Source organism: Pseudoalteromonas rubra (assembly GCF_005887115.1).
Lineage (GTDB): Bacteria > Pseudomonadota > Gammaproteobacteria > Enterobacterales > Alteromonadaceae > Pseudoalteromonas > Pseudoalteromonas rubra_F.
The window spans coordinates 57,672-115,342 of record NZ_PNCJ01000007.1 but is presented as its reverse complement, the minus strand read 5'-3'; the positions used below and the strand labels follow the sequence as shown (position 1 = coordinate 115,342).

The window sequence follows — 57,671 nt, the reverse complement described above, 5'->3', positions numbered from 1 at the left end:
TGATCACCTCAAAACAATCCTCTGTGTTGATGTTTTGCTCCAGCGCACGGATGTTTGCAGCCTGGATCACTGGACCATCAGCAATGGGATCTGAAAATGGGATCCCTAATTCCAAAGCGTCAGCGCCGCCTTCAATCAGGCTTTTAATGATCGCCAGACTAGTTTCTTTGTCGGGGTCGCCGATGGTCACAAACGGCACAAAGGCTCCTTGTTGCTTGTCCTTTAGCTGTACAAACATGTCATTGTAACGGCTCATAGCTCACCTCGCGCTTCTAATACCTGATGGACATGGGCCAGGTCTTTGTCGCCGCGGCCGCTTAGATTTACAACAATCACTGTATCCTGCTCCTGTGCTTCTGCATATTTCAGGGCATAAGCCAGAGCATGGCTCGACTCCAGCGCTGGAATGATCCCTTCATGTTTAGCCAATGACTGGAACGCCGCCAGCGCTTCATCATCGGTAACGGCAACATACTGTGCGCGGCCGGTTTCATGCAGGTAGGCATGTTGAGGGCCGACCGCAGGATAGTCCAGACCTGCAGACACAGAGTAAGATTCTTCAATCTGACCATCCGGATTTTGCATTATGTAAGTGTAAGCGCCATGCAAAATGCCTTTGGTGCCTTTACACAATGCGGCACCATGCTCTTCGGTATCCAGACCCTTACCTGCAGGTTCGATACCAATCAATTTAACATTTGCCTCGTCAATAAAGTCGGCGAACATACCAATGGCATTTGAGCCCCCGCCCACACAGGCCATTACTACATCCGGCAGTTTACCCTCTGCCTCAAGGACCTGTTGCTTGGCTTCTTCACCAATCATTTTCTGGAACTCACGCACCAGCGTTGGGAAAGGGTGCGGACCTGCTGCCGTACCGAGCAGGTAGTGAGCCGTTTTATAGTTGGCAGACCAGTCACGCATCGCTTCGTTTACGGCATCTTTAAGTGTACCGGACCCCGCAGTAACCGGAATGACCTCGGCACCCATCAGGCGCATGCGGAATACATTCGGTTGTTGACGCTCAACGTCTTTTGCGCCCATGTAAACGCGACATTTCAGACCCAGCAGTGCACAGGCCAGTGCTGTCGCAACACCATGTTGTCCTGCCCCGGTTTCTGCGATAACTTCCGACTTACCCATACGTTTTGTGAGCAGCGCCTGACCTAGTACTTGGTTAGTTTTGTGGGCACCACCATGCAATAGATCTTCACGCTTGAGGTAAAGTTTCACTTTCGGGTTTTTAACCAGGTTTCTGGTCAGCGTGAGTGGAGTCGGACGACCTGCAAACTCATTCAGCAGCTGATAAAACTCTTGCTGAAAAGCCGGATCGTTTTGTGCTTTGTTAAATTCCTGCTCAAGTTGTTTGAGCGCCGGAACCAGCAATTCTGGGACAAACATGCCGCCAAAGTCGCCGTAATAGCCTGTATTAATCATTTCCACCTCAGTATTTACGAATTGTGTTAAAAGCTTTGTTCAGTTTATCTGCGCACTTTTTGCCAGGGCTGCTTTCCACACCAGAATTCAAGTCGAATCCGGCTGCGCCCAGGAAGGTTGCGTGTGTTAAGTTGTCTGCGCTCAGGCCGCCCGCCAGCATAAATTCGCCGGATGTATTGCTTAGTAATTGCCAGTCAAATACTTGTCCTGTACCGCCAATCTGACCTTTTATCTTAGTGTCGTACAAGTGTTTGTCGACGCCTTGTAATGGTTCTGGCAGGCGGTCCGTGATCCCTTGTGCTTTCCAGATCTGGCAGTTAACGGGCAGTTGTTGACGCAATTGTTCGATATAAGTCTGTGACTCAGTGCCGTGTAGTTGTACTGCACTGAGTGTAAGGATACGGACATGTTCGACGACTTGATCAAGCGGTGCATCAACAAAGACACCCACATAATTTAGCGGTGCGCTGTCTACAACGGCTTTTGCGCAGTCGATGTCTACATAGCGTGGTGACTTGGGATAAAAAATTAACCCACCATATACGGCGCCAGCCTCGTAGGCAGCAATGGCATCTTGGCTGCGGGTCAGGCCACACACTTTGTTTTCTCCGAGGATCAGCTTACGGCAGGCTGTTTCCAGGTCCTGCTCCGCCATCAGCGAGCTGCCGACCAGGAAGCCGTTGCAGATAGGGGCCAGTCGCTTTACATCGGTATGCGTGTAAATACCAGACTCAGAGATCACGGTTTTATCGTCAGGGATCAACTTGCGCAAACGCTCGCTGGTGGCCAGGTCGGTACTCAAGTCTCTGAGGTTACGATTGTTGATACCAATCAATCTTGCGTCCAGTGCTAATGCCCGGTGTACTTCTTCTTCGTTGCTCACTTCAGTCAGTACGGCCATGTTCAGGCTGTGAGCCAACTCTGCCAGTGCACAGTAACGCGCATCGTCAAGCACGGATAGCATGAGTAAGATGGCGTCACCCCCGCTTAAACGGGCAAGATAAACCTGATACTCATCAATAAAAAAGTCTTTGCAAATGAGTGGCTGAGCAACCTGAGTGCGCACATAGCTAAGGTAGTCAAAACTACCTTGAAAGTACTTTTCGTCGGTTAGTACACTGATACAAGAAGCGTAACGGCCATAGACGTTGGTGATCTCGTCCAGATCGAAATGCTGACGGATCAAACCTTTCGACGGCGAGGCCTTTTTGCACTCCAGGATGAATTGCGTACCGGGCTGGCTCAGTGCGCCGTAAAAATCACGATCACTTGGCGCTATCTGCTCAATAAAGCTAGCCAGAGGGCGAGCTTGCCTTCTTGCCGCGACTTCGACTTCTTTGTCTGCAACAATTTTTTCTAACACATTAGCCATGACTGACCTCCACGATGTCAGCAAGTTTTTCTAAGCAACGTCCCGATGCCAGTACTTGTGCAACCTGGGCGCTGGCTGATTTAAGATCCGATGCTTTGTTTGTCATCACCATCAGGGCGGCCACATTGGCAATGATGGCCGCATTGTGTGCCTCTTCGCCGTTTCCACTCAGGATATCGCGCGTCGCTTTGGCATTAAACTCGGGTGTGTCGCCGGCAATGGCATCGAGCGGGTACTGTTTTAGTCCAAAGTCTTCGGGTGTGAGAGTATATTCTGTCAGCACGCCCTGATTTAGTTCAGTCACCTGTGTTTCGCCGTGTAAGGCAATTTCGTCACATCCTGAACCATGCACCACCATCGCCCGTTGTGTGCCCAGCTTATTCAGCGTTTCGGCCATGGGGCGACACAAATTGGGATCATACACACCCAGCAGCTGTACCTGAGGTTTGGCAGGGTTTGCCAGCGGTCCGAGAATATTGAACAGAGTACGGGTTTTTAATTTAGTGCGTACTGGCATCGCGTGTTTAACGCCGGTGTGATAATGCGGCGCAAACAAAAAGGTAAAATTGGTTTGTTGTAAACATCGCGCGCCCGCCTGTGGGTCCATATCCAGATTAATGCCAAGCGTTTTTAACAGATCCGCAGATCCAGACTTACTGGACACACTGCGGTTGCCATGTTTTACCATAGGTATGCCACAGGTCGCAGCCACGATAGCCGCCGTGGTGCTGACATTAATGGTGTTGGTGCCATCGCCACCGGTGCCACAGCTATCGGCGCACAGCAGGCCTTGTGTATCAAATGCGATGGCATGGTCGCGCATCGCTTTTGCCGCCCCAGCGATCTCTTCGGCTGTTTCGCCTTTGATTTTCAGCGCGACCAGAGCAGCAGTGAGTTGTACTTCATCAAGTTGCCCTTGCATAACGGCGCCAAAGAGCTCGGTGGCGGCGGCAAAATCCAGCGACTTTTGTTCTAGTAATAAATTTAAACTTTCCATGTCTACTCCTGGGAAGTGAGGTAGGCGATGCTTTGCTTTAATAGCTGGGCGCCGCATGGGGTTAAAATTGATTCAGGGTGAAACTGATACCCGATCACCTTATCATTCGGGTGGAAAATCGCCATGGGGATTTCTTCATACTGGGCGATGACCTCAAGGCATTCGGGGACCTGAGTCGCCATTAGTGAGTGATAGCGCGCTACCGGAAACGATTTTCCCAGCCCGTCAAAAACAGGGTGTGGCGTCACAGAAATATGAGATGACTTACCGTGTACTGTTTCTCCGGCATGGCCAATTGTGCCGCCATAGCTTTGCGTGAGTGCCTGCTGGCCCAGGCAGATCCCCAGCATGGGATATTTGCCTTTGCACAGGGCTATCAGCTCAAGTAAACAGCCTGCATCTTTTGGCGCCCCCGGACCCGGAGACAAAACCAGAATCACCGGGTCGGTTTCTTGTTCCATCTTTGCAAAAATCGTTTCGGCGTCCAGGTGATTGCGATACACCACCAGTTCAGCGCCAAGGAGCGACAGTTCGTCAACCAGGTTGTAAGAGAAGGAGTCAAAGTTATCAAGAAAATATATCTTAGGGATCATGCCTGCTCTCCTGAATAAGTCGACTGAATTGCTTTGATCACGGCGCTGGCTTTGGCGCGGGTCTCATCGGCCTCGGCTTGCGGGGTTGAGTCATAGACAACGCCAGCTCCGGCCTGCACCAGAGCCTGACCGTCTTTCACAAAGGCTGAGCGGATCACAATACATGAATCCATTGCACCATCGCCTGTCAGGTAGCCAACCGCGCCGCCATAGCTGCCACGTCGGTGCTGTTCTGTATGTCTGACCAGCTCAGCTGCTTTGACTTTTGGTGCGCCAACCAAAGTGCCCATGTTCATACTGGCCTGATAGGCGTGCAGTGCATCCAGATCTGGCTTAAGCTGACCGACTACACGAGAAACCAGATGCATCACCTGAGAATAGCGGTCAACTTTAAGTAGTTCTTTGGCGTGGCGGGTGCCCGGTATGCTGATCCGCGCCACATCATTACGAGCCAGATCTACTAACATCAGATGCTCGGCGCGCTCTTTCTGGTCGTCTCTGAGTTCCAGTTCGATACGGCTATCCAGATCCGGGTTAATGCTACCGTCGGCAAATTTTCCGCGTGGGCGCGTGCCAGCGATAGGGTAAACTTCAACCTGATTGCTTTTTTCGCAGTATTTCAGTGCAGACTCGGGGGAGGCACCGAATAATACAAAGTCCTCATCACGCATGTAGAACATATACGGGCTGGGATTTTGTTGTTTGAGCGCCATATAGGCCGACAAAGGATTTGCACAGGGCAAAGTAAATGTTCTGGAGGGAACAACCTGAAAGATGTCGCCATCCACGATATGTTGCTTCAGTTTGATAACCTGCTCTTTATACGCTTCGTCGCTGATATCAACATGCACGTCGCAACGGCCTTTGACTGGTTCAGGCGTAAAGGCTTGCAGATCATCGCACTGCCGGTTAAGTACTTCCAATTGGCGGCCGACTTCAAAACAATTGGCGTGAACATCAGGTCCATTAAACACATTACCGATTAGCTCTGTAGTTTGCGCCTGATGATCGATGATCAACAAGGTTTCAGCAAGGTAGAATACGTAGTCTGGACAGCTGTTGGCGCCATCGGCGACGTCGGGCAGTTGCTCAAAGTTGGCCACCATATCATAGGCAAACACGCCACCCAGAAACAGCGAAAACGGTGTTTCTGAGTTGCACTTTATTTGGTTTATACAGGTTCTGAGCGCACTGAATGCGTTATCAGCCTTGAGTTTCGCGTATTCATCCAGATCTGCCGGTGTATCCCGGTAAGTAATGGTCAGCACTGAGTTACCTAGTTCTACATCACAGTTTTCGACTTCCTGTGCCAGATAGGGCAGCAGTTGTTCACCGTTATTTGACAGAGCACGGACTATCACGCTTTTACCCTGGCACTCAAAGCGCAGTGCCGTGTCGACCAGAATAATGCTTTTCACATTATCCTTGGAGTCTATTTCGGCAGACTCCAATAACAGCGAATTGGGTTTGTCCAGCGCTGCGTACAGAGACAGGGGACTGGCGATATAGTCGCGCCGTAACCGAATGCTGGTTACTTCCCCGGGTTGTGTCGTTATATGACTAAAAATCACACCTCATTCCTCGTAATTTTTATAAAATAAGCTAAAAAAAACCCCCGTAAGCGGGTTGCTTGCGGGGGTCTGTTTATTAGATACAACAATGCCGTCCCGCTAATTCAGGCACCACCACCAAGACATAGATACTGTGAGGTTTACTGTATTGTTGCTCATTTTAAAACTCATCATTAATCGAAAAAAATCTATAAAAAAACCCGCGGGGTTAGCGCGGGTTTATAAAATCTTGCATGCACAACGATTCACCCGCTAAATTACGAGTGCCACCACCAAATGTTTAAAGTTGTTTGTGTTTTCATTTGTTAAGTCATCGTTATGTCATTTCAGTGCCAACAGTAAACCGTACTAAGGGTTAAAGTGTCAAGGGCAAAGTCGAAAAAATCCACTGTGTACCTAAAAATGGTTATTTTGACTGACTAATAAGCTGCTATCTCGTTGTTTGGTGTCATGAGATAAACACACCTGACATTAAAGAACATGATATACTAAAACCTGCAAATTTTTATGAGGTTATGAGAGTTTGATAAAATACGACTTACACAGTCACAGTACTTTTTCGGATGGTCGTTTGGCAGTGAGCGCTTTACTTGAACGGGCAACCGAAAGAGGAGTGGACGTACTGGCCATTACGGATCACGACACGGTGGCTGGTCTTGCCCCTGCGCGCACTTACATAGCAGATAAACAGCTGCCCCTGTCTTTGGTCTCGGGCGTAGAAATCTCAACCAAATGGGAGAGTTTCGAAATCCACATCGTTGGTCTGAATATCGATGAAAACGCTGATGCGTTAAACACCCTACTTGCCAGTCAGCAGCAAAAGCGCCGAGAGCGTGCCAAAGAGATCGGTGCGCGGCTTGCTAAGCGTGGCTATGAAGGCATATACGAAGAAGCACAATTGCTTGCCGAAAACGCCGAAATTACCCGTGCTCATTTTGCCAAAGCGCTGGTCGACAGAGGCGTCGCCAAAAACATTCAGGGCGTATTTAAGAAGTATCTGGGTCGTAACAAAATTGGTTATGTCCCCAGCAGCTGGTGCAGCATGGCACAAGCCATTGAGGCGATACACAGTGCCGGCGGTGTAAGCGTACTGGCGCATCCCGGACGCTATCAAATGTCGAATAAGTGGCTCAGAAAGTTACTGGACGAATTCAGTGCAGCCGGCGGAAAAGCGATGGAGGTGGCACAGCCTCAACAAGCACCTTCCGAGCGGCAGTTTTTGGGTCAGTTGAGTCGTGAATACAACTTACTGGCCAGCCAGGGATCTGACTTTCATTATCCAACAAACTGGTTGGATCTTGGAAAAAACCTATACTTACCAAAAGATTGCCAAGGGGTTTGGCAGTTCTGGGGCGCGACAGAGGAGTGACAGCGTGAGCCAATTTTTTCATATTCATCCCGATAATCCACAGGGTCGTCTTATCCGTCAGGCCGTTGATATCATTCAGCAGGGCGGGGTGTTAGTTTATCCAACTGATTCTGGCTATGCCATCGGCTGCAGCCTGGGTAATAAGCAGGCCAAGGAGCGTATCGAGCGCATCCGTGGCATCGAAAAGCACCATAACTTTACCCTGATGTGCCGGGATTTATCTGAGTTGTCGACGTATGCTCGTGTCGACAACCAAATGTTTCGGATGATCAAAAACAATACACCTGGCCCGTACACTTTTATTCTCAAAGGAACCAAAGAAGTACCGCGGCGTTTGCTCAATGAGAAGAAAAAAACCATCGGGATCCGGGTGACTGAGCATCCTATCACGTCCGCTCTGCTGGCCGAGTTGGGGGAGCCTTTGATGTCTTGTTCACTGATCTTGCCTGATGAGCAATTTACAGAGTCGGATCCTGAAGACATCCGGTTGCGTCTGGAAAAACACGTTGATTTGATCATTCATGGTGGTTATCTGGTCGAGCAGGCGACCACGGTGATTGATATGTCAGACGACGAGGTGGTGATCCTTCGCCGAGGTTGTGGCGATACGGCCCCGTTCGAATAATCATGAGTGACCAGCCAGTCCAACAGAAACTGCCACTGGCGTTTTTACATGGAGAAGCCGTACTGGAAAAGCCGGAGGATCTTTATATTCCTCCTGACGCACTGGAAGTGATACTGGAAACATTTGAAGGTCCCCTTGATCTATTGTTGTATCTGATCAAGCGCCATAAATTAGATATTCTTGAACTACCTATACTGAGCATTACGCAACAATATGTTCAGTATGTGGAGATGATGCAGGATATGCAGCTTGAATTGGCCGGAGAATATTTGGTTATGGCGGCTTTATTGGCACAGATAAAGTCTCGTTTGCTGCTACCTGTACATGAAGAACTGGAAGACGAGGAAGACCCTCGCGCGGAATTGGTCAGAAGACTTCAGGAATATGAGCAGTTCAAAACAGCCGCCGAGAACTTAGATCAGTTACCCCGTGTTGATCGGGAGATTTTTGTCGCTCGTGCTTTGATGGAGGAGTCCGAGGAGCCTCAGACGCGCCTGCCGGATATAGAAATGGCAGAGTTGTTGCTGGCACTCAGTGATGTCATGGCTCGGGCAAAAACCTTTGAGCATCACCAGATCAGTGCCGAAGTGTTATCTACCCGAGAGCGTATGGCAGCAATTCTTCAGTTTTTGTCGGAACATCCGGAACCAGTAGAATTCACTCGGCTGTTCACTCTGTCTGAAGGGCGTAGCGGCGTAGTGGTGACGTTTATCGCCATGCTGGAGCTTTTAAAGGAGCAGTTAATTAATTGCTTACAGGTGGCGCCTGCGACTACTCCTGCCAGTGCAATTTATTTGTCATTAAAGCTACAAGAGTGACGCGGGCTCTGTCATAATACGCCGCTTTAGACTAGCCTTATCCTACTTGCATGAAACGTCGTATCAGTGATGAACAATTGGTTGAACTGGTGGAAGCTGCCATATTCGTTGCCGATAAGCCTTTATCGCGTAAACAACTGAAAGAGACCGTTTTACTGGATATCAATGTATCTGATAAACGGCTCCGTGACGCACTGGATACCCTGAGTGAACACTATCAGACCAGAGGCGTCAAACTGGTTGAAGTTGGCACCGGTTATCGTTTTCAGGCTTGTGCCAGTTTAAGTCCCTGGCTCAGTAATTTGTGGCAGGAAAAAGCACCCAAGTATTCCCGTGCAACACTTGAAACGTTGGCTCTGATAGCTTACCGACAGCCCATTACCCGGGGCGAAATTGAGCAAGTGCGTGGCGTGACTGTCAGCTCTAACATCATTAGGAGCTTGCTGGAGCGTCAGTGGATAAAAGTGGTGGGCTATAAAGAGGTGCCGGGCAAACCGGCATTGTATGCAACGACCAGACAATTTTTAGACTACTTTTCGCTTAACGGGCTGGATATGCTCCCGGAGCTGCCGCCACAACAGGGCGAAAAGCTAGATCAGATGTTAGATGATCCTTCTGTGAGAGAACCATCAGAATGAGTGAGAAGTTACAAAAAGTTTTGGCACGCGCAGGCGTTGGCTCGCGTCGTGAAATGGAAAAATACATCGAAAGCAACCGCGTCAGTGTTGATGGCAAGGTGGCTAAACTGGGTGACCGCGTAGAAGAAAACGCCGTGATCCGGGTCGATGGACATATTGTTAAAGTAGAGCAACAGGAAGAGCGGATCTGCCGTGTGTTGATGTACCATAAGCCCGAAGGCGAGCTGTGTACACGTAAGGACCCGGAAGGGCGTCGCACTGTATTTGATCGCCTGCCACGAATTGAAGGCGATCGCTGGATTGCCATAGGTCGTCTGGATATCAACACCTCAGGTCTGCTGTTATTTACCAATGACGGTGAACTGGCCAATCGCCTGATGCATCCCAAATACGAAGTAGAACGCGAGTACTCAGTTCGGGTGTTTGGAGATGTTACCAACGAGCATCTGCGTAATCTGAAAAAAGGCGTAGAGCTTGAGGATGGCCCGGCAAAGTTCCTGAAATTGGTACCTCGCGGTGGTGAGGGCCTGAACAAGTGGTTTAACGTGACACTAACGGAAGGCCGTAACCGTGAAGTGCGCCGCTTGTGGCAATCACAGGAGCTGGAAGTATCCCGTCTTATTCGCGTGCGTTACGGTAAGCTTGAACTGAGCAAGCGTTTGCCTCAGGGCGGCTGGGAAGAGCTCAAGCTGGAAGATGTAAACTATTTGCGCAAGTCGGTAGGTTTACGCCCCGAAACGCAAACTAAGTTGTCAGTGATGCCTGAAAAGCGCAAAGATAAGCGTGCTAAAATCAATCGCATTCGAAAGGCAGTAAGCAAACACAACCAGCGTCTCAAACAGAGTAAGCGCCGTTAACACATAAATTAAAAAAGCCGCTTTTCGCGGCTTTTTTAATGGCTATGACCTAGGTTGGGCGTCGAGTGACTGACCGTTGACCTGAGCTGAATCGTCAGACATCAGATAGAGATAAGTTGGCATTAACTCTTCTGGTGTTTTTAACTTGTCTTTATCTTCACCCGGATAGGCGGTAGCACGCATGCTGGTGCGAGTGGCACCCGGGTTAATACAGTTAATACGAATGTTGGTTTTACCCACTTCCGCCGCCCAGGTTTGCATCATGCCTTCGGTGGCGAACTTAGAAATCGCGTAAGCGCCCCAAAATTCGCGGCCCTGACGACCTACGCCTGATGAGGTGAACACAATAGACGCACTGGGCGCTTTGCGCATCACCGGGAACAGGTATTTAGTGATCATTGCCTGTGCTGTAACGTTCACCTTCATGATATTTTCGAATGTAGAAACACAAAAGTGCTCAAGCGGGCCCAGCGAGCCTAAAATAGAGGCGTTATTTAACAGTCCGTCAAGCTTGCCAAATTGTTGTTCGATAGTGGCGGCAAGGTCGCGGTAATGTTGTTTTGTGGCACCTTTCAGATCTAAAGGGACGATGGCAGGCTGTGGGTCACCTGCGGCAACGATTTCATCGTAAACACATTCCAGTTTTTTGGTGGTTTTACCCAGCAAAATTACCGTGGCACCATGCCTGGCATAGGTCAGTGCGGCAACGCGTCCAATGCCATCGCCTGCACCTGTGACCAAAATCACTTTGTTTTCTAAAGCATTCTCAGCTGCTTGATAAGTATGCATTTTGAACCTCTGAGCTAAATTTTCAGCATATTTTACCACATACCACAGCCAAGTTATCGAATTTATTGTAAATATGGCTGGCGAAACGCTACACTTTGCGTTAACTTAAACTGGTCTAATGTCTTATTAAAAGCAGATTTACCTTTAAGTACCTTTTTGCAAAGGTTTTAACTAAATATTCTCTGATCGCTCAATTTATCAGCTAAATTAAGCAGTTAAGTTGGATTCAGGGCTAAGAATAATAATAAGATTATGTCGGAGCCAAATAAATGAAAAAAATGCTACTCTCACTCGCAGTTTCTGCAGCCTTAGCTGGTTGTGGTGGCGGTGAAACACTTGACGATGTAAAACAAGAAAGCACAGCTGTAACACCCAGCGCCTCGATTAAGTTCGACCCTTCAAATGGTGTGATCTCCGTGCCTAACGATTTGCTGTTTAACGGCACAAAAGACGGCACTCTCAATATCCCGGGAGAGCTCAATGGCGACGGAGTTCCTAATCTCCAGCGTGTTCAGTATGCAGATCCATCTTTTGCTCTGGGTGCACTGGATGGCTGGTCAACGCAAATGCCTTTTGCCATTGACTTAACTGTTCCAGCAGGTGTTGAAATTGATGCTGCCAGTGTTGCAACACCTGGCTCCGTGCGTATTTTTGAAGTGGTGATGGGCGCAAGCCAGACCGTTGAAGAGTGTGCTCAGGTGCCTGCGGGTATTGCTTGTAAAGCTGTTGCAGAACTAACATTCGGCCCAACCGGTGACTTTGTTACTCAGTTGGGGGCAGATGGTAAGAGCATCAATGTTATCCCAATGAAACCGCTTAAGTCGGCAACAACTTATATTACGGTGTTAACAACGGGCTTAAAAGACAGTTCGGGCAGTATTGCACCTTCATCAAGCTACACGCTGCTTAAGCAAGAAACGCCACTGGTAACCCCTACGCAGAAGAGCTTACAGGGTGTGATCAACAGTTATGAAAATGCTGTGGCGGCGCTGGGAACAGTGACGAAGGAAGAAATCATTTATTCAGCTGCGATGACCACTCACTCAACTTTTGAAGTGATGGGAGCGGTTAAGCAGTTGTTGGCTGGTTCTTTGACAACTGAGCAAAGACCTGTGTTAAGCGTGGGTGAACAACCTGCGGATGGCTTGACAGTAGCCGATATACTGGGAGATGCTTTACCTGAGCAGGTACGTCCTTTATATCGTTCAGTCCGCTACCTTAAAGGCAACATTGTATTACCTCGCTACCTGGGTGAGCCACAAACAACTGCAGATACAGCGCTGGCGGATACCTACTGGCAGGCACAGTGTGACAACGCGTTGGCTGTCATAGAGTACAAGAAGGTGACCGGGACAGATCCCGACGCAGAACCAGGCTCGAACGATGAGCTATGTAAAACCTTGTCCAAAGATAAGCTGAGAGACTTTGGGCTGGATCAGCAGAGATTTGTCAGCAGGTATAATCCGCTTCCTAAGGCTCAGGGTGCAAATAATATCCCTGTTCAGATAACTATGCCTACGGATGAAACCAACCGCCCTGAAACAGGCTGGCCGGTTGTAATTATGCAGCATGGTATCACCAGTAAAAAAGAAGATATGCTGGGTCTGACGCTGGCGTTAACCCAGGCTGGTTTTGCTACAGTGGCAATTGACCACCCGTTGCATGGTGATCGTGGTATCGATGTCAATGATGACGGTGAAGATGATTTCAATGCCTCAACCAAGAGTGTATTGCATTACATGAATCTGCAGTCACTGCTGGTAGCGCGCGACAACCTGCGCCAGTCAGTTGCTGATTTGCTGGGTCTGCGTCTGGGTCTGAACTACATTAATCAGGCAACAGCGGTCCCATTATTGTTTAATACTCAGGATGTAAGCTTCATCGGCCATTCGTTGGGTTCTGTGGTAGGCCCTGGCTTTATTGCGATGGCAAACACCCCGTTGGATGAGCAAGTAGATGCTTTGTTTAATGTAAAAGCAGGCGCTTTATCAAGCGGTGGTTCAGGCATTGCTAACTTCCTGGTTGAGTCGGCTTCATTTGGTCCGGTTGTGAAAAGCGCCGTGCTTTCTGCTGCAACTGATCTGGCTGTATCTAAGCAATTTAACGCTTACATGCAAGAAGGTGCGATTACTGACTGTGGCCAGTTTGCAACAGATGCTGGTGCGTTTACTAACTGTGCGTACTCGACCTTTACTGCTCAGCTAGAAGCGAATGGTGATACGGTTGCACTTGGTGCGATTAATGCGACTGTGACACAGTTTGCCTATGCTGCGCAAAGTGTGCTCGGCAGCGCCGATGCAGCAAATTATGCTGGCGCGGTGAAAGCGCTGGGTACACCTATGTACATGGGTGTGGTTGTAGGTGGTGAAAACGGCAATAAGAAAGACCAGGTCATTCCACCATCAACTGAGAGTAACCCACTGTCGGGCAGCTTGCCGATGGCCGCTCTGATGGGTCTGGCACCAGTGAGTGAGTCTCAGATGTCTACAGATGGCACTCCGGGTAGCTATGTGGTGAAATTCAGCCAGGGCCACCATAGCTCATTGCTAACCACTAGCTTTGATGAGCGCTCGGGCGGTACTACTGAAGGTCATGCAGCAGCAACGATGGAAATCCAGAAGCAGCTGGCCACCTTCCTGGCAACTCAAGGCCTGATGCTACCGATCACTAACGATGCTGTTATTGCAAAATAATCGCATTTAAGAGATTATGTGAAAGCCGCTGTTTCAGCGGCTTTTTTTTACTTAAATTTCAGGAGTAGAAAGTTGGCATTTTTATACGAGTACGGATTATTTTTGGCTAAGGCTGTGACACTGGTCGCTGCGCTTGGCGCAATCATCGCAATGATTGTTGCAGCAAGTCACAAGCCGAGTGCTCAGTCTGGTGAAATCGAGCTGACCGATTTATCTAAACGTCTGGACGAGGCAAAAGAGCAATTTCTGGCACAGACGCTGGACAAAAAAGCGCTTAAAGCTCATCAAAAGCAGCAGAAAAAGGCGCAATCAGAACAAGCTGAAGAAGATAAAAAGCGCGTGTTTGTCGTCGAGTTTAGCGGCAGCATGGATGCCCATGAAGTGGAAAACCTCAGAGAAGAAGTGACGGCTATCTTAACGATTGCAGATGCTAAGCAGGATCAGGTTGTGGTTAATCTGGAAAGCGGTGGCGGGGTTGTGCATGGCTACGGTCTGGCCGCTTCTCAATTGCAACGCATCAAAGATGTCGGGCTGCCACTGACGGTGTGTGTTGATAAAGTTGCAGCCAGCGGTGGCTATATGATGGCCTGTGTGGCGGATAAAATCATTGCAGCGCCGTTTGCTATTGTTGGCTCTATTGGTGTTATTGCTCAGTTACCTAACTTCAACAAGCTGCTGAAAAAGAATGACATCGATTATGAGCAAATTACGGCCGGAGAGTATAAGCGCACACTGACCCTGTTTGGCGAAAATACCGATAAAGGGCGCGAAAAGTTTCGTGAAGAAATTGAACACACACATGGTTTGTTCAAGCGTTTTGTCAGCGACAACCGTCCCAATATGGATATAGACAAAGTGGCGACGGGTGAGCACTGGCTGGCGACCCATGCTCATGAGTTTGCATTAGTTGATGAAATTCGCACCAGCGACGACCTGTTGTTAGATTTAAATCAGGCGCACCAGCTTTACCAGGTGCGCTTTAAGCTGAAAAAATCCATGGCAGAAAAGCTCGGGATTGGTGTCAGTCTTAGCCTTGAAAAAGGGGCTATGCGCCTGTTTTCTAAGTGGCAAAAGTCAAGCTACTAAAATTGGAGAGCGCGCCAGGTCTACGAGTCGCGATCTGGCGTGATAAGACCCACTTATGCAATCTGATACACCAAATCTCGAATAATCCAAAATTCATCTTCTCTTGGTGTTAGGTATGTCGCAAAAGAATGTTGTCACCGAGTTAAATCCGTTTGTCTAAATGGGCAAGTGGCAGGCTAGTTATTCTAAGTGGATATATTTTAAAACTACTGTTCGGGGCGAAAGAGAACTTGCCGTAATGAAACCGTGTTTGTTGTCAGTTTGTGCCACTGGGGCACTGTTAGTTGCAGCTCGATATAGCCTGACGTCACTATGTTATCAAATTGAACTGTACTCAGGTGGTTAATCAACGTCGTTAAAGCTGGGTTGTGGCCTACCACAGTCACATCATTACATTCATCAGGTAACAAGTGCAGGCAGTCCAATAGATCGTGTGCATCAAAGGTATAAAGTGCCTGTATTATTTCAATCGGTTTAGTCATATTACATTGTGTATGTAATATGCGAGCAGTGTCGAGGGCACGCTTTGCCGGGCTGGTAAATATGTATGTATCAGGCAGCGTACCTAATTGTTTTGCCAGTGCCTGGGCACGGCGAACGCCCTTGGGCTTTAGCGGGCGGTCAATATCGTGCAGCATCGGCTCCTGCCAGCTTGATTTAGCATGACGAATAAGTCTGAGAGTTTTATTCATAGCTGCCCTGACGGTACATACAAATTTCTAGTTTAGCCTATGGTGTGGCAAACAGCTGGTTTTCGAGTGTATTACCGTTGATCAATTGCTTATATACCCAGCCGTGATGATGGCAAAGTTCAAGCAGTGCGATATCCAGCGCGTTTTGATGGGCATCGTATTCTATGACAAACTCATCTGGCTGTGATTGACGAACCTGTTTGACACCGGCTAGCTGGGCAATGTGTGATTGCATTTGGCTGTCTGGTTGCTTTACTTGCAAGGTGAGGAAGGCGATATCGGAGCCATTTTGCGCGTATCGCTGGTGACTGGTAAGTTCCCCCTTTTCCAGATACAGGACAGTGTCGCACAGGCGCTCGAGCTCACTCAGATCATGAGAGCTCAATATAAATGTTATGTCTTTGCTTAAGTCTGCGACCAATGTTCTGATTGCTTTGGCGTTGATGGGGTCCAGGCCTGCAGTCGCCTCGTCCAAAAGCACAATTCTGGGCTTCCCAATCAAAGCTTGTGCGATACAGATACGCTTTCTCATGCCATGAGATAGCTCTGAGGCTTTGGCATTGATTTGATTGCTGAGGTCGACTTGCTCAAGGACCCGCGCAGTCTCTTGCTGAGCTTGTACACGACTTAACCCTTGCAGCTGGCCATAAAACGTTAACTGTTTTCCTACCGAAAAACGCGGATCAAGTTGAGCATCCTGTGGCAGTGCACTGAGCACGCCAAACAGTGAGCTATCACCGGGTGTTTGCCCCAATACGCGAACAGCCCCTGAGTCGGCTCTTAAAAAGCCGCATAAGATACTAAACAGTGTGGTTTTGCCTGCTCCATTGGGGCCAACCAATGCAATGGTATGGCCTTGATCTATGGTGAAGCTGACTTTATCCAACGCACACTTGCTGCCAAAATGTTTTGTCAGCTCGTTGACTTCAATGACGAACGGCGTTGAGGTACTCATAGATCTTTCCTTTTCATTAGCCAGTATGCACAGCCCAATAGTGTTAGGGATTGTAGCAGGGGGATCGCAATTGTATACCAGTCGATATTATGCCAGGGCGCAATGCCGCTGATATGAACCCCAGGCAGCAGATAATATAACCAGTCAGCCAGTTCAATGTGAGATGCCAGATATCCAATCAATAAGTTTCCTATCGTGAATAACAAACTGGCATAGATGATACTCAGGCGGGCAGAGCTTGCCAGCAGGTTGAGTAAACTCATCAGGGCGATAAAGGGGAGTGTGGTCAACACCAGTAGCGCGGTAATTGATATCAATTTACCCAGCCCACTGAACGCCAGCGTAGTATCTCGTGTTAGCATTAGCACCCAGGCTGCAAGGGCCGAGGTAAGGATCAGAGCCAGTAAAATGAGGGCTTGCCCAGTAAATCGACCAAGCATGATCTCACCGCGACTGGCCCGCAATGTCAGAAATCTGAGTGTTCCACGTTTACTGTCCTCTACGGTCTGATCTGCGCTGACGAACAAAGTAAAAACAGGAAAACTGAACAAGGCAATGATCCAGTAAACCGACAGTTCAGCTTCGGGCCAGCGAGCGAGCGAGTATAGTCCTACTGAGCCGGCTATTTGTACGGCGATATCGGAGAATTCGGGGCTATTTAGTACCGAAACCGCGTGATAGACGGGGTAGCGTAAGATTATCAGCCACACCATAATGAAGGCTGTCAGAGCCAGCCAGCCACGTTTTGTGGCAAACAAGCGTGTCAGTTCAAACTGACTTAATAACATGATTCTTTTTAGTGACATAGTGCACTCCTTTTGCAGATACCTTAACGCATAAGAGAGTGATAGGAAAAGCTGAGAATTGTTTCAGAGTGTGGCGGGTATAAAAAAGGAGCCGACAGGCTCCTTTTAAAGATGTTTAAGCTGGTTAATTACCAACCGCACTTGCGGTTTTTGTTTTGCTCATCCAGATAGGTCTGAAGTGGTGCAAAGTAATCCAGGATAGCGGTGGCATCCATTTGCTGACTACCAGTGACGCTTTCCAGCGCTTCCTGCCATGGTCGGCTGCTGCCCATTTCCAGCATAGCATTTAAGCGTTCACCGGCTTCTTTTGAGTTGTACACAGAGCAACGGTGAATGGCTTCTTTGTTACCTGATATTTCACACAGGGCTTTGTGGAATTCAAACTGCAGAATATGTGCCAGGAAGTAGCGCGTATAAGGTACATTACCTGGTACGTGGTATTTTGCACCCGGGTCAAAGTCGTTTTCAGTACGCGCAACTGGCGCCTGAAGGCCCTGATACTTCTCGCGTAACTCCCACCAGGCTTTGTTGTATTCAGCCGGGCTGATTTCGCCGGAGTAAACTTTCCAGCGCCATTGGTCAACTAACAGGCCAAAAGGGATAAAGGCGATTTTGTCCAGTGCCATTTTCATCAGCAAGCCAATGTCTTTTGACTCGTCAGGCACCTGGTCCAGCAGGCCAATTTCTTTCAGGTAGCCAGGTGTAACTGACAGGGCAATCGTATCGCCGATCGCTTCATGGAAACCATCGTTGGCACTTTCCTGATAGTACAGTGGTAGCTTGTTGTAGGCGCGCTGATAGAAGTTGTGGCCTAACTCGTGGTGAATAACTGAGAATTCTTCACCAGTGCGCTGGATACACATCTTGATACGTAGATCGTCTTTGTTATCCAGGTTCCAGGCTGAGGCATGGCACTGTACGTCGCGATCTTTTGGTTTGGTGAACAATGAGCGCGTCCAGAAAGTCTCAGGCAGTGGTTCAAAGCCCATCGAAGTAAAGAACTTCTCAGCACCTTTAACCATTTTGATTTCGTCGTAATTGTGTTTTTCAAGCAACTCGGTTACATCGTAACCCGGGTCAGCGTTTTCAGGCGCAACTAAGTCGTAGATGTTGCCCCATTGCTGAGCCCACATATTGCCTAACAGGTGCGCTGGAATAGGCTGATCCTGAGGTACTTTGTCTTCACCATATTTCTCGCCTAGCTTGGCACGTACATGGCAGTGCAGTGAGTCATACAGCGGTTTGACCTGACCCCAGATGCGATCTAACTCTTTGGCAAAGTCATCGGCAGGCATATCGTACTTGCTGCGCCACATAGCACCTGTATCGCGATATCCCAGTTCCTGGGCGCCTTCATTAGCTAAAGAAACGAGATCTTTATAAAGCGGGCGCATTTGCGGAGAAACCTGACGCCAGCCTTGCCAGACATCTAAGAGCTCTTCGTAGTTGCGACTGTTAGCCATTTTGGATGTCATTTCACCCAGGCTCATACACTTGTCGTCTTTACAATACTTACCTTTACCGTACATGCCGTCAAGCTCAGCAGATAGTTTTGCTAACTCGGCTGTTTTCTCAGCATCTTTTGGCGCTGGCAGAGTCAGGTTGAGTTTAAGCTTGTCCAGTTTGCGACGGTTGTCGTAGCTCAGTGCCAGCTCGTCAAACTTGGCGGCTTCATTGGCCAGTGCAACCAACTTTTCGGTGTATTCCTGGCTCACGTCGGCAGCCAGTGACGCAGTGTCTTCGGTGATGAAGTTGGCGTAAATCCAGGCTGAACGTGAGCTACGATAGCTTAAATCCCGCAGCTCTTTTTCCGCTTTGGTCAGAAACGCCTCTGCGTCTTTTTCCGTCAATGTTGAACTGGTGGTTGAGTTACACCCACTCACAGAGAGTGCCCCGGCAACCACTAAGGCGCCCAGGCTGAGTTTGAATTGTAGTGCCATCATTGTTCCAATTATCGTTATTAGAGTGTGGATGATACCAGTGTCGAATGACTGCGACAATTCACACCAGACAAGCGATGTAAAAATATTGAGTTAAGTGGCATTTGTTCCATACTTAAAGCGCCAATAACTGGAAGGTGCTCTTACCATGTGGTTACTGATACTGCTCATTATTGCTGTATGTTTCATTTTTTACATAAAGGAAGCCAGGCTGAAAGTCGTGTCGGGCCCGGCTATGGCGTATTTCAAGCGTGCGCTTCCACAATTATCACAAACAGAACGCGAAGCGATGGAAGCCGGGGATACCTGGTGGGACGCCAGTTTGTTCAGTGGCAAACCAAACTGGTCGCACTGGTTACAAACGGGTAAACCAGCACTGAGCGACCGGGAACGAGACTTTATCGAACATGAGCTGACTGAACTCATGACGATGTTGGATGAAAATCAGATCTGTGCTGCAGGCGATTTGTCGCCTGATGTTTGGCAGTTTTTGAAAGAAAAAGGCTTTTTTTCTTTTATCATTCCCGAAAAATTTGGTGGTAAAGCATTCAGTGCACAGGCAAACTCGGCCATTGTCGCGCAAATTGCAACCCGTAGTTTATCGACGGCAGTGACTGTGATGGTGCCCAATAGCCTTGGACCTGCCGAACTGCTACTTCATTTCGGTACAGCGCAACAACAGCAGAGGTGGTTGCCTAAGCTTGCAGATGGCTCTGCACTGCCGTGCTTTGCGCTTACATCACTGGAGGCAGGATCCGATGCGGGTGGGATCACCGATTTTGCTGTTGTCTGCAAGCAAGAGTTTAATGGTGAAATGACCTTAGGCCTGAAAGTTACCTGGCGAAAACGTTATATCACGTTAGCGCCCGTGGCAACTGTATTGGGGTTGGCTTTCAAAGTGTATGATCCTGACCATTTGCTGGCTGAACAGAGTGAATTGGGCATTACCTGTGCCTTAATACCCACCGACCATGAAGGTGTAAAAGTTGGTCCCAGGCATGATCCTATGGGCCTGGCTTTTATGAATGGAACGACCGAGGGGCAGGAAGTGTTTATCCCGTTAGACTGGGTCATCGGAGAGCAAGAAGGTATAGGAAAAGGGTGGCGTATGCTGATGGCTTGCCTGAGTGCAGGTCGGGGTATCTCTTTGCCGGCATTGAGTGCAGGTACGGCTCAACTGAGCGCCAGAGCAACAACGGCGTATTGCGGTGTACGGCGACAGTTCAAACAACCCTTGTGTCGATTTGAAGGGGTTCAGTCAGCCTTAGCCAGAATTGCTGGGCTGAGCTACAGCATAGAAGCAACGCGGCAAAATACTGCTCTGGCGATCGATTTGAATAAAAGTCCGGCGGTCATTACGGCGATTGCTAAGTACCACCTAACTGAAATGGCACGGCTCAGTATCAATGATGCAATGGACTTACACGGTGGCAAGGCAATTCAAAGAGGTCCTCTAAACTATCTGGCTCTGCATTATCAGGGCATGCCAATTAGTATTACGGTCGAAGGAGCAAACATCTTGACGCGCAATCTGATGATTTTTGGCCAGGGCGCGACCCGTTGTCACCCTTATGTGTTGAAAGAAATGGCAGCGGTACAAACAAAAGATGCGGAGGCGGCGTTACTTCAGTTCGACAAAGTTCTGACTGAACATCTGGCACACAGCTGCAAAACATTTCTTAAAGCGTCTTTTAATGGGCTGACCTTAGGTTTCTTTTCATCTGCCCCTGTTGGCGGAGAGGTAGCCAGATACTATAAAACCTTAACCTGGTATAGCCAAATCTTAGCCATTCAGAGCGATCTTGCGATGCTTGTACTCGGCGGTAAGTTAAAACTACAAGAAATGCGTTCAGCCAGGTTAGGCGATATGTTAAGCCATCTCTATCTGGGTTCTTGTGCACTGAAAAAGTTTGAGGACGATGGCCGTCAGTGTAGCGATTTACCCCTGTTGCATTACGCCATGCATTATCATCTCAGTGCGTTCGAGCAGGCTTACAAGGGCTTTATTGACAACTTTGCGCCAGATGGACTTAAAACGATTGCAAAAAGGTGGTTTATGCCTTTTGGCAGGGGGGAGGCGGGGCCTTCGGATAAGCTCGTCATTGAGTTGTGTGACAGTTTATATCGCAATAAACTGACTCTTGCCCGCGTCAGCAGTTTATGTAGCACCTCAGGGCATGCTGGGCTGGAGGCATTAGAGCAGGCGTTTAAGTTATTTCCAAAATGTGAACAGGGGCTACACAAGTTTGAACGCTGGCAGAAAGCTCATCAGACAAACCTACTTGCTTTAAATACCGACGAGCAGCTTGCGATGGCAGTGGCGGAATGTGCTATTGATGAAGAAGAGCGCGAATTGTTGGTCGATTGGTTCCACAGCAGTCGGCTTGCTTTAAGTGTGGATAAGGCTGGTTAACCTGCTGAATATATAGACGTGTTTTTTTAAGCGCGTGAAATGCGTTTTCCTAGCCAGGGTCATGTCTGGCTAGGTGAACCACCCGTATTCTGATTACATCGGGGGGGAGGACAGATCACATTAGCGGGCAAAGGGATCTGCGTTGATCTTATCAACGTACCACTCGCCCTTGCGTCTGATAAGTTGAACGCTGCGCATGTCGTCCACTTGCTCTCCATGTAACATGCCGGTGAATATCAGGTTGATCCTGGCCTCATTACCATATTGTTCCCGCAAGCTCTGGTTGGTCATGTCTACCTCGATGGTCACCTGATCATATTGCATATTAACGAGGTTTCTGGCGAATTGAGAGGGGGTGCCGTAAGAGCGCATGATTCTGCCCATACGAGGCGTTGAGCGGCTCAGCGCAAGTTCCATGTCTTTTTTGTTGTACAGGGCGTCAAAGAAAACCGTAGCTGCATATCCCGGCGTATTTTTATCTCCACGTGCCGCATCATCATCACCACCACAGCCGGACAACATCAATAGGATTACAGTTGAAAAAGTAAGTAGTAATTTCATATTAGTATTAGTTCAGGTGATTATGACTTTAGTTTGTCTTCTAATCGGACTTTTGTAAAGTATTGGTGGGCAAAATACAGCGTGTATGAGAGGGAATCGCAGCAGATCAGAGACTGGTGATAAACAGTTGCGGTATTTTACCGCAACTGTTTGAAAGATAACTTACTCAATGTCGCATTTTAGAGTCCCGCGACGTGTTCGGTAGCAAATTTCTCTGGTGTAGAGCAACAGGTCTTGCGGTAATACGTTTTCGATTAGCTTGGTTTGCGTGTCACCGTCATAACACTTGATGTCTTTGTTACTAACCAGACAGGTGAGGGCCCCGTTTGCCAGCACTTTATGTACGGTTGCATTTTCCGCAAGTAGATCCGTCAGCTCGGTGCCTCGACTACCCCAACACTGCCAGCTGGCATCGCTTAGCTGAGCACATACATTGTTTGCGTCGACGGCGTTAAGTTTTGTTGCAAGCAATTGTGCAGGCACGTTTTTCACTGGATTATCGCCCTTAGCATTACAAACGACAGCACCATAATTGCCAAGCAAGCAGGCATAGTCGCCTTTAGTGATCATTTGCTTGAGTTCAACAGGCGCATCCAGGGGGAGTGTTTGACCCAGTATTTCACGACAAGATTCAAACTTACCACCCGTCACTTTGCAAACATAGTCATCCCCTCGGACAATGTAGTTGTTTTCATATCTCAGTTTGACATCACTATAGTCGCTCTTGTCATGCTCATCTGTGGCGTGAAATTCAAACGTCAGCGTGCCTTCTGTTTCACCATTGTATTTGATAGAGGCACTGGTATCAGACACCTGCTTAATGGTTACGTTATCATCTGTATTCTGTGCCTGCCAGTGACTCGGCATGCCTGGTTTATTATTCAGGTGGAAAACTTGTCCAAAGACCTGTGCTTCGCTACCCATTACATAGGTCTCTTCTACGCCAGCATAGGGGACGACGATGGCGTCATGAGCCGTGCCAAGGAGTGTACTTTCACGCACAATATCACCGGCTTTAGCTGTGATCTTGATGACAGCCAGGCCTTTTCGGGTAATCGTTTTCTTATGCAGGTTCAGCGTTAAATTCTGACCCGTGTGAATCGTTTGAAGGGTATCATAGGGGTCGTAATCACTGCTTGAGACTAAGACTTCTTCGATATCAACGTGGCCATTAAATGCCAGGTCTAACGTGGCTGGGACGTCCGGATAAATGGAAAATTCGCCGGGGTCTCTGACTATCATCAGGGTTTCAGCTGCTGTGCTGTTTACATAGGTGAAATAAGCATAGGTGGATCGCTCAGTACCATTTTTGAGCTTCACTTTGTACTCAATTTGTGGAGAAGTTTGAATGATGTCTTCGTCCGGGATGGTAATCACGAGTTTATCGTTCGATTTTTCCAGTAGTTCATCTCTAAAGTTAGTAATATTCCATGAAACACTTTCAACATCATCGAAATTCGTTAAATTGGAATGCACTGTGATTGTTTGTCCCGGCACCGCGAGCGAGCGGTCCATGGTGAGCTCAAGGCCCTGCAAGTCGGTGACGTTTTGCACCACAACGGATGTCTCAGCCGTTTTTTTTATGTTGCCCTTCATCGTCACTGTGAGCAGCAGGGTAAAAGTCTGGTTTTCACTTACTTCTGGGGCGCTAAAAGTATAGGCAGCTTTGCCCTGAGTTTGTTGAGAAGGCTGAGGTGTACCCTGCCATTGCCACTCATAGCTGATTATGTCATCTGTATTGGCTGTTGTTGCCTGGATTGTCAGCGAATTTTTTTCATTCACAACAACCTGCTCAGGCAGGCTGACACTGAGTGATGGTTCAGATTCTGGTGCCAGTGTGGCTTTGATGGTTTTGGTGATGACTTCGTCACTGGTTGTAATTTCGAATATAATGTCAAAGTGCTGTGTTTGAGTGATTTCAGGTAGTTCGAAACTAAAGGTACTTTCCCCTGCGCGGGTATCAAAACCCGATTGGGTTGTCTGATTGGCCAGTTCAAAGCCATCGGTGCGCCAAACAACTTTTTCGATATCAGAGTTCATCGCAAACACAGCTGTGATGGAAGCATGCCCTCCACTGTAAAGGGTCATGGTGTCGGCAAGTTCAATGTATCCAGCTGTAGAGTTTGGCATTACAGTGACCTGCCAGGTTTTACTGGCTCGGTTTTCGTGACTGTCTGTCACCGTATAGGTCAAGGTGACCTCTGTTTGCTCATTAACATCCGGGAAGATGACATGATGCAAGGTATTGCTTGCTGCGACGAACTTCACACCGGGTAGTGAGCTTGTCCATTCCCCCGTAACAGTATCATTTTCTGGATCAGATACTGAGGTGGTGAGAGACAATGTGTCACCGGCATTAATGAGGGTGTTGCCTTGAACGCTGACCGAGGGGGCCTGATTGACGCTTGTTTGTGCACGGTCTGAAGTCGGGGTTTTATCACCGCCTGAGGAGCCGCCACAGGCTACGAGGATCCCAAATGTAGAGAGCAGTAGGTAGTTTCGCATTATTCATTCCTTTATATTGCGTTTTTATGTCGCAGATAAGTCTAAGCGAGAACGGTGCAATTTTAGAAACGTTAATTTGTTAATTTGTGTTTATACTCTAATCGACAAATTTAAACGAATTTGCTGCCAACTGGCGCGAAAATAAAAGCCCAGTGTAATACCGGGCTTAGTTGGTTGGGTAGAACTATGAATTTTTAACTATTAGTTTTGCTGCAATGCTTCCGTGTTTTTGGGCTGTTTTTTGAAGCGTCTCATGAGGCGCTTTAGATCTTCCAGCGCGACGTATTGGCAGGGGATCAGAATCAACGTAATCACCGTAGCGAACAACACACCAAAAGCCAACGAGACAGCCATAGGTATGACAATTTGTGCCTGCAGGCTGGTTTCCAGAATAATAGGGACCAACCCTATAAAAGTGGTTAGTGACGTCAGAAGAATTGCTCTGAAACGTCTGCAGCCAGCCTCAACTACGGCTTCTTTAATGGTCATACCTTGTTCACGTGCCTTGTTCACAAAATCAACCATCACCAGTGAGTCATTGACGACCACACCTGCGACTGCAATGATGCCGAAGAAGGACAGGCTACTCATAGTCATGCCAAGTACCATATGGCCAAATACTGCGCCAACAACACCGAATGGGATTACAGACATGATCAGTATCGGCTGAGAGTAAGAACGTAATGGGATAGCCAGTAATGCAAAAATAATCATTAAGGATAAGGCAAAATCACGAATCTGTTCGGCTACGCTATCCATTTCTTCCTGGATACGTCCTGCGACACTGCTGCTGACCCCAGGATAGTTCTGCAGTAGTGAAGGCAGATATTCATCGCGGATCTCTTCGGCTATCTTGAATGGCTCTGCCTGATCGGTGTCAACGGAGGCCCAGACATTGATAGTGCGCTTAGCATTTTCACGACGGATCCGGTTAACCCCTTCGACCAGATGGATATCGGCGATTTCTCCCAGCGGTACTTCAGCGCCACTTGGGGTAATGATACGGACTGCCTGAATATCGCTGATAGTGTTTCGCTGTTCTTGCGGGTAGCGGATCATAACTTTGATCTCCTCGCCGCGGCGCAGTATGCGCTGTGCTTCCAGACCGTAGTAACTGAAGTTTACCTGAGAAGCGACATCTGCCAGCGTTAGTCCCATGCTGTAGGCCAGTGGTTTAAGCTCGAGTTGTACTTCTTCGGTACTCGATTGCATGGAATCATTGACATCACCCACGCCTGCAATCGTACGTAGTTTCTCTTTAAGTTTACCCGCAACCTCTTGTAAGGTTTCTTTATTCTTACCTTCAAGGCGGAAGCTGATATCACCGTCATCCCGGCCACCATTCATAATGCTGTCCTGAATGTTTAGCGACTTCACACCTGGCAGGGGAGGCATATTCTCACGCCATAAAGCACTGAGCGCAAAGGTATCGATTGGGCGTTTGTGGGGTTCAACCAGAATAGCCATGATAGATGCCGTAGTACGCCCGCGCAGGTTCACAGACAGATCTTTGATCATCTTAGTGCCATATTCAGCCTCAAGCTGTTTCTCAACATCCAGAATGACCTGCTCAACTTTTTTAGCGGTAGCCAGTGTTGCTGACTCGGAAGATGACAGGTTCATATCAATTGTGATGCGAGGGAAGTCATGGGGGATTTTCGGGTTCGCAACGAACTTAACCAGACCGCCTGCAAACATACCACCACTCACAATGATGATAGACAAAAATGCCACAATCACTGTGTATCGGTAATGAATACATTTTTCTATAAACGGGCGATAGAGATTTTCAATGAAGTTTTTCAATGCACCATCTATGAGTGCTCTGGCGCGATGTAAAGGGTTTTTCGGATTGTCGGGGCGGTCCTTCATGGCTGCAAGGTGTGCTGGCAGGATCAGTTTAGACTCAACCAAAGAGAACAGCAGGCATAAAATGATGACGCCGCCGATGGCCTTTGAAAATGCAGCCGCCGGGCCCGTTGCAAAAGTCTGAGGTAAAAATGCCGCGACCGTGGTCAGTACGCCAAATGTGGCTGGGATTGCTACACGCTTCACTCCCCGAACCACGTTGTCCAGGCTGTGGCCGTGTTTCTCAATCTCGGCATGAGCGGACTCCCCGACAACAATCGCGTCATCAACGACGATGCCAAGCACCAGAATAAAGGCAAATAGAGAGGCAAGGTTAATTGTGACGTCAAGCATGCCCATTGGCATAAACAAGAACGCCCCCAAAAATGATACAGGCAGGCCCATCATGACCCAGAAAGCTAAGCGGACACGTAAGAACAAAGCCAACATTAGCATCACCAGAATACCACCCCACATCATGTTTTCTATCATCATGTTAAGGCGGCCTTCGAGATAGTAAGTCAAATCAATAAAGGGCTCCAACTCAACGCCCTGGGGCAGTTGGGTTGCTTTATCAGCCAGGTAAGTTTTCATGACCTGAGCGACTTTGGTGATATCCTGGTCTTTTGACGCCCGAACCTCGAATACCAGTGAATTTCTGCCGTTATAGCGAGAGTAAAGCAGGCCTTCCTCAAAGCCGTCGGTGACTTTCGCAACATCGCCTAATTTAATTTGTGCGCCATCTGCAAGTGTCAGTAAAGGGAGCTGTTCAAACTCATGCCCACGGTAGGCCTGATTTTCAACCCGCATAGAAATATAACCATTGTCAGAGCGGATCTGTCCGGCGGACATGTTTGCTGAAAAGTTTTTAACAGCTTCAGAAATATCTCTGAATGTCAGGCCATACTCACGCAGGCGATCTGGACTGATTTCTACACTGATCTCGTAGTTCAGGCCGCCATTAAAGTCGACCAGGTTGACGCCCGGCAGGGCAAGCATTTCATCGTGTATTTCGTTCCCCAGCTGTTTTAGCTGGTGGAAATTCATCTCACCATTGAGTGACAGCCACATCACTTCCTGCTCAAACTTATCACGGCGTACGATAGGTCGTTCCATCCCAGCCGGAAAGGTCGAAATGGAGTCAACCTGCATTTTTACTTCATCCAGCACTTCCTGAGGATCATACTTTTCTTCGACTTCGATCCAGGTTTGCGAGAAACCACGATTGGAATAGGTGATCAGGCGCTTAATGCCTTCCAACCCTTCCATAGATTCCTCCACTTTGATGGTGATCCCTTCTTCGACTTCTTGTGGCGCAGCACCAGGGTAAACCGCCTGCACACTCAACCAGTTATTCTCAAATTGAGGAAACATTTGCTTGCGGATAGTAAAGGCGCTGAGTAAGCCACCCACCAGAATAAAAATCATCAACAGGTTGGCTGCAACTGGGTTGCGAGCAAACCAGGCTATTAAGCCTTTTTCGCGAGAGCCTTCCATAGGTTACTCCTCCTTCAGTGCCAGTTGTGTATCTGGTGCAATGACAGGCGATGAGTCAAGGCGCAGTTGCATACCCTCTGAAGGGTATTCCAGCGCGGACGTGATCAGTTGCTGACCGTCGGCCAGACCTTCAGTGGCAATTGCATATCCGTCAACTTCACGAATAACAGAAATGGGTTTAAAGGTGAGCTGCTGGTTGTGGTCGAGTAACGCAACTTTCCCTTCGTGGATCAGGTGACGAGGAATGCGTACAGCATTAGCCACCGAGATCCCCTGAATTTGTGCTGTCAGGTAGGTGCCAAAACGCAGCGGCTGTGCCTGATCCTGATAAGGCGTATTCACCTGAGCAACCAGATAAGTCATCCGGCTTTTGTTATCGACAACACCTTCGCTACGTACGATTTTTCCTTGCCAGGAAACGGGTTGCCCGGCCACTTTTGCTGATAAGGTCACTGTAGCATCAATGCCATTATTATTCAGGTATCTAAGTTCATGATCTGCAACGGGCAAACGGATTTCAGCAACGGATGTTGCATTCAGCACACCCAAGGTACTACCTGGGTTGACAACACTGCCCAGACTTAAAGAACGACTGGTAATAATTGCGTCGTAGGGGGCTTTGATGTAGGTGCGCTCAAGGTTACGTTTTGCTCGCTTAACACTGGCCTGAGCTGCTTTAAAGCGTGCCAGTTTCTCTGCCAGCTGTGGTTTACGCAAATAGAGCTCTGAAGGGATCGTCGATTGTGCATTATCTTTAATACGTTGCCACTCTGTTTTTGCAACATGAGCTTGGGCCTGTTCGATTTCCAATGCCGAATGCGCCTGAGCCAGACTGGCCTCGGCCTCAATCAATGCTGCCTCGTAGTCATTCGGGTCAATACGAGCCAGAGTTTCACCTTGTTCAACAAAGCCGCCTTTGACAAACTTATCTGACAGTTCAATAAGCTGTCCACTGACCTGAGCGACCAGCTCGGTGCTGTATTTAGGGGAAACGAGCCCGTAAGAATCCACCATCAATTGCATAGGAGCCATATCAATTGGCTGGATTTCAACCAATGGATGAATGACTTTTTCGGGTTTTTCTTCGGGCGGTTGCTTCATTGCTGAAAATGCAAAAGCGGTAGCCAGGCCACCGACGAGCACCGCAACGGGTAATAGGATTTGTTTTTTACTAGCCACGAGTTATTCCTTCCATCAATAACGGTTGAATCGATTTCTCTAACCTGATTAAGGATACGCGAACAGATGTGTCTGGGTGTTTTAAACATTTCAAATTGTGTAACAAGGCATTGCAAGGATGTCAGCTTGCTTACGTCTGACACGATAATGACCTTAGTGTTTTCATTGATGAGTTGTCGTATAATGGTCTGCTTTATTATTCATCAAAACTAAATTGTGAAGGGTCGGATGGAGTGTCGTTTGGGCTGTGGAGCCTGTTGTATAGCACCGAGTATCAGTTCGCCAATTCCGGGGATGCCGCAGGGTAAGCCAGCGGGAGAGCGTTGTGTGCAACTGAATGATGACAATCTGTGTAAGTTATTTGGCGATCCTCGTCGACCTAAAGTATGTGGTGACTTCGTGCCCTGCGAGGACGTCTGTGGTACAGACAACGCGCATGCTATGTGGCTTATTACTGAGCTTGAGCAATGTACGTAATACCGAACTGGTTTAGACATTTTCCAGTCAGAGCAAAAACAACTGGTTTTTCATTTGCAAATTCCTGAAGCCGGTTACCTCATAGCTGTCGGCCTGATCCGCATTGACTGATATCGGCTGACAATCCCGAAGCTCTTTCTTCTTCTCTGAGGGTCAGAACTTCGTACCCGGTAGGTGTCACGAGAATAGTGTGTTCTGCTTGAGCTGACAGTGCACGGTCTCGTGTCACTACAGTCCAGCCATCTTTGAGTGTTTTAACCCTGTGACTGCCTTGGTTGAGCATAGGTTCAATAGTAAACGTCATCCCCGGTACAAGCTTCATACCTGTTCCTGGACGTCCAAAATGCAACACTTCCGGTGCTTCATGCATCTCAGTACCAATCCCGTGGCCGCAATATTCCCGCACGACGCTCAAGCCTTTAAGCCGAGCGAAGTCTCCAATTGCATAGCCAATATCGCCCAGGGTGGCACCGGGTTTCACCTGATTGATCCCACACCAAAGTGCGGCTACGGTGTCGTCCACCAGCGTCTGTGCAGCGGCACTGGCATTCGGCATCACATACATCTTACTAGAATCAGCGATATAACCTTGGTGTTTGAGAGTGATGTCTATATTGAGAATGTCCTGTTCGCTGATGATGCGACGTGCACTGGGCATACCATGGCAGACGACTTCGTTCACCGATGTGTTGATGGAGTAGGGGTAGCCATATTGACCTTTGCTTGCGGGTATAGCTCCTAACACGTCCACTATATAATGCTCAACAAATTCATCCAGCTGCAATGTTGTCACGCCGGGTTTTACTTGCTCATCGAGGGCTTTAAACACTCGTGCTAACAGCGCACCTGATTCGCGCATTTGCGCAATCGCTGCCTTATTTTTGATCGTGACCTGAGTCAATGGCGTCACTCCTTGTGTGATTAAGCTGCTGTTTGATTAACTGAGTAAAGGTCATGTCGGGATTCAGTTCTGCCAGTCGGCCCATTTTGATCCAAAACTCAGCCTGCGCATTGATTGAGCGTGACATAACCTGACTTGCCTGTCGCAGCTCTTCGTGTACTTCATCTGAAATTTTAACTATGCCCATGTTGGTTTAGTGTATATACGATTTGTATATAAATCATATAATGATCTCAAGCAAAGAAGCAATACCATTAATAGTGAGTCTGATTGCGATATATAAAAAGAAGGTTGCGCTTAGTGTAAGCATCGGGTTCATAGGGTGGATAATGAGATTAAAAGCAGCTGGTGTTAGAGCGTGTTGTTGTGGTAGACACAATGCCAGAGTGTAGCGAACAGTCATTTTTGTACAATCTTACAGACAAAAAATGCCCGACTCTGTGTGAGTCGGGCTTAGGGAAAGGCTCAAATTCGGAGCCGTGCGCTAACTTAAAAACACCTTCTAATTACAAGGGAGAAGTAGAAAGTCATTTAAGTGTAGCTAAGGCTTCATAAAATTTACAAACATTTGAAATATTAATTATTTCAATAAAAACAACGCATTAATTTTATATGAATGAATCGTCTTAAAATTATCAAAACCTTTTGTTCAGGTTATACCCAAGTTATTAACTGGCCGTTTAGGACCAAATCTCGTGGAAGCTTGTTCTTAATTTTGGCCTTCTGCCATTTGCCAAGCCCGACAGGTGCGCCGCATAGCGTAAGTACTACCTCACCTTGTGCCGGGCCCGCTGAGTCAAGACGAATATCCTGTCCCTGAAAGTAAGCTTTTGCCTGACTGGCATTCAGCGCGAAGGTATTGCTGATTGCCAGATGACCCAGACAAGTTGCAAACTCATGCTCCAGTTTCACGCCATTTTTATGGGTAGTAGCGACTTTGATGCCAATGCGTGAGTATTTTATCTTTTCCTGTAGCGTTTCCATACTTTGTGGAAACAGCCATAGCTCTTTATCCCGGCTCATCAGTTGCCCGGGCAGTGCTGTGATCCCAAACTGTTTTTTGATACTGGTCTCAAAAGCTTGTAAATCTTTCTTAGCGCACGGCGAAAAAGGGAATTGTCCTTTCTTTTTCTTCTGCTGCGAGTTGACTACACTGCCTGTTTTTCTGAATTTGGCGATGAAAAAACCTTCACTGTCGTAGATTTGAGGCCACACATGCAGATAACCTTGTTCTGTGGCGGCCTTATTTGCCTCGGGGAACAGCTCATGGAGTGACATGATCTCGACATCTCCTGCGAAGGTATCGAGTAGGTGGGTACAGATCTGCTGGTTTTCCAGTGGGGTCAGAGTACAGGTCGAATACACTAAGGTTCCGCCGGGCTTGAGTGCCATAAAGGCACTGTGGATCAGTGTTTTTTGTACTTCAGCAATATCCTGATTTGATGTCAGCGACCAGTTTTTAAGCGCATCAGGGTCTTTACGGACTGTCCCTTCTCCTGAGCAGGGCGCATCGAGCAAGATATGGTCAAAACTCTCATACATATAATCACCAAACACCTGGCCATCAAAATGTGACAATGCACAGTTTGCAACACCCATACGTTTGAGGGTAGCGGCCAGAGTCTTTAGGCGGGAAGAGGAAAGCTCATTGGCAACCAGTATTCCCTGGTTATCCATCAGAGCTGCCAGCTGAGATGTTTTCGACCCTGGCGCTGCAGCCATATCCAGTACCTTGTCCCCGGGTGCCAGAGATGTGGCAAGTGCCATAGGAGGCAGCATGGAACTTGCCTCCTGAACATAAATACAGCCGCTAAGGTGCAGCGCTGTATTGCCGATAGGCAGGTTCTTTTCCTCTTCATCAGGGCGGGTCAGCCAGTAGCCGTGTTCACACCAGGGGATAGGCTCAATGTGCCAGTGCAGTTGTGCTGCCTGATGTTCAAATTCTTGTTGTGACATTTTCAGCGTATTAACACGAATCGCACGTCTTAAGCCCTTGCGGCAGCTGGCGATGAAATCGTCCATAGTCAGATGCGCAGGTATGTAGCTGGCGACATCATCAATAAATTCATCGGGAATATAAGTTTTATTGTCCAAAGTCATTATCTCTTGCACTTTATGTGACTAGTTTATCACTAATTGACATCACACGGGGATAGACTCATCTCTACAGGCTATATTCTTTGTTGCGAGGATGTACTAGCCAATTTGCCTTGAATATATGAAAAAACATATATAATATAATTCGCATATTTAGAGGTATGGGATCTGAAGTTTCTTCTGAGGGGGCTCAGAAGAGATCAGCTTTATTAAAAAAGGTAATTCACATGACTATTAAAGTAGGTATCAATGGATTCGGACGCATGGGCAGGCTCACCATGCGAGCACTATGGCAAACTGCAGGCATTGAAATTGTTAAAGTCAATGACCCAGGCGGCGATGCGTACACACTGGCTCACTTGATGACCTTTGACTCAGTGCATGGCAAATGGGAATGGGAAGCCGAAGCCAGCGATGAAAAAACCATGGTGATTGCAGATAAACGCATCGCGGTGGAGCAGCAAACACAGCTGGAAAAAATCGACTGGTCAGACTGTGATCTAGTGATTGAAGCCAGTGGTAAATTGAAGAGCAAAGAAAAGCTGGCTGGCTATTTTTCTCAGGGTGTAAAGCAGGTGGTTGTAACGGCGCCTGTGAAAGAAGAGGGGGTTCTGAATGTCGTGATGGGCGTTAACCATCAGCTATTTGATACTGACTCTCACCCCATTGTCACAGCGGCCTCATGCACGACTAACTGTCTGGCGCCTGTAGTTAAAGTTTTGCAGGACAACATCGGCATTAAACACGGCTCAATGACAACCATCCACGACATCACAAACACCCAGACAATTATCGATGCGCCACATAAGGACTTGCGCAGAGCGCGCGCCTGCGGCAGCAGTTTAATACCGACAACAACAGGGTCGGCAACAGCAATTACCCATATTTTCCCGGAGTTGAAAGGCAAGCTGAATGGTCATGCCGTTCGAGTGCCACTGACTAATGCGTCAATCACAGACTGTGTGTTTGAAGTCAATCGTGACACCACAGTGGAAGAAATCAATGGCTGGATGGAGCAGGCTGCACAAGGGGAGCTTGCAGGTATTTTGGGCTATGAAACGCGTCCTCTGGTGTCTGTCGATTATAAAACAGATCCTCGCAGTGCCATTGTAGATGCGCTGTCTACCATGGTTGTAAATGGTACTCAGGTTAAACTTTATGTGTGGTATGACAATGAGTGGGGTTACGCCAACCGTACTGCAGATCTGGTTCGTCACGTGATTGCTCAGCGCTGGGGGTAAGCGTGTTACAGCAGCTATCTGCACCCATTAAGCAGTATCTGGTCATTACTGGCAACTATTGGTCGTTTACCCTGACTGATGGGGCATTACGTATGCTGGTGGTGTTGTATTTCCATCAGCTGGGGTACAGTCCTATTGCAATCGCCTCGTTATTTTTACTTTACGAAGTGTTTGGGGTCGTGACTAATTTGGTTGGTGGCTGGCTGGGTGCCAGAATGGGCCTGAACAAGACTATGAATGTAGGCTTGTTCCTGCAAATTGTGGCCCTCCTTATGTTGGTTGTGGACCCGCTGTGGCTTAGCGTCGCGTATGTGATGGTGGCTCAGGCGCTATCCGGTATTGCCAAAGACTTGAATAAAATGAGTGCCAAAAGCGCCATCAAGCTGCTGGTACCCAAAGAGCAAGACGGTGTGCTGTTTAAGTGGGTTGCTATTCTGACGGGCTCGAAAAATGCGCTCAAGGGAGTGGGCTTTTTTATGGGCGGTCTGCTCCTCACACAACTTGGCTTTCAGGGCGCATTGTGGTTTATGAGCGCGATGCTGTTGGTAACCTGGCTGCTCAGTTTAATGTTGTTGAAGCAGGATCTGGGTAAGAAAAAGCACAAGCCTAAGTTCTCAGAAATGTTTTCGACCAGTAAGCAGGTAAACTGGTTATCCGCCGCGCGGTTATTTTTATTTGCGTCCCGTGATGTCTGGTTTGTAGTGGCTTTGCCGGTCTATCTGGCCAGTGTATTTGGCTGGGATCACTGGTGGGTTGGCGGTTTTATGGCAAGCTGGGTCATTGCCTATGGGCTGGTTCAGGCCAATGCCCCCAGGCTACTGGGAAATCGACGCTCAAATACGCAACAAGCGTTTATCTGGGTGGCTCTGCTGACTCTGTTACCTGCGTTAATTGCCCTGGCATTATGGTCGCAGTGGTATGTACAAGTGTCGATTGTCGCGGGTTTACTGATATTCGGTGCCGTGTTCGCAGTAAACTCTTCTCTGCACAGCTTTTTGATTGTGCATTTTGCTGATGAAGATGGGGTGTCAATGGATGTTGGCTTCTATTATATGGCGAATGCGATGGGACGCCTTGCAGGAACCATATTATCGGGCCTGGCTTATCAGTATGGCGGACTCGTTAGCTGCTTGCTGATATCCAGTGTTTTGCTCATGCTGGCGACTGTGCTTACATACGGGCTTAAACGCCACACCAGGTAGTCCTGCAAAAGTAAGACAAACCAGTAGGTTTGTCTTACTTTGGGAGCGTATTGAGATGTTTATGGCAACTTAAAGCTTGCGGTGATTTGCTTGAGTTTTCTTGACTGTTTATCTAAATCCAGGCTGGCACTGGCCACCTGATCTGCACCCGCAGCGTTATCCAGTGCAGCTTGTTTAATAGCGTCAATATTGTAACTGATCTCTTCTGTAGTCGAGGTCTGCTGTTGTGCTTCCTGAGCAATACGTTTTGCACTTGCCGATATTTCCTGAATTTGTGCAACGCTGGTTTGCAAGCTGGCAGCACTGTCATTGGTTGCTGAGATGGATGCTTGAGCGACTTCGGCGGACTGATGCATTTTGTCGACAGCTTGTGCGGTTGCACTTTGTAGTTCCTGGATCATAGTTTCTATGTCACCAGTAGACTGTTGAGTTTTGTAGGCAAGCTGGCGTACTTCATCCGCAACGACGGCAAAACCGCGACCATGCTCACCAGCTCGGGCTGCCTCAATGGCGGCATTGAGTGCCAGCAAGTTGGTCTGCTCGGTGATAGCCTGGATCACCTCAATGACTTTACCTATGTTTTGAGCACCTGATTCTACATCTTTAATCGCTTGCTCAGAATCGCTGATCACCTGATCGAGAGTTGTCATTTTAGAAACGCATTCCGCCAATGTCTGGCTCGCAGCCTGAGTACTGTCTTGCGTGTCGACACTGAGCGCTGCAACCTGATTGGCGCTATTCGCGACACTTTCAACGGACTGAGCGGTGGCGGCAATGGCAAGGGCGACTTGCTCGATGTTGGCATGTTGTTCCTGTAAGCTGGTGTTCGCCTGCTCACTGGCTGCACTGGTCTGGCTGGCCGTAACGGCAAGCTGAGAAGTGGTTTCACTGATAGTCCCAATCACGCCGGTGAGGTAGCTGGTCATCTGTCTCATAGCGCCGTATACACCGGTCACATTGGCATCCTGGCTAAAATCCTGGCGCAAATCACCTGAAGCAATACGCTCACTGATGTCGCGCATCATGCTGGGTTCTCCTCCTAGTGGACGCAGTACCGAGCTCGCGATCAACCATGTTGCTACGCTGATTGTGATAATTGCAATAGCGCCAATTAGGGCAATAAACCAATACAGCTGATAAATCGGTGCAAATGCCTCAGCTTTGTCAATCTCACTCAGTAGCACCCAGTTTAGGTCAGCGAATTGAAATGGCATATAGGCCGACAAGACGGGGTTACCATTGTAATCAATGATCAGTTCTGTTTCGGAAAAGCCTTGCAGACCGCGCCTTACCGCATAGGTATCAACACCATTTCGCTCTACGGAGCCGGCAAAACTGGCCGTCACGCTGTGCGCTGTTGGGTCCAGATAGGAGTCGGAACGCATTCTTAAATCTGAACCTACCAAATAGGATTCACCCGTTTTGCCCATACCATCACGCTGCTGCATGATGTCGTTAATCGTATCTATGGCGATTTGCAACGCAATAATGGAGTGAGTTTGCCCGTCAACCTGAACAGGCACACCGATAAATGCCGCAGGCTCGTAATTACTTGGCGCATACTGTTGATAATCAGTGATGGAAAACTGTCGACTATTGAGTGCGTTGCGAAATAGCTGAGCAAGCCCTGAATCGCGATAAGGCCCTGTTCTAAGGTTAGTCTGATAATCACTTTCTTTAGCGACGGTATAACTGATAAAACCGTTGGTCTCTATGATAAACAGATCATAAAACCCTTTTTGCTCTATGAAGTGCCTGAACAGAGCGTGATTGTCTCGGGCGAGCTCAGCAGTGCCTGAGCGAGTCTTGGTGCTGGCCAATTGTTGCCATTGTGCAGCGATCAGGCTCAGATCTGCCTTACGAGCCTTAAAGTAATCGTCGATTTGACGATGTTTAATGTGTTTGATGGAGGTCAGCTGGTTATAAGCCTGGCGCTCTAATGCATCTGATGCGGTAATTAAGGATGTGATTGCCATAAACGCAGCGGGCAGCAAGCCAACGAGCATGAATGAAATCAGCAAACGGAGTTTGGTGGACATGGGGTACCTGACTTAAGGTTGTTTTGCTAAATGCAATTAAAAATGATTATTATCACATATTGTAAACAAAAATCCCTTTAGTGGGAACTGAAACGTCCGAAAAGTTAAAAAAAAGAAACTAAATTCTTATTTTTTGTATTCATTCCATGCTTGCTTACACTACTGATTGTGACTGTAAATGGCAGGATTCTGCGCGGGCAGAAACCGGACGCTGGTGCATCCGGTCTGTAACAACGTTTACTTAACTAAGCTCTATTGCCTGGATTTGAACGGTTTGCTCGCTCTCTTCATCTTCAGCGCCTGCAGGCATACTCGGAAATTCCGGTTTATCGAGCGCAATATCTCCGCCATCAACGATATCGTCTTTTTGCAAAGAGCGGAAGTCGAACAAGGCGTGGTCAGCCAGGTGAGACGGCACTACGTTTTGCATGGCAGTAAAGATACTTTCAACCCTACCCGGGTGGGTTGTATTCCATTCGTTAAGCATCGCCTTAACATGCTTACGTTGCAGGTTTTCCTGTGAGCCACATAGGTTACACGGAATGATAGGAAATGCCTGGCTTTGCGCATAACGTGCAATATCAGCCTCTTTGCAATACGCGAGCGGTCTGATCACCATATGCTGGCCATCATCACTCATTAGCTTTGGCGGCATGCCTTTTAGTTTACCGCCATAGAACATGTTTAAAAACATGGTCTCAATCATGTCATCTCGATGATGTCCAAGGGCAATTTTAGTCGCGCCCATTTCTTTTGCCGTACGGTACAAAATACCGCGACGCAGGCGAGAACACAGCGAGCAGGTTGTCTTGCCCTCGGGGATTTTGTCTTTAACGATTGAGTAGGTGTCTTCCTCAACAATTTTATATTCTATGCCAAGGGTATTCAGGTATTCTGGTAAGATATGCTCAGGAAAGCCAGGCTGCTTCTGATCCAGATTGATAGCAAACACATCGAACTTAATAGGGGCGACACGCTGAAGGTGTTGCAACACATCCAGCAGAGTATAGCTGTCTTTCCCGCCAGACAGACAAACCATAACGCGGTCACCATCTTCGATCATATTGAAATCGCCTACAGCCTGACCGGCCAGCCTTCTTAAGCGTTTTTGCAACTTGTTAAGGCTATATGCTTGCTTAGCTTCTTGTGAGTGAGACACTCGCCCCCCTATATCAAAATGACGGCAAAAATAAATAAGGGCGCATTATACCGTCAGGCGAGTAAACTGCAATATAAGTGGTGAGATTACAACCGGGGAAGAAAAGAGCTGATCGACACGCATCTGCGTGCCGATCATAACTATCGAATTACTGCGCGAGTGGGCTTTTGTAGCCATCTGGTTTGAGCGCTAGTACATCACAGTCAAGGCTGTCGATGACGTGTTCAGCGGTATTACCTACCAATGCCGCACTGAGGCCTGTTCGGCCAACGGTACCAATAACGACTAACTCCGCATTCTTCTCATTTGCAATATGAGGGATCACGTCTTCTGGTAAGCCCTCTTTAATAACACATTGGGCTTTGGTAAGACCAAATCTTTCTGCCAGTGACCATGTTTCGTCTTCGTGATGCTTTTTGACCGCTTCATTGTATTGAGACGGATTAAACTCAGGGATCTCAATGGCGATATTTACCGGTGTTGCCGGATAGGTGTTTACCAGGCTCAAAGAGGCATTAGCAAGCTCGCATAAAAATTGTGCGTCTTTGATGATACGGTGATTCAACGCCTGATGTTGTTCATCATCACTGACGGCATTGACTGCCGCAAGTATTTCGCCTTTTTCTGGCCATGCATGATCTTTGACCAACAATACTGGGGCTGGACACTTTCTGATCAGGTGCCAGTCTGTCGGAGTAAAAATGACGGACTTAAGCGTATCATGCTGATGAGTGGCTTTGATCACAAGATCAAATTCATGCTCAAGTACGGTCTTGATAATGGCCTCGTAAGGGCGGTTGTGCCAGACTACTTTGGTTTCGATATCGATGTTTTGGTAGCCACTGGTGAGCTCCGAAATCCAGGCCTCACGGTCTTTAATCACTGCTTCTCTCATCGCCTCACGCTCTTCTCGCGATAACATAGTGGTCATCTCGTAAGAAAAGTCATAAATTGATAAAAAGGCGGTGATTTTAGCCCCCGTTTTTTGCGCCAGACTGATAGAACGATCCAGGCTGTTCTGCTGTTGTTTGGTCGGATCTATGACGGTGAGAATGCGTTTGATTTGTTCCATAATGGGCTCCTTAATCTTGCACGGACGATTTCAACTCTGTTTACAGTGTAATCGAAATCGTCGTGGGATAAAGGAAAAGTGGGCCGTTAATTGCCTTAGATCAAAGAGAAATTGCAGCGGCCTTGGCTAGTTCATCAATATCTAGAATGGTGATGAATTTACCTTCTACTTTGATAATTTCCGCTTTTTGGAAGCGGCTAAGCAAGCGGCTGATGGTTTCAACGGTCAACCCCAGATAATTGCCAATTTCACCGCGAGTCATAGTAAAACGGAACTCTTTTCGCGAGAAGCCTCGTTCACCAAACCGATTGGACAGATTAAAGATGAAAGTCGCCAGACGCTCTTCAGCTGTCTTCTTGTTCAGCAATAACAGCATTTCCTGATCGTAGTTGATTTCACTACTCATCAGGCGCATGATCTGTTGCCTGAGCTTTGGTAGCTTGCCCGCCAGTTCATCCAAAGTGTCAAATGGAATTTCACAAACCATCGAGGTTTCAAGCGCCTGAGCAAAACTCTGGTGCTGCATTTTATTGATGGCATCAAAACCGACCAAATCTCCAGCCAGGTGGAATCCGGTGATTTGTTCATCGCCCTGTTCTGAAATGGTATAAGATTTGAATGAGCCGGAGCGCACGGCAAAGATCGCGTTGAGTTCGCTGCCTGATTCGAACAAAAAGTCCCCTTTGTGAAGCGGTTTTTTGCGCTCGATGATTTCATCCAGCTTATCCATTTCGCTGCCGTTTAAAGAGAAGGGCAGGCATAATTGGCTGATGCTGCAGTTGTTGCAGCTGATAGTACATTGACTTTTTGAACGATTACTTAAATCCATAACAAATCCGTTATCTATGACGCACGTTAATGACATTCTATTAGATGCTGTCATATTTTAATACTTGAACTTTTCAATATCTGTTATTCAGATATTTATCTACTATTGCAGGCATTGTGGCTAAAGGGGATTAACGACAATTGTGCACCGGTCATTGATTGCCAAAAAATTCCCATTCTCTGGCTCAGCTTAATGACTCTCATCTAATAGTATTACTGTGTCTAGATTAATGTACTAGTTTGTCTGTTGCAATGATTAGTAGATAAAAGCCATACCAAATAAAAATATTGCCCAGTGCAATACGCGTAGCCTTATGATTTAAAAACGTATTGAGCAGTTGGGCGGTTTGTCCTACTGCTAGCATCGCTGGAAAGGTGCCCAGTGCAAAAGCGGCCATAGTGAGTGCTCCACTGAAGCTACCATCCGCCTGAAGAGTCCAGGTCAGTGCCGAATAAACCAGCCCACAGGGCAACCAGCCCCATAAGGCACCGTATGCCAGTGCCTTTGCCTTAGTGTCGACAGGGAGTAAGTGCTTGTTAAGTTGCACTAGGCGTTGCCAAAGCAACCACTTTCCTGCTTTTTCTAGCCAGTTTAAGGTCGCGGCCAGGCGCATTACATAGATACCAACCAGCAACATAAATACGCCACTTAGCACATTCAAGATGTTCGCAAATACGGTGCTTTGTTTCGCAAATGCGGCCCCGAGCCCGGCAACCAGTGCACCGGCTACCATATAACTGCCTAACCTGCCCAGATTATATAACAGTGCGGTTACAAAAGGTGACTGCTTGGTTTGAGCAAGCTGCAGGCTTGATGCAATACCACCACACATGACCAGACAATGGCCGCTGCCGACCAGGCCCATCACAAAGGCACTAAACAGGTTTATCTCGGTCATTACTTTTGTTATGTTGCTCTTTGTCGTCTTCGAACAAAATGCTATGTCCTTGCTTGTTCAGATCAGAGAACTGCTCGCTTTTGACAGCCCAAAAAAACACCCCGATAGCGATAATGACAAACAAGATCGCAATGGGGATAAGGATATAGATAATACTCATAGCTTCAGTAACCTCAAAGAGTTAGTGATCACCAGAATCGAGCTCGCTGACATCCCAATAACGGCTACCCAGGGCGGTACCAATCCCATCGCAGCGAGCGGTAATATTGAGCCATTGTAACAGAGTGACAAAGTGAGGTTCTGTTTTATTACTGTTTTGGTTTTTCTCGCGACCTGATGCAACGTTTGCAGTGATTTAAGGTCGCTGTTAAGTAGTACGACATCAGCCGTATTTTTGGAAATATCTGCACCCGTTTCCATAGCAATGGATAAATGAGCACTGTTAAACACTGGACTGTCATTAACGCCATCGCCCACCATGCCTACGATGTGCTGCTGTGCAGACCAAGACTCGACCTGCTGTTGCTTGTCTTGAGGGGAGCAGGCATTTTTGTAGGTATCCAGGCCAAGTTCTAAGGCTAAATCTTTGACCGCATTTGAACTATCACCACTGAGTAAATGACAGCTCAGACCCTGACCTTGTGCATAACTGATGATCTCCGGTGCACTATTTCTGACTTTGTCTGCCAGATAAAAATCAGCAACAGGTTGGTCACACACGAACAGTGTTGCTTGTGCGAAAGAGCTGTGATTGCCAAACCAGGCTGGCTTGCCAATGGCAACCTTCTGTTGGCCAAAGTGGGCTTTTACACCACTACCTGTGATGACTTCGACATCACTCAGCTTCCTGGGCGATACCACTTGTTCGGTAAAAGCCTTGGCTATCGGATGCTCGGAATAGCGTTCAAGTGCGACGGCCAGCGCCATCACGTCTGATTCCTGCCAGCTCGAATCGAGTACGCTAATGGATTCGATAGAGAAACGTCCTTCAGTGAGAGTACCGGTTTTGTCGAATGCCATTCTGGTTAACTTAGGGACCGTTTCCAGCACATGGCTTTCTTTAATCAGGATGCCTTTTCGAGTGAGAGTTGCTACGGCGCATGTTAGTGCAGTTGGGATAGCCAGGCTCAGTGCACAGGGGCAAGTCGCGACTAATACTGAGATGGTGACCCAAAATGCATGAGGGGGATCAATCTGATACCAGGCAACCGCCGTGATAGAGGCGAAAATTAATAAACAAGCCACAAACCACTGTGCTACTTTATCAGTGACCTCAACGATTTTGGGGCGTTTTGTCAGTGCATTATGTTGCAGCTTAATGATTTGATTGAGCAGGGTGTTTTGCCCGACTTTGTTGATTTCTATGGTGATCACGCCATCGTGGTTGATGGTGCCTGCATACACTTGATGGGTCTGATACTTTTTAACAGGCAGATGTTCACCTGTCATCATGGATTCATCAACCGTGGTGGAGCCTGAGACTAATACGCCATCAGCGGGAATAGTTTCACCGGGTTTGATCATGATCTGGTCGCTCAGCTGCAGGCTTTTCGCAGCAACAATTTTTTGCTCACCATCAGGCAGCAGTTTTCGCGCGGTCAGTGGCAGTAGTTTTTGCAGGTTGGCTGTAAATTCACTGGCTTTTAGTCGTGCTCGGAACTCCAGATATTTGCCGAGCAAGAGCAAAAAGGTGAACATGCAAATAGATTCAAAGTAGACTTCGCCCACCGACATCACAGTGGCGTAGCAGCTTGCCGCATAGGCACCAAAAATGGCTAGCGAAACCGGCAAGTCCATATTAAGCTGCTTAGCTCTTAGGCCTTTAATGGCATTGGTCAAAAATGGCATGGCCGAGTAAAGGATCACCGGAGAGGCTAAAAATAAACTGATCCAACGGAAGTATTGTTCGAAGTTGTCTTCCATACCGGAAAACATGCCAAAATACATGGCAAATGCGAACATCATGACCTGCATGGTCATCAGGCCAGCAACACCCAGGCGCCGTAAATAGGCTTTCGCGACGGTTTGTTTTTGCGCGGCTTCATCATCGGCCTGAAAAGGGTAGGCCTTATAGCCAATCTGGTGCAGTGATTTGATGATGTCACTGAGCTTACATTGCTGCGGGTGCCACAGGATCATGGCTCTGTGAGTTGACGTGTTAACATCAACCCGGGCGACCCCTTTCAGCCCGAGTAATTGCTTCTCTATTAACCAGGCACAGGCTGCACAGCTTATACCTTCAACACTGAGCAAAACCTCCTGCAACTCACCTTGCTGACTGACGAAATCCTGTTGAATGTCGGCATTATCATAGCTCAACAATTCTTTTAACTGCTCGGGCACCAGTTCTTCGACTTTACCCGCACTGTCGGTACGAAATTTATAATAATCGCTCATGCCTTGAGCAAGAATGGTTTCGGCGACCGCCTGACAGCCAGTACAGCACACCGGCTGCGTCTGGCCTTCGAATTGTATTTGAGCAGAAAACCCCGGCGGTACGGGCTCCAGACAATGAAAACAACTGGTTGTCATAGTGTCTACTTATATTCTGGAGAAATGGCGACTTTCTGTGCAGTGGGTAACTGAAGCTTCTCTTTGAGTTTCCAGCTTTGGTCCATAGGTTCAAGAAATACGGTAAACGCACCATGATGTGGCTCATCCAGAATCGCAGTAAAGTCACCTGATGCATTGGCCAGCAGGGTGACTTCAAAGTCATATTTTTTGACTGTGCGGTGATAAAAAGATGCCTTCAGGGCATTTACTTTACTGTGATCACCTTTAGTGAAGGTAAAGCTGACTCTGTCTTCACTGACATCAAGATCACCATGTAAATACAACGCTTTAGCTTTATCGAATTTGCTGAGTTCAAGGTTAATGGCTTTACCTTTTTTGTAGTAGTCGTCGACGACCATGTCCGGGCCATTACCGACGGCAAATATCACCAAAAATACGCAGGCAATGATGGTAACCAGCGGAAAAAACATTAAAAACCAAGGCCAAAAATTCTTATACCAGGGAGTAGGGTTCATAACGACTCAACAGCTTAATTTCAGTGGCAATATTCTATCTTATTTGAGGGTAAATACCTAAAAAAAAGCCTCCGATTGGAGGCTTTTTTGATCTTAAATAAACTTATAATCTATTCGATTATTTCTCCTGAGAGAGGCTGTACACGTAAGCTGTAAGCAGATGTACTTTGTCTTCACCCAGAATGTCTTTCCACGCTGGCATTACACCGGCACGGCCGTGACGCAGTGTTTCTTCAACGGCACGTTGAGAACCACCATATAACCAGATGTTGTCAGTCAGATCAGGTGCACCGAAAGGCAGGTTATGGGCAACAGAGCCTTTACCGTCCATACCGTGACAAGCTGCACACATTGCGAATTTCGCTTTACCTGCATCAGCATCTTTTTGGTTTACCTTACGACCAGACAGGCTCAGTACGTAAGCGGTCATTTCTTTAATACCCTGGTCACCCAGTGCATCTTGCCAACCTGGCATCGCAGCTACACGACCTTGCAGTAGTGTTTCTTTGATCTTGTCAGGCGTACCACCATATAACCAGTCATTGTCTGCCAGGTTAGGGAAGCCCATTGCGCCGCGCGCATCGGAACCGTGACACTGTGCACAGTTCTGAGCGAAAAGGCGCTGACCAATTTCAAGTGCTTTTTGGTCTTTTGCCAGTGTCTCGATATCTTGCTCAGCAAACGCTTTGAAGATAGGGCCGAAACGCTCGTCAGCAGCTTCAAACTCTTTGTCGAGTTGAACCCAGTGACCATTTGCTTTGGCTTCTTCCGTTGCTTGCTTAGACTCTTCAAGAGACGTCACGCCCTGGTTAGAGCTCGTCCAGTTCAAAAAGCCTGCAAAGTTACCCAGACCTGGGTAAGCAGCAAGATAGTAAACAGACCAGATAAATGTTGCGAAGAACATGTAAGTCCACCACTTAGGAAGTGGGTTATTAAGTTCTTCGATTCCGTCAAACTCGTGACCACAACTTTCGCCTTCTTCAACACCTGTGTAGTTTTTCAGGTTCCAAAGCAGCAGGCCAAAGATCAGAGCCAGACACGCCAAGGTCAATACGATGACCCAAATACTCCAAAAGCTAGTCATTTTTCAGACTCCTTTTCCTCGTTTGAGATTGTGTTGTTGTGTTTCTTTTCATCTTCAAAGATGGCATTGGCAGCGTCATCAAAACGGCGTTTGCTACGCTTGCTGTATGCCCACACAACAATCACTATGAACAGTACTAAAATTACCAGAGTCAAAATGCCTCTGTATGTGCCGTAATCCATAACAAATTACTTCAAATGTGTGCCAAGTTGCTGAAGGTAGGCGATAAGAGCTTCCATTTCGGTTTTGCCCTTTACTGCTGCCTCAGCACCCTGAATGTCCTCATCGGTGTATGGCACACCAAAGTTACGGAACACTTCAAGTTTCTTAGCGGTTAATTGACCGTCCAATACATTCTCATTGAGCCAAGGGTAGCCAGGCATATTTGACTCAGGTACTACAGAGCGAGGATCCATCAGGTGAGCAAAATGCCAGTCATCAGAATAACGCTGACCAACACGTGCCAAGTCTGGACCTGTACGCTTAGAGCCCCACTGGAACGGGTGATCCCAAACAGATTCACCAGCTACAGAGTAATGGCCATAGCGCTCAACTTCGTCGCGGAATGGGCGGATCATCTGTGAGTGACAGTTGTAACAACCTTCACGGACATAGATGTCACGACCTTCCATTTCCAGCGCGGTAAGAGGGCGTAAGCCTTCAACTGGCTGGGTGGTGTCTTTTTGGAACATCAGTGGGGTGATCTCAACGAGTGCACCAAAACTGATGGCAAAAACCGTCAGGATAGCCATCAGGCCGACGTTCTTTTCGACGATTTCATGTTTGTTTGTAGAGTTATTATTGCTCATACTCGACACCCCTTAAGCCATTTGCGTGTTAGCTTCAGTGGTCAAAGAACCACTCTTAGCTACCACAGTACGGTAAACGTTGTAAGCCATTACCAGCATACCAATCACGATGAATACACCGCCCAGGAATCGCATGATGTAGAAAGGCTTAGACGCTTCAAGAGATTGTACGAAGCTGTACATCAAAGTACCGTCAGAGTTAACTGCACGCCACATCAGACCTTGCATTACGCCAGAGATCCACATCGCAACGATATACAGAACAACACCAACTGTGTGTAACCAGAAGTGGGTGTTAACCAGTTTGACACTGTACATGTTAGCGTGACCAAATAGTGCAGGGATCAGGTGATAGATGGCACCGATAGAGATCATTGCTACCCAACCCAGTGCACCTGAGTGTACGTGGCCGACAGTCCAGTCTGTGTAGTGTGACAGTGCGTTTACAGATTTGATTGCCATCATTGGACCTTCGAAGGTAGACATACCGTAGAAAGACAGAGAAACAACCAGGAAACGCAGTACTGGGTCGGTACGTAGTTTGTGCCATGCACCAGACAGCGTCATGATACCGTTGATCATACCACCCCAAGAAGGCACGAACAGGATCACAGACATCACCATACCCAAAGACTGAGTCCAGTCAGGTAGTGCTGTGTAGTGTAGGTGGTGAGGGCCGGCCCAGATATATAGAGAAACCAGTGCCCAGAAGTGAACAACTGATAGACGGTAAGAGTAAACGGGGCGACCAGCTTGCTTAGGTACGAAGTAGTACATCATGCCCAGGAAGCCTGCGGTTAGAAGGAAACCTACCGCATTGTGGCCGTACCACCACTGAACCATTGCATCAACCGCACCCGCATAAATTGAGTATGACTTGGTGAGAGACACAGGTACAGCCATGCTGTTTACGATGTGAAGTACAGCAACGGTAATAATGAAGCCCGCATAGAACCAGTTCGCAACGTAGATATGAGACACTTTACGTTTGATTAGCGTGCCGAAGAACACGACTGCATAGGTAACCCAAACAACTGCGATAGCGATATCAATTGGCCACTCAAGCTCAGCATATTCTTTAGAAGATGTGATACCCAAAGGCAGTGTGATAGCTGCTGAAAGAATGATTGCCTGCCAGCCCCAGAAAGTGAAAGCGGCTAGCTTGTCAGAGAATAGACGCGTCTGACACGTGCGCTGTACAACATAGTAAGATGTTGCAAAAAGTGCACTTGTACCAAATGCGAAGATTACTGCGTTCGTGTGTAACGGACGAAGTCGAGAGTAAGTTAACCATGGAATGTCGAAGTTTAACGCAGGCCACGCAAGTTGCGCCGCGATAAATACACCTACACCCATGCCAACGATGCCCCAAATCACTGTCATTATAGCGAATTGGCGTACAACCTTATAATTGTACTCAGTTTGTGATGCTACTGTTTGGCTCATTTTCTGGATTCCGCTGCAATTAATGCGATTAGAAATGATTAACCTGTAATACAGGCCCTGTTTTTTTATTTCAACAAACCCGTTGGAGTTACATCCTACAGAACGGAACTCTAACCAGCTTGAGAAACCCTTATTTTTGCAAGGAAATAATAATTTTTTTGCAAACGAAAAGATACTACAAACACCCAAAATAATGACATCAATCAAATTTTGAACGAGTCATTTGTTCAATGAGTACGCGAATTGCGCAATATCAAAACAAACTGCAAAACTTGACGCCAAAAGCTGGTCGAAAAGACCTGTTCCACTTACACTGGATTTCTTTTTACAATGTCACACACTTTGTATTATGCAGAAAACTTGCACATTAACCGGCGTTTTTTTAGTCACTTTTCTAACGGCCTGTTCAGACCCTGCTACTATTATACATGAAAGTTCAGAAAAAAGTGAAAGTTCGCAAACTTCCTTTAATTGTATAGCCTCTGCTCCGTGTAAAAGTGGCGGTGCAGCGCTTTGGAGTTCAGCTAAAAAACTACATCCAGAGACCCCCTTTGAATTGTCTCTGGCCCTTAACTCGTCTGATATAGAGGTACAGTCGGCCTGGTTGGAAGGCACCCAGATGTACATGGGAACTATCCCTGTTTTCTTTACACAACAACAAACCGGTCTTTGGTCTGCCGAGGTTATGGTAGGGGCTTGCAGTGAGCCTGTGATGGAGTGGCGTTTGACAGTTAAACTGGCAGATTTGACGAGCGAAGCTGAATATGTCAGAAATGTCACATTCAGTCTCTATACTACGCAAGAATGAAATCAATGTTGGAAAACTTCACTTTTGCGTTTTATATTTGTTTACAAAGAAGTGTGTTTTGCAATGACTTTGTTAAGAGTATTGAGTATATTGATGGGCTAAAATACCCAAATTAGCTTAGAGTCTCGTTTGACAAAAACATTCGCATAGGCAAATAAATAAAGAAAAACACGCAAGCTATTTAAGGAGACCTCTAGTGGCAAAGCGCATGAATAAATTTACTCCAGTGGCATCCACCATTGCCTTAAGCCTCGGCCTTACCGGCTGTAGCTTATTTGATAGTGATGATAGCAAACCGACTGTTAGTCCCTCTCCAGGTCCATCCGAAGTTGAAAGTACTGTTGCTGCCAAGTTTAACGTTTCAGTATCTGGTAAAGCCGTTAAGGGTACCCTCAGTGGCGCTGCCGTTAGTGTTAAGACTGTGGACGCGCAAGGCAATATGATTGACCTGGCATACCGCGCAACCGCTGGTGAGGAGTCTGCAACTGAAACAGCAGAAAGCGAAAGCGAAGCCAAAGAAAAAGCGGAAGCTAAATTAATTAGTGGCAACCCCGCGGAGTTGAAAACATCTGCACAGGGTTTGTATGAGATCTTCGTTGACGAAGGGTTCTCCGGACCTCTCTACATCACAGTTAAAACAACCAAAGACGGTGATGCCCTGGTTAAGTGTGATGCATTTGCTGGGTGCGGTGTAGGTACTGCTGTAAAAGTAGATGATGGCTCAGTCTTTAACGATAACGGTAAAGTTGACTTTGGTGAGTGGTATAAAGACGATATCGAACTGTCAGTCGTTAAGCTGATTTCTGCAAACACTGCAGCTAGGGCTGCATCGGCAAAGAATGCGCCGTCATTTGCAGATGGTGATGATGGTTCTTATAAAGCAAATTTATCCGTATTTACCTCTACAGCAGCGCGCATTTTGCTTGCAGGCGAGTCTGCAATTGATTCTGCTGCCGTTGGGCAAGCCAGTATTCAGGTAATTGGTCAGCTGGTTGGTGATCTTTCCTTAGTTGCAACTTTGGCCAGTGATTTATCGTTGGGTGGTGTGGTTGACTTTACAGACGTCGACGGAACTGAAAAGCTTGACGCCGGTGCGCTTGTACTCGTGCAGGTAGCGTCTTCACTCCAGTCTCTGGCGGGTAAAGAAAGCAGAACGGTTGCGGACGTATTAGCTGAGCTATCTGGAGATGTTGAGCAAGGCAACCTGGGTAATAGCCAGATTTTTTCTAAGCTAAAAACGGAAACAAAGAAAGCTGGTAAAGTATTGAATGCCATCGTTTCCGGCGACGACCAGGCTATTAAAACAGCGTTAATCGAAGCGGGTGTTGATGAGTCTGATGTTGACCAGGTTGCGGCTGATGCAAAAGCAGCGAAAGACAAGGCTGTTAAAAACGGCGCGACGTCAGATGATCAACTAAAAGATGACTCGGGTAAAGTCGTTGACCAGCTTGATGATCTGGGTAACGGCGACACTTCTTTGGATAGTTTAAATGCCTCTCTGCTGGCAAGTATTGAATCTGGCGAACAAACTCTGACTGGTAGCGCCGCTCAGCTAGATGAGTTTGCTGCGTCATTGGCTGCTCTGAAAGTACTGGCTGCTGATACTGCAACAAAAGAAAAAGCAATTGCTTACGGCAGTGCTGCTGTTGTGCTGGATACTCAGTTTACGGCTGCGGTTGCGACTGACGTAGAGGGTAATAATTTAGGTAAGTTGCTGGTACGTGAACTATCGGGTGCAGAGCAACTGGTTTCTGCTGCAACTGGGTTGGTGACTCTAGATACTAAGTATCAGCCAACACTGACACAAGCGGGCGAGTTGTTAACTAAAGTCACGACTTTGGTTACCCAAAAAGACCAGCTAAGGGGTCAAATTACTGCGGAACTGACAGCTGCCAATGCGAAGATAGCGGAATTTGGTGCCACGCTTGATGTTGCTAAACAAGCCTCGGACGAAAGCTTGCAGGCTGCTAAAGCAAGTTTAGAAGCGGCGTTTATTAAGAAAGAAGAATTGGATGTGCAGTTCCAGGCTGCGATGGCTGCAGTTGTTGCAATTTCTGATCAAACATCCGCGGAAACAGCGTTAAGTGAACTGGCGAAAGCACAAGCTAGCTTACAAGCTGCTATCGAGGCTTTCCGGGCTGCAGAAGCTGCTGCTACCACTTCACTGGCGCTGGCGAATACTTATAAAACATTAGCTCAGAGCCAAAATGCGTCAACTGATGCGGCGGATATTGCAATCAGTGAGTCAAATGCGTTGCTTACAGATATCGGTCTTGAGTTATCTGTACTTGAAGTCGGTGCCGCTCAGCAAATAGAAGATTACAGAAACACCGCACTGGGTAAGCAAGGTACGGACAAACTGGTTAAGATCAGTTTCGTAACTAAAGAAGGTGCTGATGCCACGTTCAATGCTGGTGAAGTTATCTATGATGTCATGAAAGACATCTGGGATTCTGGACTAGACTCTGGTGATCATAGTGGCACAGCCCCTAACTTCCCAGATTGGAAATACAGTTACAATACAAACACTTATGCCCTTAATCTAGAAAATACTAAAGGGGATGAGAAGATTGTGGCAAATGGTCAGGTTAACTCTGGAGCGCAGAGTAAGATCATCTTTACCTGGTCTGGCTATATGATGGCTGACTCCGGTCAGAAGGTTGAGATTAAATCTCCTGATCTGGCTGAATGTGAGCGCTGGGCTATAGATTCTATCGAAATGCCAAATGCATCCTGTTCAGTACTTTATGTTGACGGCAGTATTCAGAATGTAGAAGACGCGCGTGACTTTGATATTTCTCGTGGCAAAACGTTCAATTTGGTTGAGTTTATAGATGGTCAATATGGCTTTAATGGGTACTTCCATTCAGAGTTGACTGCCATTGACCAGCAAGGTAACCCATCGCCGCTATTTGTCGATGATACAATTGAGCTGGCTTCAATAATGCTTAAGGGCGATAGCGAAGGTACTCTATTTACCGCACACTTTGACATTCGCAATGAGGACAATAATGACAACCTGGGAGTGGCTGAGATTTTGATTGACAACTTTAACGGATATGCGTTTAGAGTTGGTCTCATCGATGAAGCTGGTCCGTTACGTGGTAATATAACTCTCAACAATGACATTGCTCAGCAACTGTTTGTAGGTGATGTAGAAGAAATCACGAATGGCTTCCGAGTTAACTATTTGACTGGTGAGATAGTCGACTATACAGATATTGATTTTATCGGTCAGTCGAACAATTAATATAGGCCAATTTAAAAAGGGGAAAGGGTTACCTTTCCCCTTTTTTTTAGAAGTTAAATTTATGACATTAAAAAAAATTACACCTCTACTTTCTCTTTGTTGTATGCCTTTGTCTCAGACAGCATTTTCAGCATCTAATGAGATACAGTTAATTCATCAGTTTCATAGTGAGATATACACCGAAGCGCAGCCTGTAAAAGCGTTTGTTGACGATTTTGACAAACCCCTGACTGAAGGTGACAGCGCCTTTACTTATAATGTGTTTGAGTTAGGTGTGAAATACAAGGGCATCGGCATTGGGGCACAGAGCCGCTTTGACTACTTACTTGCTTTTGACCCCGATACTGCGCGTTACACGCACACCGAGAAGAACGACTTACCTTTCGAAAAGCGTAATTACCGTTATTATTTATGGGGCCGTCAGGCGACTACGAACGGTATTTTCCTATCTTACGATCTCGAACTATTGGATAAGAAACTGGTTGTTACGCCAAAATTTACTTATTTCAAAAGTACTCACTTTCAGGATGCTCGTGTAGATGGCACCATTTTTGGTGATGAAATAGAAGGTAAACTTGAAGCCGAGTATTACTTCTCAAAAGATATCCTGTTCAAATCGTTTACGCCTACTGAAAATCCGGAAGGTGATGGTTATAGCCTCGATCTGGAAATCGATTGGCAAATTACCGATGATTTACGAGTGTGGGCTGCAGGAAAGGACTTGGTCTACGAAACGAAATATACCGGTGCCGGCTTTGTGAATGGGTTCACGACTGACATTCCATTTACTGAAAGAGAAGATGGTATAGACACAACCCCGTCAGTGAGGCTACGTACCTCTGCGTACGATCAGGAAATTGAGTATACCTTCGAGCGTGATGCTCGTTACTATGTTGGCGCTGATTATCGCATCAATGACAATTTCTCTACCGAAGTGAAGGCACGTAAGTTTATTGATGATACTTTTTTCCAGGCGAATTTGACGTATCACTTTGGAGACAATTGGGCACTATTTGGTGGTTATGAAACACATAGCGACGCGTTTGAGTTGGGGATTAAAACTCAGCATGCGGGCTTGTCTGTGAAGATGGATAACCTCAATGTCGATGACGCACATTATGTGAATTTAAACTGGTTTATTAACCTGGACTTTTAGGGAGGTAACAAAATGCGACAAATTAATAGGCTCTTACCTTTCTTTTTGGCCGGTACTTTGACTGCGTGTGGAGGAAGTAGCGACCCAGCTCCGACAGTGGACACTGCGCTGCCCAATTTAGGTCATGATGCCTCTCAGACATTATCAGCAGAAGTGGCATTCTATGTGCCTCAATATGGTGATACATCCGGTAAATTGGTTGTCACCAAGGTGAGTTCGAATGAAAAACAGGAGTTTTCTACCAATGACGTAAATGCGCTTACGGTTGACCTACAGGCCGGTGCCGTATATCAATTCGAGTTTAACCCCAGTACTGAAAATGTTGTGTGTCCCAGAGTGCAAGGGTGTGGTCGAGCTTTGCTTGATGATCCAAATGACCTCAACGGCAACGATGAAATTGACTACAAGGAGCCTGTCAATGCATCCGTACAATATAAGTTGACTGCAAAGCCAATAGCTGGTCAGAATCAGTTGTTCTTTTCTTCATATGCCACATTATTAAGCGATGCTAAGCTGGATAGCACGGTATTGTCTTTGACAAATACACCAATCTATCATCTGAGTCATAGCAGTATAAATCACTCCCTTCGTGCCGAATACGCCGCAAAAGGGTTTACCTACTCAGACATTATGAGGCAGTTGAACTTGGAGGGCAAAGACTCTGATGTAATTACTCCTTTAGCTGATGCATTTGATTCTGCTTATAAAAATGCAGATTATAGTACATGGCAAAATTACATTAACCTGGTCAATCAATACTTCATGGAGACATTGCTTGATGAGAAAGAAAGTGTATTGTTTGCCAGCGTTGTCGATCAGTTACTACTCAGTGCAAACGAAGCTATGCAGCTGCAAGGCATGAAAGCCCTGGAAGATTCAGCCACGGTTTATAACAACGAGTTACTTAATCACTTTAGAGACTCGCTGGGTGTCATTCGCCTGCAGGAAGAAAAGTATAGTGAAGAGCTCAACACACAGTTACAAGATATTGAAACCTTAGTTGCGGATGACGTTGCCAGAGAATCGTTTCTTGTCTTATCTGAAGCGGTGTATGAGGTTGTAAGTACTGTTTCTCCGGCAAACGACTCTGCTCCGGGTACATACCAAACTGGTGAGTTGGATATTGTTTATTCTACTGATCCGGCCTTTAACTGGCGTGTTACCGGCATGAGCAAAGGCTTTGAAGTCAATATGGATGTCACTATGTCTGAATGGCGTAAAAGCCCGACACTGGGAGATCGCATCTCAGGAGACGGTATTATAACAGTGAGCAAAGGCGGCGTTTCGTTACAGGCTGATCTGGATGATATCTACTTACTATTTGATGGTGCTCTGGACGCAGACAGTTTCGAAACAGCGACCGGCATATCCCGCTTTGGTGGTGATATTACTTTGCAAACTGACCATTCCAAAACCGCAGGATATTTGCGAATGCGATTGAACAGGGTGAAATCCCCTCTGGACACTGTTGAAAGCGTGATCCCGAATTTACGTTTACGAGGTCAGTTTGAAACGGTTAACCAGGTTACCCCTGTGACATTCTATGCAGCTGAAAGAACGCCATTTGTTTATGATACGACGTTAGACCTGTCTTTTGGTATACATGCTGATTTTGACCTAAAAGGCGCGCCTGATTTTCAACTACAGCTAGCAGCTGAACAGGGCGATTTTACCAACCTTAATTCAGCTGAGCTTAGCTACTTGCTTGGTGGTCGTGTCATACAGCTGGAGGTACGTCGTTCGGGCGACAATAATAACATTGTTGCTAAGGGCAAAGATGGTTACTGGCTAGATGTTAAGCAAAAAGGGCGCAATTTTACTGGTGGTTACTACTACGGGGATAAACTCATAGGAGATGTGAAAACCGTGCGTGGCATACCAGGAGTGTTGTTTCCTGATGGCAGTTTTGAATCGCTATTCTGATCAGGACTTTATTTGCTAAAATTAGCGATTATTTGAAAGGGCCATCAGGCCCTTTCGTTGTTTTTATCGAGTTGTCTTTGCATCTGACTGGCGGTCCGAGTGATGTGTACCTGTGTTCATCAGAACATCCGCTTTCGGCCATTGGTGCATGCAAAGCGCCTAGCTCGATTAGACACAGAGGTAAAGTGTGAATAAAAGTCATGTGATAGAGCATCTAAAGTTCGCTCTGGAATGTAAGCTTCAGGAAGCACAACAGGCTGCACAGAGTGCAAGGGCGGACGCAATTCATGAACAGAGTGCGGCGGAAACTCAGTATGATTCTCTCAGTATAGAGTCTGGCTATCTGGCTGAGGGCCAGAGTGAGCGAGTAGACCAGGCTCATCAAGCCATCCATGCATTTGCAAGTACGTATACATTAAGTTGTCCATCCGCTATTCAGGTGGGGGCGTTGGTTGAGCTGGCGGATGAACAGGGTAAGCATCATTGGTTTTATATTGGTCCCAGTGAGGGCGGATTGAAGCTGACGCTGGGGGCAACTCAAGTGAGGGTAATAACACTTGGGTCACCTATTGGGCGGGCACTTCACGGCCGTGGCGTTGACGATGAAATTGAGTTTCACTTTAACGGCTCGACTCAGTGGCTGGAAGTTATAAGTCTCTCGTAACTATGAAAATAGCTTTTTCCTGACCACCTGGCGATAGTGACTGGGTGTTTGATTCATTGCGCTTTTAAACACCCTTGTAAGTTGTCCCTGAGAGCTAAAACCGCAGGCCAGGGCAATTTCCTGAATGCTTAAGTTCGTCGAGGCCAGCAGTTCGGTAACTTGTCTGACCCGCACTGTTTGTAAATAATTGGCAGCAGTCTGACCTGTCGCGGCCTTAAAACGGCGATTGAAAGTTCTGTAACTCATGCCAAACTGAGCTGCGATATCTGGAAATGTAATGTCGTTGGCACAATTATTACGTAACCAAAATTGGATGGACGCGATTTGTTCGTCACTGTGTCTATCTACCGCGCCTTCGAGATATCTTTGTTCTTCGTATGGCTTACGTACTTCATGGGAAAAATTTTGCTGTACATGGTGAGCTGCCTCACGGCCATAAAATTGACCAATTAAATGAACGACCACATCTGCCAATGCGTTCAGACTGGCCACCGTATACAGGCGTTCTGACTGAGTAATAAAGTAATCAGGCCTTAAAGCGACAAGAGGGTAACTGCGTTTAAACTGCTCTGCATAATGCCAGTGAGTTGTGGCTGAGTGGCCATCTAGGATCCCTGACTCCGCGAGGAAACACACCCCGGTACCGACACCAATGAGTGTTGCACCTGTGCGCCATGCCTGAGCCACATTTGAGACCAGTGAGGTATTTTTTCGCAGCACAGGGCGGGGGTTACGCCAGATACTGGGAACAATAATGTAGTCAAATTCACTGAGTGCGGTGTAACTGGTGTGTGCTGAAAATGGGATGCCCATAGATGAGTTAACGGGGCCTCCTGTTTCACTCAGCCAGGCAAGTTCCAGAGGAATAAATTCATGACTGAGATGGCGTCTGGCAAATGCTTCACCTGCGCGGAGCATCTCAACCGGTAGTGTCACACTGGTGATGAGCATTTGCTCATAAATTGTGAAGGCAATACGGTGGCTGCGGGTGTTCATCTCATCCGACCTCTATCTTGTGGCGTAAATTGCATGTTATGTGGCGAAAAATGTAAAGTAACATATTTTTCTTCGTTCTAAAATCGGATTATGAGTTTTAGTAGATAAGAGATTGATATGACAGCATTACCAATTATTGTAGGCATGGGAGGCGTAAACGCTTCCGGCAGAACCTCGTTCCATCAGGGGTACCGCCGTATTGTATTAGACAGCCTGGATGATGCTGCAAGACAGGAAACTTTTCTGGGTCTGGCAACTTTGATGAATTTGGTATCATTACAGGGCTCGGAACTGGTTACTGCAGATGGTGAAGTTGTAAGCACGGATCAGATTGAACCTCTGTTTGGTCGCCAGATCATAGAAGGAACGCTGATCCGAAAAATCGAAAAAAATCACTTTGATGTTGACGCAACACACTGGCAGCAGAAGCTGACTATGCAGGCAAGTGATGACAGCGGTCTGACTTTCACCTGCCGTAAACGTGACTTACCAACGCCGGTTCCATCTAGCTGGCAATTAGAGTTTATTGACGAAAAAACAGTTCAGGTGTTCATTCCTGAGCAGCTGGAAGTGAAAGTTGACAGTCACAGAGATAACCCTATTAAAGCGGCTGGTCAGTTACCAACCGGGTTTGATCCGTCAGTGATGTATAATAGCCGTTATCAACCGCGTGGCCTCCAGGCAACGATTTTTGCTGCGACCGATGCGATACGTTCAACGGGATTAGACTGGCAAACAGTGATGAACAGCGTTGAGCCTGATCAGATTGGCACTTACTCAGCCTCAGTGGTAGGGCAAGTGAACGATGAGGGGCTTGGTGGGCTGATGCGTAGCCGAATGAAAGGCGAGCGGGTGAGCACTAAACAGCTAGCATTGGGTCTTAACACTATGTCGACAGACTTCATTAACGCCTATGTAACGGGTAGTGTGGGCACGACCTTTTCCACATCGGGCGCTTGCGCGACTTTCCTGTATAATTTACGTGCGGCAGTCAATGATATTCAGGCGGGTCGTACCCGCGTTGCGGTCGTTGCCAGTGTCGAATGTGCACTTACTCCGGAGGTCATAGAAGGCTTTGGAAATATGGGGGCACTGGCCAACGAGGAAGGTTTACGTAAACTGGACAATACTGAACAGGTTGACTACCGCCGCACCAGCCGTCCGTTTGGCGAAAATTGCGGCTTTACTATCGGAGAAGGGGCTCAGGTTGCCATTCTGATGGATGACAAGTTGGCACTGGAGCTGGGGGCCGATATTATGGGCTCAGTCGCCGATGTGTATGTCAATGCTGATGGTGTTAAAAAGTCAATTACTGCGCCGGGTCCTGGTAATTACATCACGATGGCGAAG

Annotated in this window: 48 protein-coding genes (2 of these 48 cut by a window edge); 17 read left to right on the top strand and 31 right to left on the bottom strand. The window is 47.3% G+C overall.

Features of this window, described 5'->3' with window-relative positions; genetic code table 11:
- The 6 genes in view from trpA to CWB98_RS04390 are tightly spaced (at most 7 nt apart) and all read right to left on the bottom strand, a layout consistent with a single transcriptional unit that may run on beyond the window.
- A protein-coding gene (gene trpA / locus CWB98_RS04415) for a tryptophan synthase subunit alpha (RefSeq protein ID WP_138543761.1) crosses the window boundary here: on the bottom strand, positions 1 to 256 show its 5' end (the start). It extends 551 nt beyond the left edge of the window; only the first 256 of its 807 coding nucleotides appear in the window; it begins with the start codon at positions 254 to 256; its stop codon lies beyond the left edge, outside the window.
- Positions 253 to 1,437 (bottom strand): tryptophan synthase subunit beta, encoded by a 1,185-nt coding sequence (trpB, locus tag CWB98_RS04410; protein ID WP_138543760.1) that lies wholly within the window; start codon positions 1,435 to 1,437, stop codon positions 253 to 255. The genes trpA and trpB overlap by 4 nt, the downstream gene beginning before the upstream one ends.
- A 7-nt stretch (positions 1,438 to 1,444) precedes the next feature.
- Positions 1,445 to 2,809 (bottom strand): bifunctional indole-3-glycerol-phosphate synthase TrpC/phosphoribosylanthranilate isomerase TrpF, encoded by a 1,365-nt coding sequence (gene trpCF, locus CWB98_RS04405; RefSeq protein ID WP_138543759.1) that lies wholly within the window; start codon positions 2,807 to 2,809, stop codon positions 1,445 to 1,447.
- Positions 2,802 to 3,806: an anthranilate phosphoribosyltransferase gene (gene trpD, locus CWB98_RS04400; RefSeq protein WP_138543758.1), complete on the bottom strand. Its 1,005-nt coding sequence runs from the start codon at positions 3,804 to 3,806 to the stop codon at positions 2,802 to 2,804. Before trpD ends, trpCF begins: the two co-directional genes overlap by 8 nt.
- A gap of 2 nt (positions 3,807 to 3,808) precedes the next feature.
- Entirely contained in the window at positions 3,809 to 4,399 is a 591-nt protein-coding gene (locus CWB98_RS04395; protein WP_171045407.1) for an aminodeoxychorismate/anthranilate synthase component II, read from the bottom strand.
- The gene (locus CWB98_RS04390) at positions 4,396 to 5,970 is read right to left on the bottom strand and encodes an anthranilate synthase component 1 (protein ID WP_138543757.1); all 1,575 of its coding nucleotides are present in this window, start codon (positions 5,968 to 5,970) and stop codon (positions 4,396 to 4,398) included. The genes CWB98_RS04395 and CWB98_RS04390 overlap by 4 nt, the downstream gene beginning before the upstream one ends.
- Before the next feature lie 523 nt (positions 5,971 to 6,493).
- On the opposite strand from CWB98_RS04390, the gene rnm reads away from it, so the two are divergent.
- From rnm to rluB, 5 genes are read left to right on the top strand one after another with little or no spacing between them, the layout of a single operon-like run.
- Positions 6,494 to 7,339 carry an RNase RNM gene (gene rnm / locus CWB98_RS04385; RefSeq protein ID WP_138543756.1) on the top strand — a complete coding sequence of 282 codons (846 nt, stop codon included), beginning with the start codon at positions 6,494 to 6,496 and terminating at the stop codon, positions 7,337 to 7,339.
- Between the two features lie 4 nt (positions 7,340 to 7,343).
- The gene (locus CWB98_RS04380; RefSeq protein WP_054013870.1) at positions 7,344 to 7,964 is read left to right on the top strand and encodes an L-threonylcarbamoyladenylate synthase; all 621 of its coding nucleotides are present in this window, start codon (positions 7,344 to 7,346) and stop codon (positions 7,962 to 7,964) included.
- Between the two features lie 2 nt (positions 7,965 to 7,966).
- A complete protein-coding gene (locus tag CWB98_RS04375) occupies positions 7,967 to 8,782 on the top strand; it encodes a segregation and condensation protein A (RefSeq protein ID WP_138543755.1) in 816 nt (271 codons plus the stop codon).
- A gap of 50 nt (positions 8,783 to 8,832) precedes the next feature.
- The gene (scpB, locus tag CWB98_RS04370) at positions 8,833 to 9,420 is read left to right on the top strand and encodes an SMC-Scp complex subunit ScpB (protein ID WP_138543754.1); all 588 of its coding nucleotides are present in this window, start codon (positions 8,833 to 8,835) and stop codon (positions 9,418 to 9,420) included.
- On the top strand, positions 9,417 to 10,277 hold the full coding sequence (gene rluB / locus CWB98_RS04365) for a 23S rRNA pseudouridine(2605) synthase RluB (RefSeq protein WP_138543753.1): 861 nt from the start codon (positions 9,417 to 9,419) through the stop codon (positions 10,275 to 10,277). The genes scpB and rluB overlap by 4 nt, the downstream gene beginning before the upstream one ends.
- A gap of 42 nt (positions 10,278 to 10,319) precedes the next feature.
- On the opposite strand, the gene CWB98_RS04360 is transcribed toward rluB, so the two are convergent.
- Entirely contained in the window at positions 10,320 to 11,066 is a 747-nt protein-coding gene (locus CWB98_RS04360) for a YciK family oxidoreductase (RefSeq protein ID WP_138543752.1), read from the bottom strand.
- Between the two features lie 269 nt (positions 11,067 to 11,335).
- On the opposite strand from CWB98_RS04360, the gene CWB98_RS04355 reads away from it, so the two are divergent.
- Together CWB98_RS04355 and sohB are read left to right on the top strand one after the other, a co-directional pair.
- The gene (locus CWB98_RS04355) at positions 11,336 to 13,759 is read left to right on the top strand and encodes a VolA/Pla-1 family phospholipase (RefSeq protein ID WP_138543751.1); all 2,424 of its coding nucleotides are present in this window, start codon (positions 11,336 to 11,338) and stop codon (positions 13,757 to 13,759) included.
- Positions 13,760 to 13,831: 72 nt separating this feature from the next.
- Entirely contained in the window at positions 13,832 to 14,845 is a 1,014-nt protein-coding gene (sohB, locus tag CWB98_RS04350; protein WP_138543750.1) for a protease SohB, read from the top strand.
- 206 nt (positions 14,846 to 15,051) lie between these two features.
- Here the strand turns inward: sohB and CWB98_RS04345 are convergent, their stop codons facing one another.
- The 4 genes from CWB98_RS04345 to CWB98_RS04330 form a co-directional block, all read right to left on the bottom strand.
- A complete protein-coding gene (locus tag CWB98_RS04345) occupies positions 15,052 to 15,537 on the bottom strand; it encodes a SixA phosphatase family protein (protein ID WP_138543749.1) in 486 nt (161 codons plus the stop codon).
- A gap of 37 nt (positions 15,538 to 15,574) precedes the next feature.
- A complete protein-coding gene (locus tag CWB98_RS04340) occupies positions 15,575 to 16,492 on the bottom strand; it encodes an ABC transporter ATP-binding protein (RefSeq protein ID WP_138543748.1) in 918 nt (305 codons plus the stop codon).
- On the bottom strand, positions 16,489 to 17,298 hold the full coding sequence (locus CWB98_RS04335; protein WP_138543747.1) for an ABC transporter permease subunit: 810 nt from the start codon (positions 17,296 to 17,298) through the stop codon (positions 16,489 to 16,491). Before CWB98_RS04335 ends, CWB98_RS04340 begins: the two co-directional genes overlap by 4 nt.
- Positions 17,299 to 17,426: 128 nt before the next feature.
- The gene (locus CWB98_RS04330) at positions 17,427 to 19,238 is read right to left on the bottom strand and encodes a M2 family metallopeptidase (RefSeq protein ID WP_138543746.1); all 1,812 of its coding nucleotides are present in this window, start codon (positions 19,236 to 19,238) and stop codon (positions 17,427 to 17,429) included.
- A gap of 148 nt (positions 19,239 to 19,386) precedes the next feature.
- Here CWB98_RS04330 and CWB98_RS04325 point away from each other — a divergent pair, with 148 nt between their 5' ends.
- Positions 19,387 to 21,651 carry an acyl-CoA dehydrogenase gene (locus CWB98_RS04325; protein WP_138543745.1) on the top strand — a complete coding sequence of 755 codons (2,265 nt, stop codon included), beginning with the start codon at positions 19,387 to 19,389 and terminating at the stop codon, positions 21,649 to 21,651.
- Positions 21,652 to 21,771: 120 nt separating this feature from the next.
- Here the strand turns inward: CWB98_RS04325 and CWB98_RS04320 are convergent, their stop codons facing one another.
- The 4 genes from CWB98_RS04320 to CWB98_RS04305 all read right to left on the bottom strand — a co-directional run bounded on the left by CWB98_RS04320 (position 21,772) and on the right by CWB98_RS04305 (position 29,241).
- Positions 21,772 to 22,212 carry a hypothetical protein gene (locus CWB98_RS04320; RefSeq protein ID WP_138543744.1) on the bottom strand — a complete coding sequence of 147 codons (441 nt, stop codon included), beginning with the start codon at positions 22,210 to 22,212 and terminating at the stop codon, positions 21,772 to 21,774.
- A 162-nt stretch (positions 22,213 to 22,374) separates the two neighbouring features.
- The gene (locus tag CWB98_RS04315; protein WP_138543743.1) at positions 22,375 to 24,717 is read right to left on the bottom strand and encodes a phosphoribosylformylglycinamidine synthase subunit PurQ; all 2,343 of its coding nucleotides are present in this window, start codon (positions 24,715 to 24,717) and stop codon (positions 22,375 to 22,377) included.
- Between the two features lie 201 nt (positions 24,718 to 24,918).
- On the bottom strand, positions 24,919 to 28,062 hold the full coding sequence (locus CWB98_RS04310; protein WP_138543742.1) for an efflux RND transporter permease subunit: 3,144 nt from the start codon (positions 28,060 to 28,062) through the stop codon (positions 24,919 to 24,921).
- A 3-nt stretch (positions 28,063 to 28,065) separates the two neighbouring features.
- Positions 28,066 to 29,241 carry an efflux RND transporter periplasmic adaptor subunit gene (locus tag CWB98_RS04305; RefSeq protein ID WP_138543741.1) on the bottom strand — a complete coding sequence of 392 codons (1,176 nt, stop codon included), beginning with the start codon at positions 29,239 to 29,241 and terminating at the stop codon, positions 28,066 to 28,068.
- Positions 29,242 to 29,469: 228 nt separating this feature from the next.
- Between CWB98_RS04305 and CWB98_RS04300 the strand changes: the two genes are divergently transcribed.
- Positions 29,470 to 29,718: a YkgJ family cysteine cluster protein gene (locus CWB98_RS04300; RefSeq protein WP_138543740.1), complete on the top strand. Its 249-nt coding sequence runs from the start codon at positions 29,470 to 29,472 to the stop codon at positions 29,716 to 29,718.
- Positions 29,719 to 29,797: 79 nt separating this feature from the next.
- On the opposite strand, the gene map is transcribed toward CWB98_RS04300, so the two are convergent.
- The 3 genes from map to rsmF form a co-directional block, all read right to left on the bottom strand.
- Entirely contained in the window at positions 29,798 to 30,619 is an 822-nt protein-coding gene (gene map / locus CWB98_RS04295) for a type I methionyl aminopeptidase (RefSeq protein WP_138543739.1), read from the bottom strand.
- Positions 30,594 to 30,806 (bottom strand): ParD-like family protein, encoded by a 213-nt coding sequence (locus CWB98_RS04290; RefSeq protein WP_138543738.1) that lies wholly within the window; start codon positions 30,804 to 30,806, stop codon positions 30,594 to 30,596. The genes map and CWB98_RS04290 overlap by 26 nt, the downstream gene beginning before the upstream one ends.
- Positions 30,807 to 31,273: 467 nt before the next feature.
- Entirely contained in the window at positions 31,274 to 32,713 is a 1,440-nt protein-coding gene (gene rsmF, locus CWB98_RS04285; RefSeq protein ID WP_138543737.1) for a 16S rRNA (cytosine(1407)-C(5))-methyltransferase RsmF, read from the bottom strand.
- 230 nt (positions 32,714 to 32,943) lie between these two features.
- Here rsmF and CWB98_RS04280 point away from each other — a divergent pair, with 230 nt between their 5' ends.
- Positions 32,944 to 33,957: an ArsJ-associated glyceraldehyde-3-phosphate dehydrogenase gene (locus tag CWB98_RS04280; protein ID WP_138543736.1), complete on the top strand. Its 1,014-nt coding sequence runs from the start codon at positions 32,944 to 32,946 to the stop codon at positions 33,955 to 33,957.
- Between the two features lie 2 nt (positions 33,958 to 33,959).
- Positions 33,960 to 35,159, top strand: coding sequence for an organoarsenical effux MFS transporter ArsJ (gene arsJ / locus CWB98_RS04275; RefSeq protein WP_138543735.1), 1,200 nt, complete (start codon positions 33,960 to 33,962; stop codon positions 35,157 to 35,159).
- 59 nt (positions 35,160 to 35,218) lie between these two features.
- On the opposite strand, the gene CWB98_RS04270 is transcribed toward arsJ, so the two are convergent.
- From CWB98_RS04270 to ccoN, 12 genes are all read right to left on the bottom strand, one after another.
- Positions 35,219 to 37,198 carry a methyl-accepting chemotaxis protein gene (locus CWB98_RS04270; RefSeq protein ID WP_138543734.1) on the bottom strand — a complete coding sequence of 660 codons (1,980 nt, stop codon included), beginning with the start codon at positions 37,196 to 37,198 and terminating at the stop codon, positions 35,219 to 35,221.
- A gap of 241 nt (positions 37,199 to 37,439) precedes the next feature.
- Positions 37,440 to 38,357, bottom strand: a complete 918-nt coding sequence (gene ttcA / locus CWB98_RS04265) for a tRNA 2-thiocytidine(32) synthetase TtcA (protein ID WP_138543733.1) — start codon at positions 38,355 to 38,357, stop codon at positions 37,440 to 37,442.
- A 148-nt stretch (positions 38,358 to 38,505) separates the two neighbouring features.
- Positions 38,506 to 39,429, bottom strand: a complete 924-nt coding sequence (gene uspE / locus CWB98_RS04260; RefSeq protein ID WP_138543732.1) for a universal stress protein UspE — start codon at positions 39,427 to 39,429, stop codon at positions 38,506 to 38,508.
- 100 nt (positions 39,430 to 39,529) lie between these two features.
- Positions 39,530 to 40,258 carry an FNR family transcription factor gene (locus tag CWB98_RS04255; RefSeq protein WP_054013846.1) on the bottom strand — a complete coding sequence of 243 codons (729 nt, stop codon included), beginning with the start codon at positions 40,256 to 40,258 and terminating at the stop codon, positions 39,530 to 39,532.
- 226 nt (positions 40,259 to 40,484) lie between these two features.
- On the bottom strand, positions 40,485 to 41,156 hold the full coding sequence (locus tag CWB98_RS04250; RefSeq protein ID WP_138543731.1) for a sulfite exporter TauE/SafE family protein: 672 nt from the start codon (positions 41,154 to 41,156) through the stop codon (positions 40,485 to 40,487).
- Positions 41,134 to 41,316 (bottom strand): cbb3-type cytochrome oxidase assembly protein CcoS, encoded by a 183-nt coding sequence (ccoS, locus tag CWB98_RS04245; protein WP_054013844.1) that lies wholly within the window; start codon positions 41,314 to 41,316, stop codon positions 41,134 to 41,136. Before ccoS ends, CWB98_RS04250 begins: the two co-directional genes overlap by 23 nt.
- Complete coding sequence (locus tag CWB98_RS04240; protein WP_138543730.1) at positions 41,313 to 43,688, bottom strand: heavy metal translocating P-type ATPase; 2,376 nt, start codon at positions 43,686 to 43,688, stop codon at positions 41,313 to 41,315. Before CWB98_RS04240 ends, ccoS begins: the two co-directional genes overlap by 4 nt.
- 5 nt (positions 43,689 to 43,693) lie before the next feature.
- On the bottom strand, positions 43,694 to 44,185 hold the full coding sequence (locus CWB98_RS04235; protein ID WP_138543729.1) for a FixH family protein: 492 nt from the start codon (positions 44,183 to 44,185) through the stop codon (positions 43,694 to 43,696).
- 118 nt (positions 44,186 to 44,303) lie between these two features.
- Entirely contained in the window at positions 44,304 to 45,269 is a 966-nt protein-coding gene (gene ccoP / locus CWB98_RS04230) for a cytochrome-c oxidase, cbb3-type subunit III (RefSeq protein WP_138543728.1), read from the bottom strand.
- On the bottom strand, positions 45,266 to 45,451 hold the full coding sequence (locus CWB98_RS04225; protein WP_010373992.1) for a cbb3-type cytochrome oxidase subunit 3: 186 nt from the start codon (positions 45,449 to 45,451) through the stop codon (positions 45,266 to 45,268). The genes ccoP and CWB98_RS04225 overlap by 4 nt, the downstream gene beginning before the upstream one ends.
- A gap of 6 nt (positions 45,452 to 45,457) precedes the next feature.
- A complete protein-coding gene (gene ccoO, locus CWB98_RS04220) occupies positions 45,458 to 46,078 on the bottom strand; it encodes a cytochrome-c oxidase, cbb3-type subunit II (protein WP_054013840.1) in 621 nt (206 codons plus the stop codon).
- Positions 46,079 to 46,090: 12 nt separating this feature from the next.
- A complete protein-coding gene (ccoN, locus tag CWB98_RS04215) occupies positions 46,091 to 47,524 on the bottom strand; it encodes a cytochrome-c oxidase, cbb3-type subunit I (protein WP_138543727.1) in 1,434 nt (477 codons plus the stop codon).
- 223 nt (positions 47,525 to 47,747) lie between these two features.
- Here ccoN and CWB98_RS04210 point away from each other — a divergent pair, with 223 nt between their 5' ends.
- The 5 genes from CWB98_RS04210 to CWB98_RS04190 all read left to right on the top strand — a co-directional run bounded on the left by CWB98_RS04210 (position 47,748) and on the right by CWB98_RS04190 (position 55,325).
- Positions 47,748 to 48,332, top strand: coding sequence for a hypothetical protein (locus CWB98_RS04210; RefSeq protein ID WP_138543726.1), 585 nt, complete (start codon positions 47,748 to 47,750; stop codon positions 48,330 to 48,332).
- Between the two features lie 196 nt (positions 48,333 to 48,528).
- Positions 48,529 to 51,582 carry a hypothetical protein gene (locus CWB98_RS04205; RefSeq protein ID WP_138543725.1) on the top strand — a complete coding sequence of 1,018 codons (3,054 nt, stop codon included), beginning with the start codon at positions 48,529 to 48,531 and terminating at the stop codon, positions 51,580 to 51,582.
- A 61-nt stretch (positions 51,583 to 51,643) separates the two neighbouring features.
- Entirely contained in the window at positions 51,644 to 52,738 is a 1,095-nt protein-coding gene (locus CWB98_RS04200; RefSeq protein WP_138543724.1) for a hypothetical protein, read from the top strand.
- A gap of 12 nt (positions 52,739 to 52,750) precedes the next feature.
- On the top strand, positions 52,751 to 54,661 hold the full coding sequence (locus CWB98_RS04195; RefSeq protein WP_138543723.1) for a hypothetical protein: 1,911 nt from the start codon (positions 52,751 to 52,753) through the stop codon (positions 54,659 to 54,661).
- 187 nt (positions 54,662 to 54,848) lie between these two features.
- Positions 54,849 to 55,325: a GreA/GreB family elongation factor gene (locus tag CWB98_RS04190; RefSeq protein ID WP_138543722.1), complete on the top strand. Its 477-nt coding sequence runs from the start codon at positions 54,849 to 54,851 to the stop codon at positions 55,323 to 55,325.
- Here the strand turns inward: CWB98_RS04190 and CWB98_RS04185 are convergent, their stop codons facing one another.
- Positions 55,326 to 56,321 carry a GlxA family transcriptional regulator gene (locus tag CWB98_RS04185; protein WP_138543721.1) on the bottom strand — a complete coding sequence of 332 codons (996 nt, stop codon included), beginning with the start codon at positions 56,319 to 56,321 and terminating at the stop codon, positions 55,326 to 55,328.
- Between the two features lie 117 nt (positions 56,322 to 56,438).
- Between CWB98_RS04185 and CWB98_RS04180 the strand changes: the two genes are divergently transcribed.
- Positions 56,439 to 57,671: the 5' portion of a beta-ketoacyl synthase gene (locus tag CWB98_RS04180; protein WP_138543720.1), read on the top strand. 669 nt of this gene lie beyond the right edge of the window; the window shows 1,233 of its 1,902 coding nt (coding positions 1–1,233); the start codon lies at positions 56,439 to 56,441; its stop codon lies beyond the right edge, outside the window.

Bases quoted from the DNA above. Each gene is read 5' to 3' on its own strand.
- trpB (WP_138543760.1), bottom strand. From the start codon at position 1,437: ATGATTAATACAGGCTATTACGGCGACTTTGGCGGCATGTTTGTCCCA.
- trpCF (WP_138543759.1), bottom strand. From the start codon at position 2,809: ATGGCTAATGTGTTAGAAAAAATTGTTGCAGACAAAGAAGTCGAAGTC.
- trpD (WP_138543758.1), bottom strand. From the start codon at position 3,806: ATGGAAAGTTTAAATTTATTACTAGAACAAAAGTCGCTGGATTTTGCC.
- CWB98_RS04395 (WP_171045407.1), bottom strand. From the start codon at position 4,399: ATGATCCCTAAGATATATTTTCTTGATAACTTTGACTCCTTCTCTTAC.
- CWB98_RS04375 (WP_138543755.1), top strand. From the start codon at position 7,967: ATGAGTGACCAGCCAGTCCAACAGAAACTGCCACTGGCGTTTTTACAT.
- scpB (WP_138543754.1), top strand. From the start codon at position 8,833: ATGAAACGTCGTATCAGTGATGAACAATTGGTTGAACTGGTGGAAGCT.
- rluB (WP_138543753.1), top strand. From the start codon at position 9,417: ATGAGTGAGAAGTTACAAAAAGTTTTGGCACGCGCAGGCGTTGGCTCG.
- CWB98_RS04360 (WP_138543752.1), bottom strand. From the start codon at position 11,066: ATGCATACTTATCAAGCAGCTGAGAATGCTTTAGAAAACAAAGTGATT.
- CWB98_RS04355 (WP_138543751.1), top strand. From the start codon at position 11,336: ATGAAAAAAATGCTACTCTCACTCGCAGTTTCTGCAGCCTTAGCTGGT.
- CWB98_RS04345 (WP_138543749.1), bottom strand. From the start codon at position 15,537: ATGAATAAAACTCTCAGACTTATTCGTCATGCTAAATCAAGCTGGCAG.
- CWB98_RS04340 (WP_138543748.1), bottom strand. From the start codon at position 16,492: ATGAGTACCTCAACGCCGTTCGTCATTGAAGTCAACGAGCTGACAAAA.
- CWB98_RS04335 (WP_138543747.1), bottom strand. From the start codon at position 17,298: ATGTCACTAAAAAGAATCATGTTATTAAGTCAGTTTGAACTGACACGC.
- CWB98_RS04330 (WP_138543746.1), bottom strand. From the start codon at position 19,238: ATGGCACTACAATTCAAACTCAGCCTGGGCGCCTTAGTGGTTGCCGGG.
- CWB98_RS04325 (WP_138543745.1), top strand. From the start codon at position 19,387: ATGTGGTTACTGATACTGCTCATTATTGCTGTATGTTTCATTTTTTAC.
- CWB98_RS04320 (WP_138543744.1), bottom strand. From the start codon at position 22,212: ATGAAATTACTACTTACTTTTTCAACTGTAATCCTATTGATGTTGTCC.
- CWB98_RS04315 (WP_138543743.1), bottom strand. From the start codon at position 24,717: ATGCGAAACTACCTACTGCTCTCTACATTTGGGATCCTCGTAGCCTGT.
- CWB98_RS04310 (WP_138543742.1), bottom strand. From the start codon at position 28,062: ATGGAAGGCTCTCGCGAAAAAGGCTTAATAGCCTGGTTTGCTCGCAAC.
- CWB98_RS04300 (WP_138543740.1), top strand. From the start codon at position 29,470: ATGGAGTGTCGTTTGGGCTGTGGAGCCTGTTGTATAGCACCGAGTATC.
- CWB98_RS04290 (WP_138543738.1), bottom strand. From the start codon at position 30,806: ATGGGCATAGTTAAAATTTCAGATGAAGTACACGAAGAGCTGCGACAG.
- CWB98_RS04280 (WP_138543736.1), top strand. From the start codon at position 32,944: ATGACTATTAAAGTAGGTATCAATGGATTCGGACGCATGGGCAGGCTC.
- CWB98_RS04270 (WP_138543734.1), bottom strand. From the start codon at position 37,198: ATGTCCACCAAACTCCGTTTGCTGATTTCATTCATGCTCGTTGGCTTG.
- uspE (WP_138543732.1), bottom strand. From the start codon at position 39,429: ATGGAACAAATCAAACGCATTCTCACCGTCATAGATCCGACCAAACAA.
- CWB98_RS04255 (WP_054013846.1), bottom strand. From the start codon at position 40,258: ATGGATTTAAGTAATCGTTCAAAAAGTCAATGTACTATCAGCTGCAAC.
- CWB98_RS04250 (WP_138543731.1), bottom strand. From the start codon at position 41,156: ATGACCGAGATAAACCTGTTTAGTGCCTTTGTGATGGGCCTGGTCGGC.
- ccoS (WP_054013844.1), bottom strand. From the start codon at position 41,316: ATGAGTATTATCTATATCCTTATCCCCATTGCGATCTTGTTTGTCATT.
- CWB98_RS04240 (WP_138543730.1), bottom strand. From the start codon at position 43,688: ATGACAACCAGTTGTTTTCATTGTCTGGAGCCCGTACCGCCGGGGTTT.
- CWB98_RS04235 (WP_138543729.1), bottom strand. From the start codon at position 44,185: ATGAACCCTACTCCCTGGTATAAGAATTTTTGGCCTTGGTTTTTAATG.
- ccoP (WP_138543728.1), bottom strand. From the start codon at position 45,269: ATGACTAGCTTTTGGAGTATTTGGGTCATCGTATTGACCTTGGCGTGT.
- CWB98_RS04225 (WP_010373992.1), bottom strand. From the start codon at position 45,451: ATGGATTACGGCACATACAGAGGCATTTTGACTCTGGTAATTTTAGTA.
- ccoO (WP_054013840.1), bottom strand. From the start codon at position 46,078: ATGAGCAATAATAACTCTACAAACAAACATGAAATCGTCGAAAAGAAC.
- ccoN (WP_138543727.1), bottom strand. From the start codon at position 47,524: ATGAGCCAAACAGTAGCATCACAAACTGAGTACAATTATAAGGTTGTA.
- CWB98_RS04200 (WP_138543724.1), top strand. From the start codon at position 51,644: ATGACATTAAAAAAAATTACACCTCTACTTTCTCTTTGTTGTATGCCT.
- CWB98_RS04195 (WP_138543723.1), top strand. From the start codon at position 52,751: ATGCGACAAATTAATAGGCTCTTACCTTTCTTTTTGGCCGGTACTTTG.
- CWB98_RS04185 (WP_138543721.1), bottom strand. From the start codon at position 56,321: ATGAACACCCGCAGCCACCGTATTGCCTTCACAATTTATGAGCAAATG.